54 protein-coding genes, 3 pseudogenes and 1 other annotated feature (1 of these 58 cut by a window edge) are annotated in these 51,013 nt (G+C 64.9%); of the genes and pseudogenes, 44 read left to right on the top strand and 13 right to left on the bottom strand.

Annotated features, from left to right (window positions below; all coding sequences use genetic code 11):
- The 6 genes from ACVOLZ_RS02540 to ACVOLZ_RS02565 form a co-directional block, all read left to right on the top strand.
- Positions 1 to 190, top strand: partial view of a replication initiator protein A gene (locus tag ACVOLZ_RS02540; RefSeq protein WP_053506341.1) — the 3' portion only. It extends 668 nt beyond the left edge of the window; the window shows 190 of its 858 coding nt (coding positions 669-858); its start codon lies beyond the left edge, outside the window; it ends in the stop codon at positions 188 to 190.
- A gap of 289 nt (positions 191 to 479) precedes the next feature.
- Positions 480 to 1,118 carry a ParA family partition ATPase gene (parA, locus tag ACVOLZ_RS02545; protein ID WP_013517157.1) on the top strand — a complete coding sequence of 213 codons (639 nt, stop codon included), beginning with the start codon at positions 480 to 482 and terminating at the stop codon, positions 1,116 to 1,118.
- Positions 1,115 to 1,399, top strand: a complete 285-nt coding sequence (locus tag ACVOLZ_RS02550; protein WP_023127560.1) for a hypothetical protein — start codon at positions 1,115 to 1,117, stop codon at positions 1,397 to 1,399. Before parA ends, ACVOLZ_RS02550 begins: the two co-directional genes overlap by 4 nt.
- A complete protein-coding gene (locus ACVOLZ_RS02555; protein WP_023127559.1) occupies positions 1,396 to 1,941 on the top strand; it encodes a DUF2840 domain-containing protein in 546 nt (181 codons plus the stop codon). Before ACVOLZ_RS02550 ends, ACVOLZ_RS02555 begins: the two co-directional genes overlap by 4 nt.
- Positions 1,938 to 2,537, top strand: a complete 600-nt coding sequence (locus tag ACVOLZ_RS02560) for a S26 family signal peptidase (RefSeq protein WP_023127558.1) — start codon at positions 1,938 to 1,940, stop codon at positions 2,535 to 2,537. The genes ACVOLZ_RS02555 and ACVOLZ_RS02560 overlap by 4 nt, the downstream gene beginning before the upstream one ends.
- Positions 2,538 to 2,997: 460 nt before the next feature.
- Positions 2,998 to 4,983 carry a relaxase/mobilization nuclease domain-containing protein gene (locus ACVOLZ_RS02565; RefSeq protein WP_053506342.1) on the top strand — a complete coding sequence of 662 codons (1,986 nt, stop codon included), beginning with the start codon at positions 2,998 to 3,000 and terminating at the stop codon, positions 4,981 to 4,983.
- A gap of 40 nt (positions 4,984 to 5,023) precedes the next feature.
- Here the strand turns inward: ACVOLZ_RS02565 and ACVOLZ_RS02570 are convergent, their stop codons facing one another.
- A complete protein-coding gene (locus ACVOLZ_RS02570; protein ID WP_481514917.1) occupies positions 5,024 to 7,204 on the bottom strand; it encodes a helicase-related protein in 2,181 nt (726 codons plus the stop codon).
- 52 nt (positions 7,205 to 7,256) lie between these two features.
- Between ACVOLZ_RS02570 and ACVOLZ_RS02575 the strand changes: the two genes are divergently transcribed.
- Positions 7,257 to 8,473 (top strand): IS3 family transposase gene (locus ACVOLZ_RS02575; RefSeq protein ID WP_425505389.1). Its coding sequence is split into 2 segments (ribosomal slippage): positions 7,257 to 7,542 and positions 7,542 to 8,473, totalling 1,218 coding nucleotides; the frame shifts between segments, so codons are not numbered across the junction.
- Positions 7,535 to 7,651, top strand: a sequence feature (AL1L pseudoknot). Its footprint overlaps the gene before it by 117 nt.
- On the opposite strand, the gene ACVOLZ_RS02580 is transcribed toward ACVOLZ_RS02575, so the two are convergent.
- The 6 genes from ACVOLZ_RS02580 to ACVOLZ_RS02605 are packed head-to-tail and all read right to left on the bottom strand — an operon-like array spanning position 8,455 to position 15,795.
- Positions 8,455 to 8,892 (bottom strand): DUF1156 domain-containing protein, encoded by a 438-nt coding sequence (locus ACVOLZ_RS02580; RefSeq protein ID WP_084738887.1) that lies wholly within the window; start codon positions 8,890 to 8,892, stop codon positions 8,455 to 8,457. The genes ACVOLZ_RS02575 and ACVOLZ_RS02580 overlap by 19 nt on opposite strands.
- 10 nt (positions 8,893 to 8,902) lie before the next feature.
- A complete protein-coding gene (locus tag ACVOLZ_RS02585; protein WP_053506349.1) occupies positions 8,903 to 10,663 on the bottom strand; it encodes an ATP-binding protein in 1,761 nt (586 codons plus the stop codon).
- A 7-nt stretch (positions 10,664 to 10,670) separates the two neighbouring features.
- Positions 10,671 to 11,747: an SIR2 family protein gene (locus ACVOLZ_RS02590; RefSeq protein ID WP_070207186.1), complete on the bottom strand. Its 1,077-nt coding sequence runs from the start codon at positions 11,745 to 11,747 to the stop codon at positions 10,671 to 10,673.
- A 6-nt stretch (positions 11,748 to 11,753) separates the two neighbouring features.
- On the bottom strand, positions 11,754 to 12,773 hold the full coding sequence (locus ACVOLZ_RS02595; protein ID WP_053506169.1) for a hypothetical protein: 1,020 nt from the start codon (positions 12,771 to 12,773) through the stop codon (positions 11,754 to 11,756).
- Entirely contained in the window at positions 12,773 to 15,541 is a 2,769-nt protein-coding gene (locus tag ACVOLZ_RS02600) for a DUF499 domain-containing protein (RefSeq protein ID WP_053506168.1), read from the bottom strand. Before ACVOLZ_RS02600 ends, ACVOLZ_RS02595 begins: the two co-directional genes overlap by 1 nt.
- A complete protein-coding gene (locus ACVOLZ_RS02605; RefSeq protein WP_023127549.1) occupies positions 15,541 to 15,795 on the bottom strand; it encodes a helix-turn-helix domain-containing protein in 255 nt (84 codons plus the stop codon). Before ACVOLZ_RS02605 ends, ACVOLZ_RS02600 begins: the two co-directional genes overlap by 1 nt.
- A 153-nt stretch (positions 15,796 to 15,948) precedes the next feature.
- On the opposite strand from ACVOLZ_RS02605, the gene ACVOLZ_RS02610 reads away from it, so the two are divergent.
- The 17 genes from ACVOLZ_RS02610 (at position 15,949) to ACVOLZ_RS02690 (ending at position 31,480) form a co-directional block, all read left to right on the top strand.
- Positions 15,949 to 16,893 (top strand): LysR family transcriptional regulator, encoded by a 945-nt coding sequence (locus tag ACVOLZ_RS02610; protein ID WP_023127548.1) that lies wholly within the window; start codon positions 15,949 to 15,951, stop codon positions 16,891 to 16,893.
- Positions 16,890 to 17,168, top strand: coding sequence for an EexN family lipoprotein (locus tag ACVOLZ_RS02615; protein ID WP_023127547.1), 279 nt, complete (start codon positions 16,890 to 16,892; stop codon positions 17,166 to 17,168). Before ACVOLZ_RS02610 ends, ACVOLZ_RS02615 begins: the two co-directional genes overlap by 4 nt.
- Before the next feature lie 236 nt (positions 17,169 to 17,404).
- The gene (locus tag ACVOLZ_RS02620) at positions 17,405 to 19,423 is read left to right on the top strand and encodes a conjugal transfer protein TraG (RefSeq protein ID WP_053506167.1); all 2,019 of its coding nucleotides are present in this window, start codon (positions 17,405 to 17,407) and stop codon (positions 19,421 to 19,423) included.
- Positions 19,420 to 19,884, top strand: a complete 465-nt coding sequence (locus tag ACVOLZ_RS02625; RefSeq protein WP_053506166.1) for a ribbon-helix-helix protein, CopG family — start codon at positions 19,420 to 19,422, stop codon at positions 19,882 to 19,884. The genes ACVOLZ_RS02620 and ACVOLZ_RS02625 overlap by 4 nt, the downstream gene beginning before the upstream one ends.
- Positions 19,881 to 20,933, top strand: coding sequence for a P-type conjugative transfer ATPase TrbB (trbB, locus tag ACVOLZ_RS02630; protein ID WP_053506165.1), 1,053 nt, complete (start codon positions 19,881 to 19,883; stop codon positions 20,931 to 20,933). Before ACVOLZ_RS02625 ends, trbB begins: the two co-directional genes overlap by 4 nt.
- Complete coding sequence (locus ACVOLZ_RS02635) at positions 20,930 to 21,313, top strand: TrbC/VirB2 family type IV secretion system protein (RefSeq protein ID WP_053506164.1); 384 nt, start codon at positions 20,930 to 20,932, stop codon at positions 21,311 to 21,313. Before trbB ends, ACVOLZ_RS02635 begins: the two co-directional genes overlap by 4 nt.
- A complete protein-coding gene (locus ACVOLZ_RS02640) occupies positions 21,310 to 21,582 on the top strand; it encodes a VirB3 family type IV secretion system protein (protein WP_033979866.1) in 273 nt (90 codons plus the stop codon). Before ACVOLZ_RS02635 ends, ACVOLZ_RS02640 begins: the two co-directional genes overlap by 4 nt.
- A gap of 12 nt (positions 21,583 to 21,594) precedes the next feature.
- The gene (gene trbE / locus ACVOLZ_RS02645; RefSeq protein ID WP_053506163.1) at positions 21,595 to 24,048 is read left to right on the top strand and encodes a conjugal transfer protein TrbE; all 2,454 of its coding nucleotides are present in this window, start codon (positions 21,595 to 21,597) and stop codon (positions 24,046 to 24,048) included.
- A complete protein-coding gene (gene trbJ / locus ACVOLZ_RS02650; RefSeq protein ID WP_033979862.1) occupies positions 24,045 to 24,770 on the top strand; it encodes a P-type conjugative transfer protein TrbJ in 726 nt (241 codons plus the stop codon). The genes trbE and trbJ overlap by 4 nt, the downstream gene beginning before the upstream one ends.
- A 12-nt stretch (positions 24,771 to 24,782) precedes the next feature.
- The gene (locus ACVOLZ_RS02655) at positions 24,783 to 25,115 is read left to right on the top strand and encodes a hypothetical protein (RefSeq protein ID WP_033979861.1); all 333 of its coding nucleotides are present in this window, start codon (positions 24,783 to 24,785) and stop codon (positions 25,113 to 25,115) included.
- A complete protein-coding gene (trbL, locus tag ACVOLZ_RS02660) occupies positions 25,112 to 26,497 on the top strand; it encodes a P-type conjugative transfer protein TrbL (protein WP_033979860.1) in 1,386 nt (461 codons plus the stop codon). The genes ACVOLZ_RS02655 and trbL overlap by 4 nt, the downstream gene beginning before the upstream one ends.
- A gap of 12 nt (positions 26,498 to 26,509) precedes the next feature.
- Positions 26,510 to 27,214 (top strand): conjugal transfer protein TrbF, encoded by a 705-nt coding sequence (gene trbF / locus ACVOLZ_RS02665; protein ID WP_012076301.1) that lies wholly within the window; start codon positions 26,510 to 26,512, stop codon positions 27,212 to 27,214.
- Positions 27,211 to 28,203, top strand: coding sequence for a P-type conjugative transfer protein TrbG (gene trbG, locus ACVOLZ_RS02670; protein WP_033979859.1), 993 nt, complete (start codon positions 27,211 to 27,213; stop codon positions 28,201 to 28,203). Before trbF ends, trbG begins: the two co-directional genes overlap by 4 nt.
- Positions 28,204 to 28,205: 2 nt before the next feature.
- Positions 28,206 to 29,483 carry a TraB/TrbI/VirB10 family type IV secretion system protein gene (locus ACVOLZ_RS02675; protein ID WP_047290279.1) on the top strand — a complete coding sequence of 426 codons (1,278 nt, stop codon included), beginning with the start codon at positions 28,206 to 28,208 and terminating at the stop codon, positions 29,481 to 29,483.
- Entirely contained in the window at positions 29,480 to 29,740 is a 261-nt protein-coding gene (locus ACVOLZ_RS02680; RefSeq protein WP_047290280.1) for a DUF2274 domain-containing protein, read from the top strand. The genes ACVOLZ_RS02675 and ACVOLZ_RS02680 overlap by 4 nt, the downstream gene beginning before the upstream one ends.
- Before the next feature lie 94 nt (positions 29,741 to 29,834).
- Positions 29,835 to 30,572, top strand: coding sequence for a type IV toxin-antitoxin system AbiEi family antitoxin (locus tag ACVOLZ_RS02685; RefSeq protein WP_047290281.1), 738 nt, complete (start codon positions 29,835 to 29,837; stop codon positions 30,570 to 30,572).
- Positions 30,569 to 31,480: a nucleotidyl transferase AbiEii/AbiGii toxin family protein gene (locus tag ACVOLZ_RS02690; protein ID WP_053506162.1), complete on the top strand. Its 912-nt coding sequence runs from the start codon at positions 30,569 to 30,571 to the stop codon at positions 31,478 to 31,480. The genes ACVOLZ_RS02685 and ACVOLZ_RS02690 overlap by 4 nt, the downstream gene beginning before the upstream one ends.
- Positions 31,481 to 31,821: 341 nt before the next feature.
- Here ACVOLZ_RS02690 and ACVOLZ_RS02695 read toward each other — a convergent pair.
- Positions 31,822 to 32,585, bottom strand: a protein-coding gene (locus tag ACVOLZ_RS02695; protein ID WP_121335901.1) for an IS5 family transposase whose coding sequence is annotated in 2 segments (ribosomal slippage) — positions 31,822 to 32,270 and positions 32,270 to 32,585 — 765 coding nt in all. Because the reading frame shifts where the segments join, the coding sequence is not laid out codon by codon here.
- 72 nt (positions 32,586 to 32,657) lie between these two features.
- Here ACVOLZ_RS02695 and ACVOLZ_RS02700 point away from each other — a divergent pair.
- From ACVOLZ_RS02700 to ACVOLZ_RS02750, 11 genes are all read left to right on the top strand, one after another.
- Positions 32,658 to 32,813, top strand: a complete 156-nt coding sequence (locus ACVOLZ_RS02700) for a hypothetical protein (protein WP_154583166.1) — start codon at positions 32,658 to 32,660, stop codon at positions 32,811 to 32,813.
- 48 nt (positions 32,814 to 32,861) lie between these two features.
- Entirely contained in the window at positions 32,862 to 33,341 is a 480-nt protein-coding gene (locus tag ACVOLZ_RS02705; RefSeq protein ID WP_047290285.1) for a tellurite resistance TerB family protein, read from the top strand.
- 152 nt (positions 33,342 to 33,493) lie between these two features.
- Positions 33,494 to 33,727, top strand: coding sequence for a lipopolysaccharide assembly protein LapA domain-containing protein (locus ACVOLZ_RS02710; RefSeq protein WP_053506161.1), 234 nt, complete (start codon positions 33,494 to 33,496; stop codon positions 33,725 to 33,727).
- Positions 33,728 to 33,747: 20 nt separating this feature from the next.
- Positions 33,748 to 34,833, top strand: coding sequence for a calcium/sodium antiporter (locus ACVOLZ_RS02715; RefSeq protein WP_053506160.1), 1,086 nt, complete (start codon positions 33,748 to 33,750; stop codon positions 34,831 to 34,833).
- Between the two features lie 2 nt (positions 34,834 to 34,835).
- Positions 34,836 to 37,127, top strand: a complete 2,292-nt coding sequence (gene mbhE, locus ACVOLZ_RS02720) for a hydrogen gas-evolving membrane-bound hydrogenase subunit E (protein WP_070208641.1) — start codon at positions 34,836 to 34,838, stop codon at positions 37,125 to 37,127.
- A complete protein-coding gene (locus ACVOLZ_RS02725; RefSeq protein ID WP_047290288.1) occupies positions 37,124 to 37,567 on the top strand; it encodes an MnhB domain-containing protein in 444 nt (147 codons plus the stop codon). The genes mbhE and ACVOLZ_RS02725 overlap by 4 nt, the downstream gene beginning before the upstream one ends.
- Positions 37,564 to 37,992: an NADH-quinone oxidoreductase subunit K gene (locus ACVOLZ_RS02730; RefSeq protein WP_047290289.1), complete on the top strand. Its 429-nt coding sequence runs from the start codon at positions 37,564 to 37,566 to the stop codon at positions 37,990 to 37,992. Before ACVOLZ_RS02725 ends, ACVOLZ_RS02730 begins: the two co-directional genes overlap by 4 nt.
- The gene (locus ACVOLZ_RS02735) at positions 37,989 to 39,452 is read left to right on the top strand and encodes a complex I subunit 5 family protein (RefSeq protein WP_053506158.1); all 1,464 of its coding nucleotides are present in this window, start codon (positions 37,989 to 37,991) and stop codon (positions 39,450 to 39,452) included. Before ACVOLZ_RS02730 ends, ACVOLZ_RS02735 begins: the two co-directional genes overlap by 4 nt.
- A gap of 34 nt (positions 39,453 to 39,486) precedes the next feature.
- Positions 39,487 to 39,834, top strand: coding sequence for a Na+/H+ antiporter subunit E (locus ACVOLZ_RS02740; RefSeq protein WP_053506157.1), 348 nt, complete (start codon positions 39,487 to 39,489; stop codon positions 39,832 to 39,834).
- The gene (locus ACVOLZ_RS02745; protein WP_047290292.1) at positions 39,831 to 40,142 is read left to right on the top strand and encodes an MrpF/PhaF family protein; all 312 of its coding nucleotides are present in this window, start codon (positions 39,831 to 39,833) and stop codon (positions 40,140 to 40,142) included. Before ACVOLZ_RS02740 ends, ACVOLZ_RS02745 begins: the two co-directional genes overlap by 4 nt.
- Positions 40,139 to 40,480, top strand: a complete 342-nt coding sequence (locus ACVOLZ_RS02750; protein WP_047290293.1) for a cation:proton antiporter — start codon at positions 40,139 to 40,141, stop codon at positions 40,478 to 40,480. Before ACVOLZ_RS02745 ends, ACVOLZ_RS02750 begins: the two co-directional genes overlap by 4 nt.
- Before the next feature lie 58 nt (positions 40,481 to 40,538).
- On the opposite strand, the gene ACVOLZ_RS02755 is transcribed toward ACVOLZ_RS02750, so the two are convergent.
- Complete coding sequence (locus ACVOLZ_RS02755; RefSeq protein ID WP_141739189.1) at positions 40,539 to 40,898, bottom strand: hypothetical protein; 360 nt, start codon at positions 40,896 to 40,898, stop codon at positions 40,539 to 40,541.
- A gap of 254 nt (positions 40,899 to 41,152) precedes the next feature.
- Between ACVOLZ_RS02755 and ACVOLZ_RS02760 the strand changes: the two genes are divergently transcribed.
- The gene (locus tag ACVOLZ_RS02760; protein ID WP_047290294.1) at positions 41,153 to 41,545 is read left to right on the top strand and encodes a hypothetical protein; all 393 of its coding nucleotides are present in this window, start codon (positions 41,153 to 41,155) and stop codon (positions 41,543 to 41,545) included.
- Between the two features lie 575 nt (positions 41,546 to 42,120).
- Here the strand turns inward: ACVOLZ_RS02760 and ACVOLZ_RS02765 are convergent.
- Complete coding sequence (locus ACVOLZ_RS02765) at positions 42,121 to 42,594, bottom strand: hypothetical protein (RefSeq protein ID WP_127005324.1); 474 nt, start codon at positions 42,592 to 42,594, stop codon at positions 42,121 to 42,123.
- A 69-nt stretch (positions 42,595 to 42,663) separates the two neighbouring features.
- Here ACVOLZ_RS02765 and ACVOLZ_RS02770 point away from each other — a divergent pair.
- Both ACVOLZ_RS02770 and ACVOLZ_RS02775 read left to right on the top strand, forming a co-directional pair.
- Positions 42,664 to 42,918 (top strand): annotated as a pseudogene (locus ACVOLZ_RS02770) (IS91 family transposase); the annotation flags it as partial.
- Between the two features lie 384 nt (positions 42,919 to 43,302).
- Complete coding sequence (locus tag ACVOLZ_RS02775; protein WP_047290313.1) at positions 43,303 to 43,746, top strand: hypothetical protein; 444 nt, start codon at positions 43,303 to 43,305, stop codon at positions 43,744 to 43,746.
- 30 nt (positions 43,747 to 43,776) lie between these two features.
- On the opposite strand, the gene ACVOLZ_RS02780 is transcribed toward ACVOLZ_RS02775, so the two are convergent.
- Both ACVOLZ_RS02780 and ACVOLZ_RS02785 read right to left on the bottom strand, forming a co-directional pair.
- Positions 43,777 to 45,567, bottom strand: coding sequence for an alpha/beta hydrolase (locus tag ACVOLZ_RS02780; RefSeq protein ID WP_481514918.1), 1,791 nt, complete (start codon positions 45,565 to 45,567; stop codon positions 43,777 to 43,779).
- A gap of 196 nt (positions 45,568 to 45,763) precedes the next feature.
- Positions 45,764 to 46,384 (bottom strand): annotated as a pseudogene (locus ACVOLZ_RS02785) (transposase); the annotation flags it as partial.
- 140 nt (positions 46,385 to 46,524) lie between these two features.
- On the opposite strand from ACVOLZ_RS02785, the gene msrB reads away from it, so the two are divergent.
- The 5 genes from msrB to ACVOLZ_RS02810 all read left to right on the top strand — a co-directional run bounded on the left by msrB (position 46,525) and on the right by ACVOLZ_RS02810 (position 49,558).
- Entirely contained in the window at positions 46,525 to 46,968 is a 444-nt protein-coding gene (gene msrB, locus ACVOLZ_RS02790) for a peptide-methionine (R)-S-oxide reductase MsrB (protein WP_004099035.1), read from the top strand.
- 1 nt (position 46,969) lies between these two features.
- On the top strand, positions 46,970 to 47,509 hold the full coding sequence (msrA, locus tag ACVOLZ_RS02795) for a peptide-methionine (S)-S-oxide reductase MsrA (RefSeq protein WP_004099036.1): 540 nt from the start codon (positions 46,970 to 46,972) through the stop codon (positions 47,507 to 47,509).
- Between the two features lie 132 nt (positions 47,510 to 47,641).
- Positions 47,642 to 48,346, top strand: coding sequence for a glutathione S-transferase N-terminal domain-containing protein (locus ACVOLZ_RS02800; RefSeq protein ID WP_053507020.1), 705 nt, complete (start codon positions 47,642 to 47,644; stop codon positions 48,344 to 48,346).
- Positions 48,343 to 49,311, top strand: a complete 969-nt coding sequence (locus ACVOLZ_RS02805) for a magnesium and cobalt transport protein CorA (protein WP_047290297.1) — start codon at positions 48,343 to 48,345, stop codon at positions 49,309 to 49,311. The genes ACVOLZ_RS02800 and ACVOLZ_RS02805 overlap by 4 nt, the downstream gene beginning before the upstream one ends.
- Positions 49,312 to 49,369: 58 nt before the next feature.
- On the top strand, positions 49,370 to 49,558 hold the full coding sequence (locus ACVOLZ_RS02810) for a hypothetical protein (RefSeq protein ID WP_481514919.1): 189 nt from the start codon (positions 49,370 to 49,372) through the stop codon (positions 49,556 to 49,558).
- 173 nt (positions 49,559 to 49,731) lie between these two features.
- Here ACVOLZ_RS02810 and ACVOLZ_RS02815 read toward each other — a convergent pair.
- A pseudogene (locus ACVOLZ_RS02815) lies at positions 49,732 to 50,295 on the bottom strand (transposase); the annotation flags it as partial.
- A 70-nt stretch (positions 50,296 to 50,365) separates the two neighbouring features.
- On the opposite strand from ACVOLZ_RS02815, the gene ACVOLZ_RS02820 reads away from it, so the two are divergent.
- Positions 50,366 to 51,013, top strand: a 648-nt coding sequence (locus ACVOLZ_RS02820; protein ID WP_481514920.1) for a transposase zinc-binding domain-containing protein, incomplete at its 3' end; no start/stop codon positions are given.

The following is a 51,013-nucleotide window of genomic DNA, read 5'->3' on the forward strand; positions in this document are numbered from 1 at the left end:
GCAGTTCGACTTTCGCTACCTGCACCAGAAATCGGGCAGCACCGCGAAGCCTTACGACTTCGCCTGCGACCTGCGCGCGCTGGTCGCGCGGCAGTCGCTGCCCGGCTACGTGTTGGGAATCGAGCGGATGCCGGACGACGGAACGGAATTGCTGACCTTCCGGCCCGTGCCGCAAACGGCACGGGGATAACTCCGGGAGAGCCTGTGAATGGTGTCGTGCTATCAGGCGTGCGGGGTATCGTGCTATCGGGCGTGGGACTATCGTGCTATCAGGCGTGCCGATCGGCCGCAAACCCGCGCCAGCATTGGGTTTGCGCGCCCTCTAACTTCCCTAACTTAATCTCTCTAACTTTTAGTAGGGAAGCGCCGCTGCGGTGGACAACCGCCACGCGGCCAGAAACGGCAGGCAATCACGACCACCAGATAACAGGTTTTGCAAGCGAATGGAAGCAAGGCTTTCCAGCACGGAGGGCCGCGCCATGATCGTCGCTCTGCTCAACCAGAAAGGCGGCGTGGGCAAGACCACGCTCGCCACGCACATCGCTGGCGAGCTGGCGATGCGCGGCCAGCACGTCGTGCTGCTGGACGCCGATCCGCAGGGTTCATCGCTGGATTGGACGCAGCGCAGAAGCCAGCAAGGCTTGCCACGGCTGTTCAGCGCCGTGGGCCTCGCACGCGAAACGCTGCACCAGGAAGCGCCAGAACTGGCCCGTCGCGCCGATCACGTCGTCATCGACGGCCCGCCGCGCATCGCGGCGCTGGCGCGCTCCGCGCTGCTGGCGGCCGAGCGCGTGCTGATCCCCGTGCAGCCCAGCCCCTACGACCTGTGGGCCAGCGCCGAGATGGTGGCGCTGATCCGCGAGGCGCAGGTGTTTCGGCCTGCATTGCGCGCGGCCTTCGTCATCAACCGGCGCGTCAGTACCACCGTGATCGGGCGTGAAGCACGCCAGGCGCTCGCTGACCAGCCGCTTCCTGCGCTGCGCGCGGAAGTGCATCAACGCATCGTGTTCGCCGACAGCGTGGCCGCTGGTCGGCTTGCACGCGAGACAGCGCCGGACAGCGCCGCCGCGCGCGAAATCACTGCGCTGGTGGACGAACTGCTGCGGTGGACGCCATGAACGCGAAGCCGCCACCGAACGGCAAACGCACGGCCAAGCGCGTCGGCATCGGCGCGCGTCCGCCCGCGAATCCACACGCCGAGGCTTGGATTCGCCAAGGCGATGCCGATGCGCTGAGCAGGGGCGACCTCTACACGGCTCGCCTGACCCTCGACATCACGCCCGCGATGCGGGCGCGCATCAAGGTATCTGCCTTTACGCAAGGCGTGACTGTGGCCGACCTGCTGCGCGGTCTGCTGGAGCGCGAGTTTCCAGAACACCGCAGGGAGAACACCCCATGATTGCATTCGCTTCGTCTGCCGCTGTCGCGGTCACGGCTGCGCCGCTACCATCACCGGCCGCGCTTGCTGGCCAGCCTGCCAGCGCACCGCTGACGCGCGTGGCGCTGGCCTACATCGAGCCACGCTTCAAGCTCTATCTGCGCTTCGGCGAGCCGGCGCGCATCATCCGGCTCGACCGCTGGCGGCGCTGCGCCGTATTCCTGCCGAACGCGGTTCTGTGCCGTGTCCGCTGGCAGGCCAACGACTACGGCACCGTGCGCTGGCAGCTCATGATGATGCAGGCTTGCACGCCGCTCGATGCGGCGCAGCGCATTCCTGGCGTGCAGCCGGGTGCGCGCCTGCTGCTGCACGCCGAGGGCGAGAACCAGGTCCGTGCCGTGCTGGAACGCATCGACGCCATCGAGGCGCTGGGCATCGCGCTCGTCGCTGTCTCGCCCGCGTACTGGCGCACGCTCGCCAACCGGCTCGCTGCGCGCCTGCCACTGCCCGAATACACCGCAGAGCGGCACGCCGCCTGGCTCATAGGGAGGGCACTGCCATGACGCTTCCATCCGCCATTGCCGGTGCAGCGGGCATTCCGCCACGTCCTCGTTCGCGCCTGCGCGCTCGCCTCGTGCTGGCGGGCATATCCACCTGCGGCCTCGCTGCGCTGGCCTGGGCGTCCTTCGTGCATCCGCTGCCGCGCCTGATCTACAACCCGTCCGATAGCGTGGCGGTCGGCTGGTATAGCGTCGATCCGCTGGGCCACGGCACCGGCTCGCAGCCACGTTCCTTGTCCGTGGGCAGCATCGTCCTGACCGCGCTGCCGCCAGACGCCGCCGCGCTGGCCGCGCAGCGCGGCTACCTGCCGGCGAGCGTGCCGCTGCTCAAGCGCGTGGGCGCCGTTGCGCCGCAGGAGGTGTGCATCACTGGCCGCATCGTCCGCATCGACGGCGTGCCTTCGGCCGCCGTGCTGCCCGCCGACCGCTGGGGCCGGCCGCTGCTATCCTGGCAGCAATGCCGTCACCTCGAACCCGGCGAACTGTTCCTGCTCAGTGTGACCAATCCGGCGTCGTTCGATAGCAGGTATTTCGGGCCGGTCAGCGCATCCGTCGTGATCGGCGTCGCGCATCCGGTCTGGCTGGAGTCCCGCCCATGATGGCCGCCGACTCGCTGCACGTTGCCGTGCAGTTCATCGTGCCATAGGGCGTGTCGTTCTGCTGGCCGTCGCCGTGTCGTCGCGCGTGCAGTGCGGGTGCCAATACTTCGCATTGGGCACCGCACTTCGCGCTGCCTCCGGCGCAGCCGTCCAACGTGCAGGCGTCTTGCCACGAACACGGCTGGCCTACGGCCATCGCCGTGTTCGCCGGCGCGCTGGTTGCTCGCGCAACAGCGCTGCCTGGCCGCCGCTGCCCGGAGCGCCAGCGAGGGGCAAAGGCGGAAGGCAAGACAAAAGGACGCGGCACCTGGCCGCGTCGAAAGCCCGTCTGCAGGTGGGGGTGGCGGGGCACGCATCGGCTTCGCCGCCGTGCCGCGTGGGGCGCGGGGCCCGCGCCGATGCAGGCATGTCCGCGTGCTTCGCACGCCCGGACACGCCATAGCTTGCAGGGAGAGCGGCCATGACCGACCGCCGCGACGACGATTTCCGGGTGCGTCCGAGCGCCCCAAAGAACCGAGGCAAGGGCCAGGGCCAGGGCTTCGTCTCCAAGGTGCTCAAGCAGGCGGGCAAGGCCAGCGGCGGCAAGTCTTCAGTGCGCCGTCCTGGCGGCAGTGGCAAGGGCTCCGGCCAGCGGCCCGGCTCGCGCCTGGGGCGCGGCCATACGGCGGCGCGCTTCGCCGGCGCGAAGCTGACGCCCATGTCGCGGCGCGTGACCATCAAGACGCTGCTGGTCAATCAGCGCAACGCCAGCCCCCAATCGCTGGCGAAACACCTGCGCTACATCGGGCGCGACGGCGCGGGCCGCGATGGTGAACCGGGCCGGGCCTACGGGCCGCAGACCGACGAAGCCGACCTTGACGCCTTCAAGGAGCGGGCCGCCGACGACCGGCACCATTTCCGCTTCATCGTCTCCCCGGAAGACGGCGCCGAGCTGGACGACCTGCGCACCTACACCCGGCATCTGGTGAACCGCATGGAAGCCGACCTGGGCACGCGGCTGGATTGGGTGGCAGTCGATCACTGGAATACCGACAACCCGCACACCCACCTGATCGTGCGTGGGCGCGACGATACCGGCAAAGACCTCATCATCGCGGGCGACTACATCGCCCACGGCTTCCGCCATCGGGCCGCCGAACTGGCGACCGAATGGTTGGGGCCGCGCACCGAGCTGGAGATCCAGCAGACCTTGACACGCGAGGTGAATCAGGAGCGATGGACGAGCCTGGATCGCACGCTGCAACGCGAGGTCGGCGAGGGTGGCCGAGTGCAGATCGAACACTTCAACGAACCCCGGCTGCAACGCCAGCGCCTGCTGCTGATCGGCCGCCTGCAACACTTGCAGTGCCTGGGCCTGGCCGACGAGACGCAGCCGGGCACTTGGGCTGTCCATGCCGATGCGGAGAAAACCTTGCGCGCCCTCGGCGAGCGTGGTGACATCATTCGCACCATGCAACGGGCCATGCGCGGCGAGCTGCGCGAGCTGGCGGTGTTCGAGCCGGGAGACGATGGCCGAACCATTCTCGGGCGCGTAGCCGCGAAAGGGCTGGCCGACGAGCTGCGCGACCGGGGCTATCTGGTCATCGACGGTGTGGACGGCAAGGCCCATTACGTCGCGCTCAACGCCCGCGACGAGCCGGCGAACTATCCGGCCGGCGCCGTGGTGGAAGTGAAGGGGGCGGCCGACGTGCGTGCGGCCGATCGCAACATCGCCGCGCTGGCAAGCGGTGGCCTATACCGCACCGACCATCACCTGGCCGTCGCGCAGGGTCAGGCCGTACCGGGCCGTGATCCGCAGGAGGTCGTGGCAGCCCACGTTCGCCGGCTGGAAGCCCTGCGCCGCGCCGGCATCGTGGAGCGTGTGGCCGAGGGGCTATGGAAGGTGCCTGGCGACCTGCCAGAACAGGGTCGCCGCTACGATGCGCAGCGCCTGGGCGGCGTGGCCGTGGAGCTGAAATCGCATCTGCCCATCGAGCGGCAGGCCCGTGTCATCGGCGCCACCTGGCTCGACCAGCAGTTGATCGGCGGCGGCTCGGGCTTGGGCGACCTGGGCTTTGGTGGCGAGGCCAAGCAGGCGATGCAGCAGCGTGCCGACTTCCTGTCCGAGCAGGGGTTGGCCGAGCGGCGAGGGCAGCGCGTGATCCTGGCGCGCAATCTGCTGGGCACGCTGCGCAATCGGGAACTGGCGCAGGCGGCCAAGGACATTGCTACCGAAACCGGCCTGGCGCATCGCCCGGTGGCTGATGGCCAGCGCGTAGCCGGCATCTATCGGCGCTCTGTCATGCTCGCCAGCGGGCGCTATGCGATGCTCAATGACGGCATGGGCTTCAGCCTCGTGCCGTGGAAACCCGTGATCGAGCAGCGGCTGGGCCAGCAGCTCGCCGCGACGGTACGTGGCGGCGGCGTGTCATGGGAGATTGGAAAACAGCGCAACCTCACTATTTGAAAAATTCTCTCGCCCTCGGATTCAGCGTGGCCCTTCTGCTTCAATCGGGCGTTTTCAGTACCTCAACGTATCCAATCAGCTCGGCCGAATAGCTGCCATCTCCATTGGCCGCGCCCTTGTGTTTCAACTCACGTTGCAACGTTGGCTCCACGGTGTGGGCAAACAACGCCAGCCGCTGCTCCGGTGTAAAACTCGGCGAGATCGCCGATGCTTGCAGATACCGTTCGCATTGCCGCTCAATAGTCGGCACCCGTGTCCCGTCCTGCTTGACTGCGATGGGCTGCACCACCACACGGCGCTCACCGTTGCCGGCAGATGCCTCCACCATCCACAAGGACAGCAGCACCGGCTCGTCAACATCCCCAGCCACCGCAAAGCCGATGTCTTCGGGCGTCACGCTGCGCCAGCGGCCCAGCTCTTCCTGTACCAAGGGGTGATCCAATCCAATCAGTTCCAGATCGTCCCTGCTGGTGGCGGTATCGCGGTTCAGTGTGAACCGTGCACGGCGCGTGCCATCCACTGTCACAAGGTCGTAGGTTTCTTCGTCCACCTTCAGCAGCTTCTGCTGGCGGTCTGCCACGGCCGCCGACAGAAAACGCACCAGCCGATCCAGGCTGGAGGACACATCCGAGAAGGGCTGGTAGTCATCGAGGCTGAAACCGTCAAGGTCTTGAAACAGGTCGAACACCACCTGCCGTGCCTCGCGGGAATTGGACAGTGCCGCTTCCAGCTCCACCTGTGTGCGTTTCAGTTCAGGGTCAGACAGCGCCTCCTGGTACAGGCGGTCGTAGTTCAACCGTTCGGAAAGCTGTCCCAGAATCTGCGCCCGAAGGTCTTCGGCCACATTGCCCTGGTCATCGACTTTGCCGACCGTGCGTGCAATTTCAGTCAACTTCTCGTCCAGCAGCAGGAAGATGCGCCCCTCGATGGTGTCCGACAGCACGAGGTTGTAGACCTGCGCCGTGTGGTTCTGTCCATAGCGGTGAATGCGCCCGATGCGCTGTTCCATGTCCATCGGGTTCCACGGCAGGTCGAAATTGAACAGAATGCGCGCAAATTGCAGATTCAAGCCCTCGCGGCCAGCCGCTGTACACACCAGCACACGTGGCCCGTCTTTCAGGCGGAACTTCCGCTCTGCTGCCAGCTTGGCACCGTGATCGCCGCCACGCAGCACCACCACGCCCTGGCCGGGATAAGCCTGTTCAATTTCGCGGGCAATCAGATCGACCGTGCCGAGGTAGGTGGCGAAGATCACGATCTTTTCATTGGCGTTCTGCCGCCACAGATGCCCCAAACCATCGAGCAGCTTTTGTGCCTTGGTCTCGCGCTGCTGCGGGAAGATGCGCAGCAATTCACCAATGCGCAGGCGCTCCTCGGGCAGATGCAAATCCACCACAGCAGACGCTGCCTCCTCGGCGTGCGTAGCCGAATACTCGCTGCCATAGGGGTCGGAGGCCATTTCCAGCGCCTCTTCATCCAGCTTCTTCACCAGCCGGTACTTTAGGTCCGCCAACACGCGATCCACCTCGCTGCGCCCAACGCTGTCGCGCGGCAAGCCAAATTCCTCGTGAATCAGCTCGCGTGCTTCCTCGGTCAGGCGTTCGCGGCCTTCGATGTCCAGCTCCTTGTCGCGCAGAAATGCCTCGTGCAGCGTCAGCATCAACAAGCGGCGCTTGAGCGTGCGGCGCACGGCAGCAAAGCTCGATGCCGCGATCTTCTGGAAGATCGCCATCAAGAAGCCCAGTGCGCGCCCCTGGTTGCCCTGGCGGCGGGCCAGATCGAACCCGTCTTCCAGGTATTCGCGCAGCTTCTCGTAAAACAGCCGCTCCTCCTGATTCATCAGGAAGGACTCGGTATGCACCCAGCGCCGGGCAAACAGCGGTGAGCCATCGGGCTGGCAGGCATCGGCCTTGGTACGGCGGAACATCACCGTGTTCAGGCGATGGCGATTTTCCAGCATGTCCTCGGGACTGCCAAACAGCGTGGGGTTCAAAAGCTGCGCCAGCATCCAGAACTGGAAGTGATTGCCTTGGTGCGGCGTAGCAGACAGAAGCAAGAGATCCCGCGCGTGATCCTTCAGCGCTTCGGCCAGCTTGTAGTTTTCCGTCTTGCGCACCTTGCCGCCCGTGCGGTGGGCAGTCAGGTGATGCGCTTCGTCAAACACCACCAGATCCCAGCGTGGCGCATCCAGCAGGCGCTTGATACGGGCAGGGCGCTTCAAGGTGAACCGCCCCGGGATTCCTGGAGGCTCCAACTCTTGAGAGGATGGAGTCATGAACAAGCCAGTGAAATATTCCCCGGAAGTTCGGGATCGGGCGGTGCGGATGGTGCTGGAGCACCAGGACGGTCACGGTTCGCAGTGGGCTGCGATCGAGTCGATTGCCGGGAAGATCGGGTGCACAGCCGAGACGCTGCGGTTGTGGGTGCGGCGTGCCGAGCGTGATCAGGGGAAGCTGCCGGGCCTGACGACCGATGAGCGGGCGCGGATGAAGGCGCTGGAGCGGGAGAACCGCGAGCTGCGGCAGGCCAACGAGATCCTGCGCAAGGCGTCAGCATATTTTGCCCAGGCGGAGCTCGACCGCCACTTCAAGCCATGACGAGGTTCGTGACCGAACACCGTCACGCCTACGGAGTCGAGCCGATCTGCCGTGTACTTCAGATCGCTCCGTCGACGTACTACAACCATGCGGTCCGTGAGGCCGATCCGGAGCGCAATCCGAACCGCTGGTGGCGGGACCAGGGACTGGAGGTGGCGGTCCGCCGGGTCTGGGACGAGAACCGTCAGGTCTACGGGGTGCGCAAGGTGTGGCGGCAGTTGCTGCGGGAAGGCTGGCAGGTGGCCCGGTGCACGGTGGAACGGCTGATGCGTCGGCTGGGCCTGCGTGGCGTGATCCGCGGCAAGGTGGTGAAGACCACGGTCAGCGACAAGGCGCAACCGTGCCCGCTGGACCGGGTGAACCGGCAGTTCCATGCCGATCGACCCAACGCGCTATGGGTGAGCGACTTCACCTATGTCTCGACCTGGCAGGGCATGGTGTACGTGGCGTTCGTGATCGACGCGTACGCACGTCGGATCGTGGGCTGGAAGGTGTCCAGTTCGATGACGACCGACTTCGTTCTGGACGCACTGGAGCAAGCCCTGCACGCCCGGCAACGGGAGGGCGAGTTGATCCATCACTCCGACCGCGGGTCGCAATACATGTCGATCCGCTACAGCGAGCGACTGGCCGAAGCCGGGGTCGAACCGTCGGTGGGCAGCGTGGGCGACAGCTATGACAACGCGCTGGCCGAGACGATCAACGGGCTGTACAAGGCCGAGGTGATCCATCGGCGGTCGTGGCGCAACCGCCAGCAGGTGGAACTGGCCACGCTGGACTGGGTGCACTGGTACAACCATCAACGACTGCTGGGGCCGATCGGATACATCCCGCCAGCAGAAGCCGAAGCAGCTTACTATCGGCAACAAGCCGGTCAGGCCAAAGCGGCCTGACTCAAACCAAATGGCCTCCAAGAAAGTCGGGGCGGTTCACCCATAAAAATGTCGGCCACCTTTAGGTGCTTGAATGCGCCTTTCTTCTGGTGGTTGGCGTAGTAGTTGTCCCAGACTAATTTTGCCGATTCCGATGGATCGTCCGGGGCTTTCGTCGCTGCTGCGATCAGCAAGCTCCGAAACACGCTTGATGGACGTCGCGCCCACCACTTCGTCATCGTGTATATCGGTTTTCTGCCTGCTCCTGATGCAGTCTCGACCTTCGCAATCTCATTGATTGGGAGGACAGGGAAATCCACCTCAAGGCAGGTCTTGGGGCGGTTGGGGTCGTTGAAATCGACGGTTTCCAGCGCGACTGCCTTTCCTGCACCGACGGCTTTGGCGACTTGCTGTGCAAGTAGTTCTTTTTTGGTGGCCATTCAAGCGTCCTTAATCTTCTTGTGCGCGCGACTGCCTGCGCATGTTTTCTACCGCAGCAACCAAATCAACTTCTGCTTTGGGCGTGGCCCAGCGCGACCAAAAGGGAATCGTTGCACTGCGTGGTTCGTGTTTGGGCTTGGACATCTTGATGCGGGTCGGAAGCAAGGTGGCGTCGCCCACCACTACAGCCTCGCCCACGTCCAGCGTCGGCAGCACCTCCATCAGCCCCTCCAGACTTTCAGGCAGGAGCTGCCTGACCACTGCCTGATCGGTTTTGTTGGCCAGGCGCAAGCTGATGATGTTGCTGCACTGGCTGAGGATAGTTGTACTGACGTCCGAGGGGCGTTGGCTGACTACCATCAACCCAACACCGTACTTGCGTCCCTCTTTGGCGATGCGCTCGAAGTTTTCCAGGGCGCGCTTTTCCATTGGGCCAATGGAGGCAGCACCGCTTGGCAAGTAGAGATGTGCCTCATCACAGACGAGCACGATAGGATGGCGGGCATCACCATCCGTCCCTGGTGAGCTCCAGAACTGGATTTGGTAGACGATTCGCGCAACCAGACCAACGACGACCGGTAGGATGTCCGAGGGCACCTCCGAAAAATCGACAATCTTGATGCCGGGGTTGATGCCATCTTGCTGGATGCCGGTGCCGAGCAGCTTTTCGGCTAGCTGGTGCAGCGCCTCGTAAGTCTCGTATTCTGCTGGAGCTTGATACATGAAGGCATAGCGACGGTCTTTCGTTTTGACACTGATCCTGTTCAGAAATCGCGTCAGTTTTCCGAAAAGCGGCCCCTGCTTTTCTCCCTTGCTTCCTTGCACCATCTCCTTGTCTTTTTCTGCGATAGCCTCAATAAGATCGGCCAACCGATAGGGCACCGGAGTATCCACTGTGAATCCATCGAGCAGATCATGCTTCCCCAGCCCTTCGATGGATTTCTTCTTCAGCTCCACGACCTGCTTCATCAGTTCACTGGCCTGATTGGGGGCGCTCTCTTCAGACCGATCCACGAACAGTGATTGCATTTCGTCGTAATTCAGCAGCCAGAAGGGCAGGAAGATGGCGCCGTCCTTCTTCGCTTTCAGATCGCCGATGCCTGCGATGCGGTAGTGGCTGGCGAATTTCATGCTCGAATATTCGCCGTGAAGATCGAACACGACGATATTCGCGTGCGGCAGTTGTGCAGACTGCTCAAGAATGGAGGCGACGGTGAAGGATTTGCCCGAGCCCGTACTGCCCAGCAACGCGGCATGGCGCTGGAAAAGCTTGTCGCCATCAATGTAGGCGCTGGCCTTGCCATCCAGGGTATAGGTGCCGACCTTGAGCGGTGCAGCCGCGTCCGCCTTGGATGACGCGCTCAAGATGCCCATGAAGTCTTCGAGAGATTTCTCCTCGATAGGGAACACAGGCCGGTTGATTTCCGGCAGGATGAAAACGGCGCGCGTGAAAGTGTCCTTGCGCTGCCCATCCCGGGCGCGATAGGTGCCGACCAGGCTGATCGACACGCCGTTTTCCTCTTGAGGCACGGCAGCCAGATCCGCTGACGGGTCAGCTTCGGGCAGCGTCGGCAGCTCCACTGGATGCCGCCACACCCGCTCGATGATGCCGATCAGCCATTCATCGCCCATCAACTGGATGGCGACCAATCGACCGACGCGCGCCTTTTGCAGGCGTTGACCGTCCGTCACCCGCACGGTGATCCGTGAGGTTTCAACACTGCGGACTTCGCCCAATGACTGCTCGTCGGTGAAATTGAAAATGCTCATCCTCGCCTCACTCCACAAATTTTTTCAGAAAGTCATCCAACTGCCAGAGCGGCTCTGGTGACCGCAGTGCATTCCCGTTCCAGCGACAGACTGCCCCATCCCCATCTTTGAACACGGCAATCACATGGGGGTGTTCGCCGAGGAGTTTTTCAATGTTCGGGGTCGGATCGCGCGTGACAATGATGGCCGGCATGCCTGCGGCCAGACGATGCTTGATGACGCCTTGCAAATGGTCGTCGTTGAAGCCAAATCCGATACACAACAGTGCCTGGGCATCGGTGAGTACCGCATTCATCGCGGTACGCATTTCGTCGAACAACCTATTGACCAGTGCGTCTTGGTACTTTGACGGGCCGGGGACGACAATGGCTCGTTCCGCGATGGAAACATCGTTGAGGGCTTCCACTGGCCCATCGTCCGTTGTCAACCAACTGATTGAGCCATGAGGCTTATATAGACGAACTGTTTTGCAGATGCGGTGATCGACCTGCTGCTGGCGCTTTTCGGCCACCAGAACACGGCTGTACTGCGTTTGGAAGAGCGGCCTGGCACGCGGCTTACGCCGACGGAACCCCGTAAATCCTGTGTCTAGGGGAATTTCTGCCAGATCACAAAACAACTCCAACAACGTGTCGTAGTTGGTTGTAATGACATGGATGCTGTCCGTGTTCTGCGGAGAGCCACTAAACAAGCGGTTCAAGAGGCGTGACGGCGCATGGCCACCGGCGACCTTTTCGCCAAGAATTTCCGTCTCTGCGGCGATGGCTCTATCAAGAATCAGCTTCGCGGTTTCTCCGCGTATGGCTGATACGATCTCTGTCCACTCCGCCATGCCAAGCGGAATGCCGTTCAGGCCAGCTTCCAGATTTGTCTTGATTGCTTCGACTGATTGCGCCCAGGCGTTCCTTGCCCCATCGGTGGACAGGGCATCGTGCACAGCGGTTGCCAAGTGCTCCGCCAAAGCGCCCATACCGGGCAGGCCATAGCCACAGGAGAAGCCAGAGCCGACGAGCAGCACCGGGGTTTTGCGAAAAATCCCTTGGATGTCTGCGAAGAAATCTTCTGGCAATTCGGCCGCTGTCATATCGGCCTACTTCGATAGTTCAACGAAGGGCGACAGCACTTCCAGCAGCGAGAGACCGCCATGCGTCAAGGTTGGGTAGCCGCCTTGGCTGCGCCACTTTCTGCGCCCCAGCGCCAGCAGGTGTGCGCCATGCGGGCTGTCGATTTGCAAGGCGACGGGAGGAACGAAGGGGCCTGCGTCGCCATTGCCTGCCTTGCTGCGACCGCTTGAAAAAGTCTGCTTGAGGTGCGAGGCAACCTCACCATCGGCATCGGGGAAGTAGCCCGTGGCGGCGTAGCCGTGATCGGATGTGATGACCAAGCGCCGCCCAGTGGCGAGGCGCTCAATAAAGCTCCAAAAGTCGTCACTGGAAAGTTGCTGCGCGGCATCTCTGGTCAGCAGTTCCAGACCTTGGCCCGCGCCGTAGTCGTGCAGCTTGGCGTCTGGCCAGTGGTGCCAGAACACCCAATTCTTCGCACCCGAGGCGTTGTCCACCAAGCCCTCGCAGTCCTTCCACGGCAGGTCGATGGTTTCGGTCTGCGCCGGTTGCAGCTTGTGGGCAAAACCGCCGCCATTGGCTTGTAGCTGGCTGCGGCTGGTCAGCCCCAATGCGCGGGCGAACGGGTTGGTTTCACTGGGCAGTTCGGATGCTGTGGCGCCTACTGTGTGCAGGGTGAATCCACGCTCTTTGGCCCCTTGCAGCAGCCAGGGCAGTTCGCGCAGCGAGAGGGCATCCAGAATCAGCACGGCGCGCGCGACGCTGTGGCCATAGCCGGGTTCGCTCCACCAACGCGCAAGCCGGTCTGAGGTACGTTCCACACCACAGATTTCGGGTTGGCCAAAGACCCGCCACAGATCCCAGCCGCTGGAGGCCAGGAACAAATCGAGCTCGGCAATTTCGCGGTCTCGCTTGACCACCTCGCTGGGGGCATTGCTTTCGGCCAGCGGTTTCGAGGCAATCTCCAACACCCGATCGGTAATGATGCGCCACGCTTCTTTGGGACTGTCCTGGGTCAGGCGCTGCAAGATTTGAGCATCCAACGCCATCAGTTGTCCTCCTTCTCAAGACTCAGCTCAAAAGTCATGCCATCAGGCAGCTTCTTGAGCAGTTCCTTGAGTTGCGCGCCCGTAATCTGCGTGTTTTGGCCAGCAGACACCTTGATCGAGACTTCTGCCACAGGCGTGGCCGGGCCAATGCCCCAGCCTTCGAGCTTGCCGATTAGGTTGAGCGGTGAGGTTGGCGGGTTAGAGAGCGGGGTGCGTGATTTGGCGGTGGTACTTGTGCCACCACCAAAGATGTCGCCGCCATTCGGCGATGTGCCACCGCCGGGAGTGTTGTCGCCACCGGAAGGGGTGACGGGCGGAGTGGTAGTGCCGCCACCAAAAGTATCGCCGCCCGATCCACCGTTGCCGCCTGCAGGCGGCTGCGGCGCGGGTGGCGGGGTGCCTCCGGTCGCGAGCACCGCCGAGGGTTCCATCAGGAACACTTCATCAAGCTGACGCCCCGTGTAGGAGAGTTTGGGGCGCAAGCGCCGCCATGCAGTTTCCTCGTCCTCGCCCGCGTGGGTTTGAAGGTGCTCCAGATTGCGCAGGTTGATGGCGATCTTGCCGCGCGCGCACAAGCGCAGGATGCGTTCCTTCATCGCGGTTTCCCCCAGCCAGGGGATGCAATCCTGACCCGCAGGGCGAGGCTCTTGCAGTTCACGCAGCAGCTTGCCGAGGGGGGCGTTCTCCGAGGCGGCTTCTAGAACAAGGTCTTCGAAATCCTCGGGAACAAAGAGGTCGTTGGTCAGGGTTTCTTCGATGCCCTCGGGGATTTGAGCACCTTGCTTTTTCAGGTGCTCGACACTGAACAGGGATTGCTGCGGGTTCTGGTGGTCATAGCGGTGCAGGATGGCAAACCGATCGAAGCGCTTCTTCAGGTTCTCGCGCAGCGTGCCTTCAAATTCCTTATGAAGTTTCTTGTATTCGGGGTTCTGCCCACTCCATTCCTGCGCCTTCATTTCGGCGCGGGCAAGGATGAGGAGGTCGCGGTCCTGAAAGGCGTTGGTGGAGCCGGCACGGGGCAACAAGAAGCGAATGGTGTTGCGGCGCTTTTGCAGGTGGTCCTTGAGCCAGCGGCCCAGTGTCTGATCCATTTTTTCCGGCTCTTCTGGCAGCACCAAAATGGGCAGCCGGTCATCCCAGCGCTCCGGCTGCTCGGCTTCGTCGAGCGATGTCCACGGATCGTTCTGCCACGATTTTGGCAGGGCAATCACTCGGAAGGTTTTAGCGACCTCATCGCTGCCTCCGATGACGTAGCGCACCTGCTTGGCAAGCTGCACCTGATCGGAACCATCGGTGAACAGTTTGTCATTGCGCGCGCAGGCCATCAACTTGGCGCGGGGGTTTTCTTCCTCGCGGAAGACCAACCTCGGGCCATCCTGGTGAATGTTGAAGCTGTTCTCGACAATGGTCGCCAGTTCGACCTGAAAGGCATTGACATCTACCGGCTTGCTGCGGGTGATGTCCACCTGCAACGTGGCCGGATCGGCCCCGGCAAGATTGCCGACGGCGATGGAGCGCAGCCACAGTGCGCTCAGGATTTCTTGCAGGTGTGGGGCAAGGTTGCCGTGGTCGTACACCGCCTCCGTCACCGAAATGATGTTGTGCTGCGCTTTTTCGCGCAGGGTGCGGTGGTGTTCGTTGGACACTGAATCCAGCAGTGCTCCAATGCCCGAGGCATCGTCATCCAGCCGGAAATCAGCCGCAGTGAGCACAGGCACCGCTTCGCCCCGGCTCTTGTAGAGGTTGGCCAGGATGCGAATCATGTCGCGCGTTTCTTGCGCATCCGTGGCGATCAGCACCTGTTCCTCAAGCAGGCGCAGCAAGTGCGGTGCGTAAGGCCAGGACTCGGTGAATTCACGGCGCTTGCGATCCTGCTCGGCGGGCGGCACATCCAGCAGGCGGAAGTATTCGGAGACGTGTTGTGCAACCAGCGATTCGATGGTGCCGTCTGCAATCTGCAGACGGTTGTCGAACAGGCGATGCAACAGCATCCGCCGCCGATCCTGCTGGATACGCTCGGCATTGCCTCCCGCCTTGAAGTCGATAGCCACTGGGTTGACGCGGTGCACCTGCTGGTAAGCATCGCTGCCGCCATTGCGCACGGAGATCACCAACACCAGTAGGTCGGGGCGCTCTTTGGCGATCTCCGACAGGATCTGGATGAAGTTGAACGCCCATTGCTTCCAGGGGTACTGCTTGGTATTGGTCAGGCCGTCGTACCAAGTCTGGAATTCGTCGAGGAGGAGCATCGCAGGCCGATGCTCAAGCAGCTCGATGATGAGCTTGTCCGAGGGGATGTCGGTCTTGGCCGCTCCCATGCCTTCCCACTTGCCTTTGATGAATTCGCCGCGCGGATGGCGCTCGAACAGCAGGTCCCACAGGAATTTATAGCGTTGCCTGTGCAGGCTCTCGCCAATGACCAACATGCCATCGCGCAGTGCGATCTTGCCGATGCTGGGGTCACCCAACGTGCTTGACCAGGAGTTGAGCCATGCGCCCGTCGATGCGGCATCGTTGACTGCGTGGTAGAGCGCTGCCATCAAGTGCGACTTACCCAGGCCGCGCTCGCCGATCACGACCACTGGCCGCCCTTGGTTGGGGCCAACGGCTTCGATGCCCTCCAGTAGATCGTGGGTGGGATAGGTGATCTCCAAGAATGCCTGTGCGGCGATCTGGGTAGCACCCGTGTTCGAGTCGTTGGAAAGCTCAATGGCCGTCCCTTTGAGGCGCTTGCCCCGAAACTCATCCCGAAGAGTCAATCCAAGCATTACTTACGCACTCCATCGTTGGTTTGGCCATTGGCCGCGTGGACACCCTCGCGCGCAGCGTCGAGTCCTTCCAAGGACTGCTGCTTGATCCAGTTGTCAATGTCCGCGCGCGAAAACCGCCACGTCCCTCCAACCTTGAAGGCTGGGATTTTTTTGGCCCCGGCCAACCTGTAGATCGTCCGTTCCGTGACCTTCAGGTAGTCGGCTACCTGCCTGATGGTGAGGATTTCGCCTTCGTTGTTGTCGGTGGGCATCGTGGGTGCCTTGGAGGTCAAACAATGGCAGGATTGTACAAAATTTTCATGTTTGGGTGATAATTACGCATCTCATGCGAATTTTTCAAGATTGCTGCCGGTCATAAGGCATACGTGAAGATCGGGCAGGAGGCGTTGGCAAGAGGTAAAGCAATGGAGCTCAGACATCTACGCTGTTTCCTCGCTGTTGCAGAAGAACTGCACTTTGCCCGTGCAGCCGAGCGGCTGCATATGGAGCAGTCGCCACTGTCGCGCGCCATCAAGGAGTTGGAAGAAGAACTGGGCGTGTTGCTGTTTGCCCGTACCACGCGCAGCACGCGGCTGACCCGTGCCGGAACATTGTTTTTGGAGCATGTGCGCCGTGTCTTCGCTGCCTTGGAACAAGCGCGTGAAAGCGTGAAAGCAGCAGCAAACGGTTTTCATGGGCAGTTGCGCGTGGCCTTGTCGGATGGCATCACGCCGTCGCGCTTGCCGACCTTGCTGGCGTTGTGTCGCCTAGAAGAACCCGAGGTCGAAATCCGCTTCTTCGAGGTGCCGCTGTCGCAGCAGATCAAAGGGTTGCATGACGATCTGTACGACGTAGGGTTTGCCCAATCCGACGAAGTGGGCGACGGCATCGTTGCCATGCCTGCGTGGAGGGACACGCTCATAGTGGCGGTGCCAGCCCGGCACCCGCTGCTTGCATACAAGCGCATTCCTTTGGAGGAACTTCTGCGCTATCCGCTGGTTCTATGCGATCCACAAGTGTGCGAAGGCCATGCCAAATTCGTTGATCGAGTGCTGCGTCGGGCTGACATGGAGCCACTGGTTGCGGAGCGGGTCGCATCGTGTGATCTGATGATGGCTCTGGTATCGGCTGGCCTCGCACTTGGGTTTACGGGCGCCGCGCGCATCGCCGCCCATCCTGACTCGGGCGTGGTGGCCCGACCGCTGGCTTTGCGTGTGCCGCCGCTGACGACCTACCTGTTGCACGCCGAAGGTCAGCCGTTCGATGTGCTTGCACGGTTCATTGAGCGTGCGCAGGCCATCGAGTCACCGGAAGCCCCAAGGCCCAAGCCGGGCCATTATTCCGATTCCCTGGAGGAACCTGCGCCATGAAAAGGATCATCCCGCTCTTGCTTGCGGCCGCGCTGGCTGCCTGCGGCCAGTCCGAAACGCCTCACAAGGCCAACACATCGGAAGCGAATATCCCGACGGTGGAAGAACTGGCGGCCAACCCCGACCGGCTCAAGGAACTGCGCCAGCAATGCAAGACAGATCGCCCCAAGCTGGGCGACGTGCTGTGCAATCGGGTAGCCGAGGCCACGCGCAAGCGGTTCTATGGCGACGGCGAAACCCCATACACGCCACCGAAGGAATCCCCCAAGTTCTGATTGTTGGCGGTTCGTCGCATCGTTTTTTTCTTTCTGCTCGACACGCCGCGATGCGCCTGCACTTGCGGCGCTTTTCCTTGGTGCGCCGTCGCGCGCATTCTGTCTTTTTACTCGACTTTTCTGCCCAAAACGGTCTTTGACCGGCACTGACCCGGCACCGATCCTGACGCCTGCGGCACGCCCTTGTGCCGCTTTTCCCATGAGGAATCGGCGCAGGAGAAATCGGAGGCCAGGTCATGCAAGGGACGAACGTGCTGTTCGGTCAGATCGCCGTGGTGTTCGGCATCGTCATCGCCGGAGTGTGGGGCGCCACACAATGGACAGCAGCAGCCCTTGGCTATCAGCTACGCCTTGGCTCGCCCTGGTTCGACTTTCTTGGCACGTCTATCTACCACCCGTGGAAGCTGTTTGAGTGGTGGTTCTTCTTCGGCGCGTATGCACCGGAGGTGTTCGACACTGGCGGCGCGATTGCCGGCGCCAGTGGCATGGTCGCCGTGTGCGTTGCCATTGCCATGTCGGTCTGGCGCTCGCGCCAAGCGCGCCTCGTCACCACCTACGGCTCTGCGCGCTGGGCTAACGCGCAGGACATTCGCAAGGCGGGCCTCACGCAACCGGCCGGCGTGTTCCTCGGCCAGCACGACCGCCAGTACCTACGGCATGAAGGCCCGGAACACGTCCTGAGCTTCGCGCCCACCCGCTCGGGCAAGGGCGTGGGCCTGGTGGTGCCCACCTTGTTGAGCTGGCCTGCATCGGCCGTCATCCACGACATCAAGGGCGAGAACTGGCAGATCACCGCCGGCTGGCGATCACGCTTCTCACATTGCCTGCTGTTCAACCCGACCGATGCGAAGTCGGCGGCCTACAACCCGCTGCTGGAGGTACGGCGCGGCGCGCATGAAGTGCGCGACGTGCAGAACATCGCGGACATTCTGGTTGATCCCGAAGGTGCGTTGGAGAAGCGCAACCATTGGGAGAAGACCAGCCACGCGCTGCTGGTCGGCGCCATCCTGCATGTGCTCTACGCCGGCAAGGACAAGACGCTGCGCGGCGTCGCCAACTTCCTCTCCGATCCGGCCAGCCCGTTCGAGCTGACCTTGCACCGGATGATGACCACGCCGCACCTCGTGAATGCGGAAGGTGGTGGCCCGCATCCTGTCGTCGCATCGGCGGCGCGCGAAGTGCTCAACAAGTCGGACAACGAGCGTTCCGGCGTGTTGAGCACCGCTATGTCGTTCCTCGGCCTGTACCGCGATCCCACGGTGGCCGAAGTCACCTCGCGTTGCGATTGGCGCATCGCTGACCTGATCGCTGCCGAGCATCCGGTATCGCTGTACCTCGTGGTGCCGCCTTCGGACATTTCGCGGACGAAGCCGCTCATTCGCCTGATCCTCAATCAGATCGGGCGGCGGCTGACCGAATCGCTCGATGGCTCCGACGGCATCGAGCGCCGCCACAAGCTGCTGCTGATGCTCGACGAGTTTCCGGCGCTGGGGCGCCTGGACTTCTTCGAGACGGCGCTGGCCTTCATGGCCGGCTACGGCATCCGCAGCTTCCTCATCGCGCAGTCGCTCAATCAGATCGACAAAGCCTACGGCCAGAACCATTCGATCCTCGACAACTGCCATGTGCGCGTGACGTTCGCCACCAACGACGAGCGCACCGCCAAGCGGATTTCCGAGACGCTGGGCACGGCCACCGAGCTGCGCGCCCAGCGCAACTACGCGGGCCACCGGCTCGCGCCGTGGCTGGGCCACCTGATGGTGTCGCGCCAAGAAACCGCGCGCCCGCTGCTGACGCCGGGCGAAGTCATGCAGCTTCCGCCTGACGAGGCCGTGGTGATGGTGTCCAGCGTGGCGCCGATCAAGGCGAAGAAGCTGCGCTACTACGCGGACGCCAATTTCAAGCGTCGCGTGCTGCCACCGCCCGTGCTGGCGGACGGGCAGTACGCCGACGCGCCGCCATTGCGGCCCGACGACTGGAGCGGTTTGGCGATTCCCGCCGTGCCCACCGCACCGGCCGCGGCATCCGCTGATGGCCTGGAGACCTTGGGTTCGGTCGACGACGGCGGCCCGCGCCGCCAGCCCGAGCTTTCCGAAACCGTTGCCTACGACCCCGAACTGGCCGCGCCTGCGGCCGACCTTGGGCTGCTCGATGACGACGACCTGCCGCTTCTCCTTCCTCGCCAGCTCGATCCAGCCATGCAGCGCACGGCCCGGCTGGCTTCCCTCGACCCCAACGACGGAATCGAGCTATGAGCCACTACCGCCTCAACCTGTTCATCCAGCCGGAGCACGCCAAGCGCCTGGACGAACTGGCCGCCAAGAAAGGCGTGTCCAAGTCGTCCATCGTCGCGGCGGCGCTCGCATCGTGGCTGTCGCCCGATGCCGCCGACCAGCGCGAGGCGGCCATCGCCAAGCGACTTGATCGCCTGTCGCGGCAGGCCGAGCGCATGGAGCGCGACCAGAACATTCAGATCGAAACGCTGGCGCTGTTCATCCGCTACTACCTGACCGTCAGCACGCCAGTTCCCGAAGCGCACCAAGAGGCCGCGCGCGCCCAAGGCAAGGCGCGCTTCGAGCAATTCGTGGAGCAGTTGGGCCGCCACCTGCTGCGTGGGCGCAGCCTGGTGCGCGACGTGGTGGAGGAACTGCATCCCGATCCGATGCGGATGGAGGACGCGGCGGCAGCCGCGCAAGCGCAGGAGCGTGCGTCATGAGCGCCGTTCCGCAGTCCATGAGCGCCACGTCGCTCGACCGCCGCATCCAGATGCTGCGCACAGCGATGGGGCCGCTGATCGCCGCCGCGCTTGAAGACCCGGATGTGGTGGAAATCATGCTCAACCCGGATCGCACCCTGTGGATCGACCGGCTTTCTTCGGGCCGCGCGCCGATGGGCGTGGAGATGCCCGAAGCCGATGGGGAACGGATCATCCGCCTCGTGGCCGCCCACGTCGGCGCGGAGGTGCATCGCGGCCAGCCGCTGCTGTCCGCCGAGCTGCCCGAAACCGGCGAACGCTTCGAGGGCATCTTGCCCCCGGCGGCACCGGGGCCGGCCTTCGCGCTGCGCAAGCGCGCTATCGGCGTGATCCCGCTGGACCGGTACGTCGTGGACGGAATGATGTCCGCCGCCCAAGCGGGCTTTCTGGTGCGCGCAGTGCGCGAGCGGCAGAACGTCCTGATCGCGGGGGCCACTAGCAGCGGCAAGACCACGCTCGCCAATGCTTTGCTCGCCGAAATCGCTGCCACGGGCGACCGCGTGCTGGTGCTCGAAGACACGGTGGAACTGCAATGCGCGGCCCGCGACCACGTTCCGTTGCGCACGCGCGCGGGAGTGGTGTCCATGACCGAGCTGGTGCGCTCGTCCATGCGCCTGCGGCCTGATCGCGTCGTCGTTGGCGAGGTGCGCGGTGCCGAGGCGCTGGATCTCATCAAGGTGTGGGGCACCGGCCATCCGGGCGGCATCGCCACCATCCACGCCGGCTCTGCGCTCGGCGCGCTGCTGCGCCTGGAGCAACTGATTCTCGAAGTGGCGGTGAATCCGCCCCGTGCGCTGATCGCCGAGGCGGTCAACGTGGTGATTCACATCGCCGGGCGTGGACGTAAGCGCCGCATCGAGAGCATCGCCCGCGTCGTTGGCTTCGACGGCGTGGGCTACCAACTAGCGGATGCGCTGGAAACGCCGTTTCCCGAGCTGCCGCCACTTTCCGATGCCGCACCCGCTGCGGCGACTTCCCCATCCCCTCACTCACTTGGAGAACTGCCATGACGCAGATAACCATTCCTGCTTTCCGTTTTTCTGCAAATCCGGCATTGCGTCTTGGGCGGCTGCGCTGCCTGGCCCGTCCTGCGGGGCAAGGGCTGTTGCTGGCCGCGCCGCTGCTGTTCCTGGCCGGAACCGCGCAGGCCGCCGGTTCCTCAATGCCATGGGAAGGCCCGCTGCAATCCATCCTCGAATCCATCCAGGGGCCGGTGGCGCGCATCGTCGCGGTCATCATCATCATCGCCACTGGCCTCGCGCTCGCGTTTGGCGACACGTCGGGCGGCTTTCGCAAGCTGATTCAGATCGTGTTCGGCTTGTCCATCGCCTTCGCCGCGTCCTCGTTCTTCCTGTCGTTCTTTTCGTTCTCGGGCGGGGCTGTCGTATGAGCGGCCCGGACATTTTCGCGGATGGCTTCGAGGTGCCACTGCATCGCTCGCTGACCGAGCCAATTCTGCTGGGCGGTGCGCCGCGCACCGTGGCGATCGCCAACGGCACGCTGGCAGCCGCCGTCGGTCTGGGCCTGCAACTGTGGATTCCCGGTGTGGTGCTCTGGATCGTCGGCCATTCGCTGGCGGTGTGGGGTGCGCGCGTCGATCCGCAGTTCATGGCCGTGTTCGCCCGGCACATCAAGCACCGCCCGCTGCTGGATGTGTGAGGGGATGCCACGATGCTGAACCTCGCCGAATACCGCCAGCGCCCGGCCTTGCTGGCCGACTGGCTGCCCTGGGCCGGGCTGGTGGCGTCGGGCGTCGTCTTGAACAAGGACGGCAGCTTCCAGCGCACGGCCCGGTTTCGCGGGCCTGACCTCGACAGCGCCACGCAAGGCGAGCTGATCGCCACCTCGGCACGATTGAACAACGCACTGCGCCGCATGGGATCGGGCTGGGCGCTGTTCATTGAAGCCGAGCGCCGCGCCGCCGCCGACTATCCGCGCTCGGAGTTCCCCGAACCGCTTTCGTGGCTGGTGGAAGAAGAACGCCGCGCCGCCTTTGAGGAATCAGGCCATCACTTCGAGAGCGGCTATCACCTGACGCTGGTGTACCTGCCGCCCCAGGAATCGCGCGCCCGCGCAGCCAAGATGCTCTACGAGAACACGCCAACGAATGGCGTGGATTGGCGCGAGCGGCTGCAAGCCTTCGTCGCGGAAACGGATCGGGTCTTTGACCTGCTCGATGGCGTGATGCCGGAGATCGCTTGGCTGGACGACGCACAGACGTTGACCTACCTGCACGCAACCATCTCGACGCGGCGCTACCGCGTGGGCGTGCCCGAGGTGCCGTTCTACATCGACGCGCTGCTGACCGACTCGCCGCTGGTCGGCGGCCTGGCGCCCATGCTGGGCGACCAGCACCTGCGCGTGGTGTCGGTGCGGGGCTTCCCGACCTCGACCTGGCCGGGGATTCTGGACGACCTCAACCGCCTCGGTTTTGCCTACCGCTGGAGTACGCGCTTTCTCTGCCTGGACAAAGCCGAGGCGGAAAGGGAACTCGCCCGCCTACGCCGGCAGTGGTTCGCCAAACGCAAGAACGTCATCGCGCTGCTGCGCGAAACCATCTTCCAGCAGGAATCGCCGCTGGTCGATACCGACGCGAGCAACAAGGCGGCCGACGCCGATGCCGCCTTGCAGGAGCTGGGCAGCGATCAAGTCGCCTTCGGCTACCTCACTGCCACGGTGACGGTACTCGATGCCGACCCGGCCGTGGCCGACGAAAAGCTGCGCATGGTGGAGCGTGTCATCCAGGGTCGCGGCTTCGTCACCATCCCCGAAACGCTCAACGCCGTGGATGCGTGGCTGTCGTCCATTCCGGGCAACGCCTACGCCAACGTGCGCCAGCCCATCGTCTCGACACTGAACCTGGCTCACATGATGCCGGTGTCGGCGGTATGGGCTGGGCCGGAGAAGAACGATCACCTCGACGGCCCGCCGCTGATCGTCACGCGCACCGATGGCGCCACGCCGTTCCGGCTGGTGACGCACATCGGCGACGTGGGCCACACGCTGGTCGCGGGGCCGACTGGCATGGGCAAGTCGGTCTTGCTCGCCACGCTGGCGATGCAATTCCGCCGCTATCGCGGCTCGCGCATCTTCGCCTTCGACATGGGCCGCTCCATGCGAGCCACGATCCTTGGGCTGGGCGGCGAACACTACGACTTGGGCACGGACGGAGAAATCGCCTTCCAGCCCTTGGCACGCATCGACCGCGAGGGCTACCGCACCTGGGCCGCCGAGTGGATCGAAGGCCGCTTGCTGCACGAAGGCGTGGCGGGCGGCCCCGACGAGAAAGCGGCTATCTGGTCGGCGCTGGGAAGCCTCGCCGGTGCGCCGGTGGAGCAGCGCACGATGACGGGGCTTTCCGTGCTGCTGCAATCGAACACGCTGCGGCAGGCGCTGTCGCCTTATGTGCTCGGCGGTACCCACGGCAAGCTGCTGGACGCCGACCGCGACCGGCTGGGCATGGCCGACGTGCAGTGCTTCGAGATGGAGGAACTGATGCACAGCAAGGCCGCCGTCATGGCCGTGCTGCATTACCTCTTTGCGCGTTTCGATGAACGCTTCGACGGAGCGCCCACGCTGCTGATCCTCGATGAAGCGTGGCTGTTCCTCGATGACCCGGTGTTTGCCGCGCGTATCCGCCAGTGGCTCAAGACGCTACGCAAGAAGAACGTCAGCGTCATCTTCGCTACGCAGAGCCTGGCCGACATCAAGGATTCGAGCATCGCGCCCGCGATCATCGAGAGCTGCGCGAGTCGGATTTTCTTGCCCAACCCGCAGGCGACCGAGCCGCAGATTCGCACGATCTACGAGGGCTTCGGCCTCAACAGGCGGCAGATCGAAATCGTCGCCACCGCGCAGCCCAAGCGCGACTACTACTACCAATCCCGTCTCGGCAACCGCCTGTTCGACCTCGACCTGGGGCTGGCAGCGCTGGCGTTTGCGGGCGCGTCCACGCCGCAAGACCAGCGCGACATAGACCGCGTGCTGCTGGACGCCGGCGTGCCCGGCTTCGCGGGCGCCTGGCTGCGCCATCGCGGCCTCGATTGGGCGGCCGACCTGCTGCCCTCGTTCCCCGGCCTTGCGCCGGGTTCCCTCGCTGACCAACCCCTGGAGAACCTGCCATGAAGAAGCGTCTTATCGCCGCCGCCATCGCGGCCATGCTTTGCACCGCCACCGCCCATGCGCAATGGGTCGTGGTCGATCCCACCAACCTCGTGCAGAACACGCTGACCGCGATCCGCACGCTGGAGCAGATCAACAACCAGATCCAGCAGCTCCAGAACGAAGCGCAGATGCTGATGAACCAGGCGCGCAACCTCGCCAGCCTGCCGTCCAGCGTGGTGAATCAGTTGCGCGCCAATCTGGCGACGACCGAGCGGCTGATCGCCCAGGCTCGCGGCTTGGCCTACGACGTGACGAATCTGGATCGGGAGTTCCAGCGCCTGTACCCGGAGCAGTACGCCGCCACCGTGAGCGGCGACCAGATGTACCGCGACGCGCAGGAGCGTTGGAGGAACACGCTCAATGGCCTGCAAACCACCATGCGGATGCAGGCCCAGGTGTCGCAGAACCTGGGTGAAGACGAAAGCGTGCTGGCCGACCTCGTGGGAAAGAGCCAGTCGGCCGAAGGTGCGTTGCAGGCGATGCAGGCCATGAATCAGTTGCTGGCCTTGCAGGCCAAGCAGTCGATCCAGTCGCAGCGGCTCCAGATCACGCAAGACCGGGCGGCGTCGCTGGAGCTGGCGCGGCAGGCGGCGGCCACGGAGCGCGCCCGCGAAGTACGGCGGCGTTTCCTGGGCGAAGGCACGCCGTACACGCCGCAGTCCGTGAACTTCTACGGCAACTGACGGGAGGCCGCCATGCGATGCGTCCTCGCCCTGTCGGTTTCGCTGCTTGTGGCGCTGCTGGCCGCTTGCAGCGAGCAGCCGGCCGCCCCCCTTGCCGAAGCCCTGGTCGCCGATCCCGTGCGGCTCAACGCATTGCGCGCGCAATGCGCAACCGACCGGCAGGCCACGGGCGAGGACGCCTGCCGCGCCGCCGCCGAAGCCTTCCGGCGGCGCTTCTTTTCCGGCGAGGCCGGGCCGGATGAATACCAGACGCTGGCCGACCTGCCGCCGATCCCACCCAGCTTCGAGGAACCGGCCGATGGCATGGCGCCGGCCGTTCCCGCCGAACCGGAGGACACGCCATGAATGATGTGACCATCATCGACCAATTCCTCAACACCTTTGCCGCTTATATCGACTCGGGTTTCGGGCTGCTGCGGGGCGAAGTGGCGTTCCTCACGGCCACGCTGATCGTCATCGACATGACGATCGCCGGCCTGTATTGGGCCATGAGCCATGCCACCGGCCAGGGCGAGGACGTGATCGCCAAGCTGCTGCGCAAGGTGCTCTACGTCGGTGCCTTCGCCTACATCATCAATAACTTCAACTGGCTGGCCAGCATCGTGTTCCGCTCGTTTGCGGGATTGGGCATCACCGCCACCGGCTCGGCCATCACGATGGAGAACTTCTTGCAGCCGGGCCGGCTGGCGAAAACCGGTATCGACGCTGGGGCGCCGATTCTGGAGCAGATCGGCGAGATGGCGGGCTTTCCCGAAGTGTTCGTGAACCTCGACCCCATCGTGGTGATGTTCCTCGCGTGGCTGGTCGTGGTCTTGTGCTTCTTCGTGCTGGCGATCCAACTGTTCATCACGTTGATCGAGTTCAAGCTGACCACGCTCGCCGGATTCGTGCTGGTGCCATTCGCGCTCTGGAACAAGACCGCGTTCCTCGCCGAAAAGGTCTTGGGCAACGTAGTGGCCTCCGGCGTCAAGGTTCTGGTGCTGGCCGTGATCGTCGGTATCGGCTCGGGCTTGTTCGCTCAGTTCCAAGTCCATCCCGCCGAGCCGTCTATCGACCACGCGCTGGTCATCATGCTGGCCTCGCTCACCTTGCTGGCGCTCGGGATCTTCGGCCCCGGCATCGCCACGGGCCTCGTGTCCGGTGCGCCGCAGCTCGGCGCTGGCGCAATGGCCGGTGCTGCTGTCGGCGCTGCCGGCACGGCTGTCGCCATCGGCGCCGCCGCGACGGGCGTGGGTAGCGCCGTGGCTGCTGGTGCGCGCATGGCCCCGGCTGCCGCCAAGCTGGCCGGTAGCGGTGCGCGCGCCGCCACGTCGGCGGCCAGCAGTGCGAAGTCGGCGTTCCAGGCCGGTTCCGCCGCCGCTGGCGGCGGCGCAAAGGGCGCGATGGCGGGCCTGGGCAACGTCGCTAAGACCGGCGCGCAGGCAGCCGGGCGAGGCGCTGCATCCCGCGCTTCCGCTGCCGGGCAACGCATGGCCGCTCCCTTCCGCGCTGGCTGGAATGGCGCTGCTGCCGATGGCGGCGCGGGTGCGGCATCCGGTCAGGGTGCCGCAGGCGAGGCCGCATCCGGCGCCGCTACGGCGCAGACACAGGAACAGCCCGCTTGGGCCAAGCGCCTGCATCGCCGCCAGCAACTCACCCACGCCGCGACCACCACCGCCCACGCGCTGCGCGGTGGCGATGGCGGCGGCTCCGGCCAGGGGCCGAGCCTGCGCGATTCCGATTCATAAGGAGAACTGACCATGCGATTCAAGAAACCGCAGGTGCGCTACGCCGACACGCCGCAACCTGCCACGCCGTACCAAGCTGCCGGCCAAGTGTGGGACGAGCGCATCGGCTCGCCGCGCGTGCAGGCGAAGAACTGGCGCCTGATGGCCTTCGGCTGCCTGACGCTTGCGCTGCTGATGGCCGGCGGCCTGGTGTGGCGCTCGGCGCAATCCATCGTGACGCCCTACGTCGTGGAGGTGGACAACGCGGGCCAGGTACGCGCCGTGGGTGAAGCCGCCACGCCATACCGGCCCAACGATGCGCAGACCGCGCACCACATCGCGCGCTTCGTGACGCTGGTGCGCTCGCTGTCCATCGACCCCATCGTCGTCCGCCAGAACTGGCTGGACGCCTACGACTACACGACCGACAAGGGCGCGGCCGTGCTCAACGACTACGCACGGGTCAACGACCCGTTCGCGCGCATCGGCAAGGAGTCGGTGACGGTGCAGATCACCAGCGTCGTGCGCGCCAGCGACACGTCTTTCAACGTGCGCTGGACGGAACGCCGCTACGTCAACGGCGCCGCGGCGGGCTTGGAGCGGTGGACGGCCGTGGTGTCCATCGTGCTCCAGCCGCCGCGCACCGAAGAACGCCTGCGCCAGAACCCCCTGGGCATCTACGTCAACGGCCTGTCATGGAGCCGCGAACTGGATTCTTCCGAAGGAGCCAAGCCATGAATGATCTTTTCCGTAAATCCGCCTTGCCGGTGATCTTGCTTGCCCTGGCGGGCTGCGCTACGCAGGGCAAGCCACCGCCGACCATCTCGCTCGATGAGCCGGTGCAGGCCCAGCCGCTACCCGAGCCACCCACGCCGGTGGAGGTGGTGGCGGTGCCCGAGGTGCTGCCGATGCCGGCGCAGTTGAAGCCATTGCCCGAAGCCGAGGACGCCAAGCCCACGCCGGAGCCAGCCGACGAGAAGGTGCGCGTCTCACGGGCCAATGCCGAGGCGCGCGTCGCACCCACGCGCGAGGGCTACGTCAACGCGATTCAGGTGTGGCCCTTCACCGATGGCGCGCTCTACCAAGTCTATGCGGCCGTGGGCCGCGTGACCGTGGTTTCACTCCAGCCGGGCGAGGAACTGGTGACGGTGGCGGCGGGCGATACCGTGCGCTGGATCGTGGGCGATACGTCGAGCGGCAGCGGTGCTGACCTGCGCGTCAATGTGCTGGTCAAGCCGATCCGCTCGGGCCTCAAGACCAATCTCGTCATCACCACCAGCCGCAGGACGTACCTGCTGGAGTTGGCTTCGACGGAAAAGACGTGGATGGCCTCGGCTTCTTGGGAGTATCCGCGTGACCGGATGCTGGCCTTGCAGCGCCAGGCGCAGGCGGCCAGCGCCGCCGCGCCGGTGGACTCCGGCTTGTCGCTGGAAAACCTGCGCTTCCGCTACGCGGTCAGCGGTAGCAACCCGCCGTGGAAGCCGCTGCGCGCCTTCGACGACGGGCAGAAGGTCTATATCCAGTTCCCCGCCGGCATCGCGCAAGGCGAGCTGCCGCCGCTGTTCGTAATCGGGCCGGAAGGCGACGGGCAACTGGTCAACTACCGCTTCCGCTCGCCGTACTACATCGTGGATCGGCTGTTCGGTGCCGCCGAACTGCGCCTGGGCGGGGACAAGGGCGACGTGGTGCGAATTGAGCGCACGGACGGCGTTGCGCGGAGGAACTGACCATGAGCCAGGACGACACCCCCGACCTCGCCACGCCGCAGGCAGGCAAGGTCGCGCCGGAAGCGGTGGCGCTGCGCGCCCAGCCGCGCCCGGTCACTCGCTTGAACCGGCGCACGCTGGCCATCCTCGTCGGCGGCCTGTCGGTCGCCGTCCTTGGGGCCACGATCTGGTCGCTGCAACCGCAGCGGCGCGGTACGGGCGAGCAAACCGAGCTTTACAACGTCGATCGCGTCTCGAAGTCCGAAGGGCTGGATGCGCTACCGACGGACTACTCGAAGCTGCCGCCAGCCTTGCCGCCCGATGTGCCCGAGCTGGGGCCGCCGTTGCCCGGCGACCTTGGCCCGGCCATCGTCGCTTCGCAGCAGCCGGTGACGCCAGGCTATTCGCCGCCAGGCCATGATCCCGAAGATGCCTTGCGCAAGGAGGCGGACGCGGCGGCGGCCTCGTCGGTGTTCTTCCGCTCGGGCGGCCAAGCGCAGACCGACGCCACGGTCGCGCAGGCGGCGCCGGGGGCTGCAAGCACGCTTGCGGCCTTTGATCCGCTCGCTGCTGGACCTGCCTCGACGGTGGCCCAGCCCGCCGACCCGACCGCCGTGCAGAACCGGCAAGACCAGAAAGAGGCGTTCCTGAAAGCCGGTTCTACGGAAACCCGCAATTCCGGCAATCTGGCGCTGCCCGCGTCGCCGTATCAGGTGATGGCCGGAACGGTGATCGCCGGTGCGCTGGTGACAGGCATCAAGTCGGACTTGCCGGGCGACGTGATCGCCACGGTGACAGAGCCAGTCTTTGACACAGCCACGGGCAAGTTCCTGCTGATTCCGCAGGGGGCGCGCATCCTTGGGCGCTACAACAGCCAGGTCAGCTACGGGCAGAGCCGCGTGCAAGTAGTGTGGAACCGGATCATCTTGCCCGACACGTCTTCGCTGACGCTCGACAACCTAGTGGGCACCGATCCGGCCGGCTACGCTGGCCTGGAGGATGACGTGAACTGGCACTGGAATCGCATCGTTGCGGGCGCGGTGTTGACGACGCTGCTGGGCGTGGGCGCCGAACTGGCCGCGCCGGAGAACCGGCAGGACGGCAACCGCATTGTGATTGCCGGGCGCGACAGCGCGCAGGACAGCATCAATCAGGTCGGCCAAGAGATCACCCGGCGCAACATGAATATCCAGCCGACGCTGACCACGCGGCCGGGCCTGCCGGTGCGCATCATCGTCAACCGCGATTTGGTGTTGCGGCCTTACCAGCCGATGTTCTTCCAACGGGGGGCGATGCAATGAGCACAACCAAGAAGCTGCGGCTCGGGCCGCTGCCCAAGACCGAGAGCATCAAGCTGACCTTTGCGTGCCCGGTCAGCTTGAAAGCCGACCTTGACCGCTACGCCGCGCTGCACGCGCAGGCGTATGGCGAGACGGTCGATGCCATGACGCTGATCCCGCATATGCTGGAGGCGTTTATCGCTGGGGATCGAGGATTCCGGCGGGGCAGGGGAGATGACACCCGACCTTCTTCCCGCACGGCTATGCCGAAAGGGTGATTGTTTGGATTAGATTCCATTGTCGTATCCAGCCTACGATTGGTGGTTCCATATCAAATTGACGTTTTCTTGGAAAAGATATATATATCGTAGTATGGCTACGACTAATTCAAGCAGACTAAATGTGCTCTACACCCGGTTGGCACCGGGAACGCCGCTGACCTCGCTGGACTTGGCGGCGTTGGGCATCTCTGCTGACCTGGCTGTTCACTACGTCCGGGCAGGGTGGCTCAAGCGCCTGGCGCGGGGGGTGTTCTGCCGCCCCAACGATCCCCCGGCGCTTCATCCCAGCCTGCTGCTGTTGCAGCGCCAGTTCGAGGGGCTGCACGTCGGCGGCAAGTCGGCGCTGGACTGGTACGGTGTGCGGCAGTACGTAGCGCAGCAGCCGGTGCTGCATCTGTATGGCTGGAAGGCCGCACGCTTGCCGGAATGGTTCACGGAACGATTCCCAGCTGAATACCACCGCAAACGGCTGTTCGACGAGCAGCCGGCCGCCTTGTTGCACGTTGGCGCGTTCGAGAAGCGCAGCGGGGCGCCGCAGGTGTCCGCGCCGGAGCGCGCCTTGCTGGAACTGTTGAGTGAGGTTGGCGTGCGCCAGCCCTTACAGGAAGCCCGCGAACTGGTGGAGAGCGCCTATAGCCTGCGCCCCGACGTGTTACGCGAGCTGTTGCAACACTGCACAAACGTCAAGACCGTGCGGCTGTGCCTGCAACTCGGCCGCGAGGCGTCATTGCCCTGGGCGGCCAAGCTCGATCCGGCCGCGCTGCCGACGGGTAGCGACCGTCCCTGGGTGTCTCGATCGGCCGATGGCCTGCTGGTACTCAAGCCATGAACCAGACCTATCTCGATACCGCGCGCCTGCTGACGCAGGTCGCGCCGCTGGTGTTTGTTGACGATACCTTTGCCCTGAAGGGCGGTACGGCGATCAACCTGTTCGTGCGCGACATGCCGCGCTTGTCGGTCGATCTCGATCTGGTTTTTCCCGATCACACCTTGCCGCGCGACGAGGCACTGGCGCGCATCAACGAGGCCATCCGGCAAGCTGCGGAGCGGTTGAAGAAGCGAGGATTCCACACACACGCGCCAGCGGCAGCAGCAGGGGAAACCAAGTTGCTGGTGCGTCGCGGCTCGATTCAGGTCAAGGTCGAAGTCAACTTCGTCATGCGCGGCACGGTGCAGCCGGTGCGCCGCGCCTCGCTGACGCCGATGGCCCGTGACGTGTTGATGGCCGATCTGGAGATTCCGGTGGTGTCGCTGGAAGAAGTGTACGGCGGCAAGCTGGTGGCGGCGCTGGATCGGCAGCATCCGCGTGATCTGTTCGACGTGATGCAGCTCTTTGCGCACGAGGGCATCACGCCCGGCATCCGGCGCGCCTTCGTGGTCTATCTGGCCAGCAGCAACCGGCCGATCCATGAAGTGTTGTTCACGCCGCTGCGAGACATCCGGCACGACTACGAGCACAACTTCCAAGGCATGACGACCGAGCCGGTGCCGCTTGATGCGCTGCTCGACGCGCGAGAACGCATGGTGCGCGAAATCCAGCAGGGTTTGGACGACGACGAGCGGCGCTTCCTGCTGTCGCTGGCCGCTGGCACGCCGGAGTGGTCATTGCTGGACATCGCACACCTCGAACAACTGCCGGGCATCCGCTGGAAGCTGCACAACCTGGCGCAGTTGCAGAAGGCCGATGCGAAGAAGTTTGCCGAGCAAGCAGATGCGCTGGCCGCAAGGTTGGGGTAGGGGGATTCCTCAACACAAGCCGGCCTGACCCGCTAAAAAATGGACACGAAACCCAGTGACTTCTCCCCGCATTGCCGACCGATTTGCGTTCCATCGTTCTACGCCACAGATCACGGTCGATGAGTATGAGCGACGCCGCGTGATCGAACTCGGTGAGTGGGTGGCTGCGCGGGGCCGCATCTACCTCGACAAGTGCTTCTGGATTCACCTGCGCGCCGCACGCACGCTCGCGTCGAGTCCACCGGGAGCGGCGGATCTTTTGGATGCCCTCGTAGCTGGTGTCTCCAACGGGCAGTTGGTGTGTCCCATCAGCGATGTACTGTTTCTTGAACTAGGGCCTGTTAACACATTCTCAGTCCATCTGCGACAAGCACGAAGCTGATGAAGCCGAGGAACATGAGATCGAGTTTCTCGAAGCGCGAGAAGATGCGCCGGTAACCCTTGAGGCGACGAAACAGTCGCTCGACCTCATTGCGGCGCTTGTACATGGCCCGGTCGTATTCCCAAGGATCAAGGCGTTTGCTGGTCGGGGGCACGACCGGAATGAATCCCAGGTCCAGAGCAAGTTGGCGGGTTTCATTGCCTTCGTATGCCCGGTCCATGAGCAAATGAACGGGTCGGCTTGTCGCCCCGAGGCTGCTGAGCAAACGCCTGCCTTCAGGTGCGTCGTGCGCTTGTCCTGGCGAGAGGCAGAACGTCACGGCCGTTCGAGCATCCGCGGCAACCATATGAATCTTGGTGTTCCATCCGCCTCGGGACTTGCCGATGGACTGAGGGCCGTTTTTTTTAACGCTCCGGTGCCGTCTGGGTGGACCTTGATGCTGGTGGAGTCCAGCGAGACCGCCTCGATCTTGATGCGCACGACCTGGGCCCGCTGCAATTCCTCGAACATGCGATCGAGTACACCGGCCTTGGTCCAGCGGTTCATGCGCGTGTAGATCGTGTGCCAGTTGCCGAACCGTTTGGGCAGTCCACGCCACTTGCAGCCATGCTCGGCCACATAGAGGATGGCGTTGACTACCTGCAGGTTGCTCAGGCTGACATTGCCGCGCTGCTTGGGCAGACAGTGCTCGATGGTGGCGAATTGCTCGGGTGTGATCTCCATGCCAGAGATTGTCCCGCGCAGTCGCAGAAATCGCCATTAGTGTTAACACGCCCTAACTCCAGGAGCTTCACGATGCACCATCTTCATTCCCACCGCGCCCGGCAGCAACGTGCCACCACCATCGCCATCACGCCATCGGTCACCCGCTGGCACCCCGCGGCGCGAGCCGCTGGTTGGACACTGCTGGCCATGACGCTGACCGTCTTCGTGGTGTTCAGGCTCGGCTGACCACCGCCATCCACCGCTCTCCATAGCCCCTTAAGGCGGACCAAGCCAATGAACCACCCAGTTTTCCGGCACTACCCCCGCAACAGCCCTCAGGCCGCCGGGCGCATCCTGGCCACCGCCTTGCTGGCCAACGGCGACATCAAGGATGTCGAATGGCAGCGACTGGCCGACACGCAGGCCTTCGAACGGCTCGATCTGCATGGCCTGCAATGGCATGTCGTTCTGGACGAGTTGTGCCAGGACCTGATGACCGGTGTTCGCCCAGGGCGGGATATCCTGATCGACGGTCCGACGCTCGCCGCCTGGCTGGACGAGATCGATAACGTCGCGTTGCAGGCGCTGGTGATCAAGCTTTGCGCTCAAGTCATCGAGGCCGACGGCGAGGTGCACCCGGGCGAGTCGATGTTGTTGCGCGCGGCACTTGAGCGGTGGGTGCTGCCGATGGAAGACCAGGAGTGTGTCGAACCACTGGTCTACGGCCTCGACTTTCAGGTGGTGCCGCGCCCTGGCATCTCGATGCCGGGCTAACGTTCGATCAAGCATCAGGCGATTCCCCTTCCCCCATTCTCCATTCCCGAGGCCGGCCGCGCTGCAGCGCTGTCGGCCTTGTTGTTTGTCGAGCTGACCAACAAAGGTATAATTCCCGCAACAGCTTGTCTGCTGTGCGAAGAGAGAACAACATGAAATATGTCTACTTGGCCCTGCTGCTCGCCATGACGGCTGTCGTTTTTCTATTCAAGTTCCAGAACCTCGACACTGTGACCGTGCAGTTCCTGTCTGCGAGCTTGACGCTACCGCTGTCGTTGCTGCTGCTGGCGGTGTACGTGCTGGGCATGCTGACGGGAGGCACGCTCCTGTCCATGGTTCGCAGCTGGGTGCGCGGCGCCACCTCGAAACCTCCCTTGAGCAACTGAGCCATGGCGACTTTGCGGCAATGACTTTTCTTCTGTTCGCGGGGGGGCTCCTGGCCTTGGTTGCCGGCGCCTTCATCCTCGTGCGCGGTGCGTCGCTCCTGGCATTGCGCCTGGGTCTGTCGCCGCTGGCGGTGGGTCTCACGGTGGTGGCTTTTGGCACCAGTGCACCGGAGTTGGCCGTGACAACCGGCGCAGTGCTGGCCGGGCAGGGCGGGCTGGCGTTGGGCAACGCCGTGGGTAGTAACATCTTCAACGTCCTGTTCATCTTGGGCGTGGCCGCGCTCATCACGCCACTGGCGGTGCACAGGCAAGTCATTCGGCAGGAAGCGCCGATCATGATCGGCGGCGCGGTGTTGCTCATCGTCCTGGGCCTGGACGGTTCGCTGGGGCTGTTCGACGGATCGCTGTTGCTCGGCCTGCTGATGGCCTACACCGCGTTCCTGGTCCGGCAGTCGCGCGCGGAGCCGGCCGCGACCGGTCCCGACGAGTACGCCGACACACTGCAGCCGGCCAAGGCGGGGCGGTGGGACGCCCGGCTGCCGGCACAGCTCGGTCTGATCGTCGCCGGGCTGGTGCTGCTCGTGCTGGGATCGGATTGGCTGGTGCAGGCGGCAGTCATCTTCGCGCGTGCACTCGGTCTGTCGGAGGTGATCATCGGCCTGACCATCGTCGCCTCGGGCACTTCGCTGCCGGAGGTGGCGGCATCGGTAGTGGCCAGCCTCAAGGGCGAACGCGACATCGCCGTGGGCAACGTGGTGGGCAGTTGCGTGTTCAACCTCTTTGGCGTCGTTGGCCTGGGGGCCGTCGTGGCGGCTGTGGGCACCGGTGCCGCGCTGCCGCTGCCGCCGGACGTGGCCCGGTTCGATCTGTGGGTCATGCTCGCCGCACTGGTGGCTTGCCTGCCGGTCTTCCTGACCGGTCGCGAGATCGCCCGTTGGGAGGGCGGCCTGTTCCTGGGCTACTACGTCGCGTATGTGGCCTACCTGGTGCTGGCGGCGCAGCGCCATGACGGCGTCCAGGCCTTCGGCGACGCGATGCTGGGGTTCGTGGTGCCGCTGACCATCGTCACGCTGGGCGTGACGATGTTGCGGCGGGCGGGGCGCTGAGCGTGGGCACGCCGCTTCTGAGCTCGGCGGCCGATGGCGGCATGGGGCTGGCCTCTCGTGCCGCCTTCACGGTGCTGCCTCTGGCTGCGCTGGGTGTCGTGGTGGGCATGTTGTTGTGGCTGCCGCTGCCTCTGGGGGGTGCGCTCGATTGGATACCGGCGCTGGGCATCTCGCTGGCCTGGCGCATTGACGGCCTGGCGGTGCTGATGCTGCTGATGATCACGGGTGTGGGCAGCGCGGTGTTCGTCTACGCAGGCGGCTACTTCGCAAGCCACCCGGGGCAACGGCGGCTGTTCGTGCAGCTCACGCTGTTCATGGTGGCGATGATCGGCTGCGTCACTGCTGACAATCTGTTCACGCTCTTCCTGTTCTGGGAAGCCACCAGCGTGCTGTCCTTCCTGCTCGTCGGCTTCCACCATGAACGCGCGGTCAGCCGCAAGGCGGCGCAGCAGGCGCTGCTGGTGACAGGCACCGGCGGCCTGGCGCTGCTGGCGGGCTTGATCCTGATCGGGCAGGTGATGGGCACCAGCACCATCAGCGTGATCGTCGAACGCCTGCCGGCCACCGCGCCCACCCCGCTGCTGACGGCGGGTGTCCTGTTGGTGATCGTGGGCGCCTTCACCAAGAGCGCGCAGTTCCCGTTCCACTTCTGGCTTCCCAACGCGATGGCCGCGCCAACACCGGTGTCGGCCTACCTGCATTCGGCCACGATGGTGAAGCTGGGTGTGTACCTGCTGGCGCGGCTGGACGCCGGCCTCGACGACTGGCTGCTGTGGCAGGTGCTGCTGCAGGGCGCGGGTTCGATCACCGCCGCCTGGGGCATGGTGCTGGCGCTGCGCGAGCGCGACCTCAAGCGCATCCTGGCCTGGTCGACGGTGGCCACGCTGGGCACCTTGGTGGCGCTGGTGGGCATGCCAGGCGAAGGTGCTGCGGTGGCTGTGGGCGCGCTGCTGCTGGCGCATGCGCTGTACAAGGCGCCGCTGTTCTTCGTCGCTGGCAATGTCGATCATGGCACCGGCACCCGCATCATCGACCGACTGGGCAACCTGCGCCACGCCATGCCGTGGACCGCGGCGGCGGCGGCGCTGGCCGGCATGTCGATGGCCGGCATCCCCTTGTCGTTCGGCTTCGTGGTGAAGGACCTGATCGGCGACGCCAAGGCGGCCGACAACGTGCTGGCTTTCGCGCCGCTGGCCAACACGGTGTTCTCGGCCATCGCGGTGGCCGTGGCCGGTGTCGCCGCCGTGCGCGTGTTCTGGCACCGCGCGCCCGAGCCCGCGCTCACCGGCGTGCATGAGGCCGGTCCCGCGCTGGTGCTGCCGCCCATGGTGCTGGCCGGCTTCGGCGTCGCGCTGGGGCTGTTCCCGGCCTGGGCCCAGCCGATGGTAGAAGCTGCGGGGGTGGCCATGACCGCCGGCGACGGCCCTGTGCTGGCGCCGCTGGCGCGGGCACTGCTGGCAGAGTCGCTGACCTTTGCCACCACGCTGGCGCTGGGTGCGATCGTCTATCTGCTGTGGGACGTGCTGCACCGCATGGTGGATGCGGTTGCCCCGCGGCTAGCCACCTTCGGCCTTGCCAGGCTCTACGAACGTTCCCTGGACTGGATTCCGCGTCTCGCTGCGTTCAGTACGCGGGCGTTGCAGCACGGACGCTCGCCAGGTTACATGGCCGTGGCGGCGGCCGCGGCGGTGCTGGCCATCGGGCTCCCGCTGGTGGCAGCCGCGCCCACGCTGGCCTGGCCGGCCTGGTCTGCGCCGCCATTGGGCGTGGCCGGTGCCGTGCTACTGATCGCTGTCGGCGCCATGGCGGCCGCCACGCTGAAGGACCGCCTGGTGCTGCTGCTGGGTGCCGGTCTCGTGGGCTACGGCAGCGCAGTGCTGTTTCTCTTTGCGGGGGCGCCGGACGTCGCCTTCACACAGGTGGTCGTTGAGACGGTGTTCGTCATCGTCGTTGCGGCGGTGCTGTTGGCGTTGAAACGCCAAGGCAAGGCCATGAGCGTGCCCGAGCCGGTCTGGCGTCCGATGGCGCTCGTGCTGTCGCTGGCCTTCGCCACCGTGCTGACCGCGCTGCTGCTGGCCGCCGTGGCGCTGCCCTTCGACGACACGCTGTCGCGCTGGTTCGGCGAGCACAGTGTGCCGGCCGCGCAGGGCCGCAACGTGGTAAACGTGATTCTGGTCGACTTCCGAGCGCTGGACACGCTGGGCGAGATCACGGTCGTGATGCTGTCGCTGCTGGCGGCGGTGCCGCTGCTGCGTGCTGTGCGCACCCGGCGCGACACGGAGGCCGGACGATGAACCGCCGGCTGGTCATCCTGGAGGTAGTGGCTAAGCCCCTGTACGTGGTGATCCTGGCCGCGTCGCTGGTGGTCCTGCTGCGCGGCCACAACGAGCCCGGCGGCGGCTTCATCGGCGGCCTGCTGGCGGTGACCGCCAGCGTGCTGTGGGCCGTCGCGCACGGACCCGATGCCGCCACGCAGCGCCTGCCGCTGCGCTCGCCGGTGCGGCTTGCGGCGCTGGGCGTGCTGGTCGGCGCGCTGTCGGGCCTGCCGGCCTGGCTGATGGGCAAGGCCTACCTTACGCACCTGTGGGCCGGTGTGCCGCTGGGCTTCACGACGCTGCCGGTGTCCACGGTGCTGGTGTTTGATCTCGGCGTCTACCTGTGCGTGTGGGGTGCGCTGGGGGGTTATGCCATCGCACTGCTCGACAGCGACGAGGCGGAGGAGGGCGCGCAATGATCTGGGCCGTCGCCTTCGCGCTCTGGATCACGTTGACCGCAGGGCTGTACCTGGCGCTGTCGCGCGACGTGCTGCGCTGCGTGGTGGGCCTGGCGCTGCTGGGCAGCGCGGTGAACCTGCTGCTGCTGGCCGCGGGCCGCCTGGGGTCGGCGCAGCCGGCGGTGATCGAGGCGGGCGGCCGGGTGCTGCAGGAGGCGGCCAACCCGCTGCCGCAGGCGCTGGTGCTGACCGCCATCGTGATCGGGTTCGCGCTGATGTGCTTTGCGCTCGTGCTGGTCATGCAGTTGGTGCGGCGCGTCGGCACCGACGATGCGCTGGCGCTGCGGCTGGTGGAGCCCGAGCCGGCGGACCCCGTGAAGCCGCCGCTGGCCTTCGATGCCGTCCATGCCGACGACGATGCGCGGCCGCAGAGGGCCGACACGTGAGCATCGTCGCCACCGCACCCGTGCTCGTGCCGCTGGCCACCGCGGGCCTGACGGCGCTGTTCTCGGGCCGGTCCCGCACGCAGCAGGCCATCAGCTTCGTCGGCGTCCTGGGCTTCCTGGGGGCGGCGGTGACGCTGCTGGCGCAGGTCAGCGCCAGCGGCCCGGTCGGCGTCAGCTTCGGCGATTGGCCCGCGCCCTACGGCATTCAGTTCCGCTTCGACGGCCTGTCCACCGCCTTGCTGCTGTTGACGGCGCTGATGGGCCTGGTCACGCTGATCTTCCTGGGCAGCGACGCCGACCCCGGTCCGCGCCACCGGCTGCTGCTGCCGCTGCTGCACGGCACGCTGGCCGGCGTGGCCGGTGCCTTCAGCACCGCCGACCTGTTCAACCTCTATGTCTGGTTCGAGGTGATGCTGATCTGCGCCCTGGGCCTGATCGCGCTGGGCGGCCGGCGCGACCAGCTCGATGCCGCCTTCAAGTACCTGGGCCTGAACCTGTTCGGCACGCTCCTGCTGCTGGCCGCCATCGGGCTGCTCTATGCCGCCACAGGGCAGCTCAACTACGGCGGGCTGGCACTGGCGGCGCGCCAGCTCGACCCGGCCCTGCTGCACACGTTGCTGGCGGCGCTGACGGTGGGGCTGCTGCTGAAGGCCGGGGCTTTTCCGCTGTATGCCTGGCTGCCGGCGTCCTACCCCACGCTGCCCGCGCCGGTGCTGGCCCTGTTCGCCGCGCTGCTGGGCAAGGTGGCGGCCTACGCCGTGCTGCGCATGCTGGGCGACGTGTTCATGCCCGAAGGTGCGGCGCTGTACGAGGTGCTGGGCTGGGTGGCGGTGGCCACCATGGTGGCTGGTGTGCTGGGCGCGGCGCACCACTGGGACATACGGCGCATCCTGGCCTTCCACAGCGTCAGCCAGATCGGTTACGTGCTGCTGGCGGTGGCACTGGGCGGCCCGGCCGGCCATGCCGCGGCGCTGTTCTACACGCTGCACCACAGCCTGGTGAAGGCCAGTCTGTACCTGACCGCCGGCATGGTGGCCAGCGTGGCCGGCAGCTACGACCTGCGGCGCATCGGTGGCCTGGCCGCCGCACGGCCGATGCTGGCGCTGCTGTTCGCGGTGATGGCCTTGTCGCTGGTAGGCATTCCGCCGCTGTCGGGCTTCTGGGCCAAGCTGCTGGTGCTGCAGGAGGCCTTTGCACAGGGGCGCTACACGTGGGCCGCGCTGGCCCTGCTGGTGAGCGTGCTGACGCTCTACTCGATGATGAAGATCTGGACCGAGGCCTTCTGGAAGCCCCATCCCTTGGCCGATGCGGAAGGTGTATGGCCAGCGCGGCGCGTGGCGCTCGCACCGGCCTGGGCGGCGACGGTCAGCCTGGCGGCCGTGACGCTTGCGATCGGATTTGCACCCCAGACACTGATCGAGTTCGCGCAGGCCGCGGCCGCGACGCTGGGCCGGAAATGAACCGCAGGAGCCGCCACATGAATTGCCGTGCCGCATGAACAAGCTCACCGCCGCCGTCCTTTTGCCACTGCGCTTTGGCTGGGCGATGCTCGCCTCGGGCGTGCAAACGGTTGCCGCGATCATTCGGCGCGGCCTGGTGATCGGCACGCCGCCTGTGGCGACCTTCGTGCGCATCGGCTTCGCGCCGATGAGTCCACAGGGCGCTGCGCTGCTGGGCTGCATGATCTCGCTGACGCCGGGGACGACGGTGATCGACATCGACCTGGTGCGCCGGGAGATGGTGCTGCACGTGCTCGACGCGAACAACGCGGCGGCTGAGGTCGACGCCATCCGGCGCGACTTCGAGCCGCCGCTGCTGGCCTGGTTTGGAGAGTCGGCATGAACGGGCTGCTGAACGCGGCCTCGGTGGGCTGGGCCACAGCGGTGCTCACCTTGCTGGCGCTGTGCGCGACCCTGATCGCCACCGTGCGCATCGTGCGCGGGCCTCGGCATGCGGATCGCGTGGTGGCCCTCGACATCTTCCTGGCGGCCGCCGTGGCGCTGTGCGTTGCGGCCTCGCTGGCCACCCGCCGCACCGTGTTCCTCGACGTGGCCATCGGCCTTGCGCTGGTCGGCTTCGTGGGGACGGTGGGGTGGGCACGCTTGATCGAGCGGTCGGCGCCGTCCGATACGCAGGAGGAGCGGCGATGATGACGACCCTGGGCGGGCTGCTGCTTGCTGCTGGCGCGGTGTTGCTGGTGATCGCAGCCTGGGGCGTGATCGTGTTGCCCGATGCACTGGCCCGCCAGCACGCGGCGACGAAGGCGGGCACGTTGGCGCTGACACTCGTGTGCGTGGGCGCCTTGCTCGTGGCCCAGGACACGGCCTGGACCTGGCGGCTGCTGCTGATCCTGGGTTTTCTGCTGGCGACCTTGCCGGTGGCTTCTCACCTACTGGCACGGGCTGCAGTGCGCGAAGGGGGTCTGGCTCAAGCGGTCGACGCGGCGGAGTTCGTCTCCAACACGGACTGGGACGGAACGCCTGACTGAAACAGGTGTTCCGTCAGCGCCTGATTAAACTCAGCCAAGAGCGTTGAATTGCTGCCGTTCAAATCAAGCTGCCAGTTATTCTGAACAACGAGCATGCATACACCGAAGTCGCGGGGGTTTCGGTGACGAGACTGACGAACTGGTTGTCGGTATAGAAGTCCCCGGCAATATGGGGTCTGGTGTAGGCGGCTACGAGGGAAACCTTGGTCGAGCGCATGGCTGGCGCCACCTGTACGTACTGTGCTTTGGCCCGCTGGGTCGAGGTGTATTCATTGCTTTCGTTTGTAGCTTGTTCTTTGACATCGGTGGTTCTCGCAGAACTTGATGTTGTTTGGTGCGAGAGATTGGCGTTCGCGTCTCGGCGTACCTCCGTCGGGCTCTGCGGGCTGCGCCCCGCGCCCCTGCGGGTCGCAGCCATTCGGCTCCGATCTCTGACGCGCTCCGGCCGTCGGTGGGCCCCCGGCCTGCGCGCTGCGCTTGCCTGTTTCGTGCCTGCTTGTGTGGTGGGGCTGGCTTGCTGATCCCTTCATCCTTGCACACCGTTCTCGCTGTCAAGGTCTGCGCGTCCTGTGGTCGCTGGCGGCCGTTCGGCCGTCTTCGAACCTGTGACCGCTGCGCTGCGGCGTGCCGTTTCCGGTCTCGGGCAATCCCGCCCGATCACCGGAGTTGGTCATGGACGACAAATCACACGTTTCGCTGGAGCAGCAGCTTTGTCTGGTGTGCGGCACTGCTTTTGATACCGGCAACATCTTGCTCGACCGGCGCCTGCGCGCGAGCATGAAGCACCACACGACGACGGGCTGGGGGCTGTGTCCCAAGCACCAGCGCCTGTTTTCGGAGGGCTTCGTGGCCTTGGTCGAATGCGATCCGCAGCGCAGCGGAACGCCGTCGGGTTCGGGCCTGATGAAGCCTGATCAGGCGTACCGCACCGGGCGGCTGGCGCATTTGAAGCGGGATGCCTTCGCCCGGGTGTTCAACGTTCCGGTCGCGGCCGAGCAGCCGTGTGTCTTTGTCGAGCTTGGCGTGATCGAACAACTGCAGGCGATGGTGCCTGCGACAGATTGACGCTGCGTTGAGGCCTTGTGGCGCCGCCCCGTACATCGCGGGAGCGGCGCTTTTCTGATGCTGTGCTGCGCTGTTGGGGTTGACCCTCAACCCAATGGGCCGACCCCTTTCTCTCCGGCAGTGCTGCGCGATTCGCACCCCCTGCGCGCCGGTTTCACCGGCTTGCCTGGCCTTTGCGGGCGCTCCCCCCGTCAAGGGCCGCTGCGGCGCCCGTGTCCTCGGCTGCGCCTGCGGGCCGCGCCAGCGCCTTCGCTTCCTCCCTTGACGGCGCACCCGCGCCGGCCCCAGCTGCTGCCCATGGCCGCGAAGGGCTTCGCGGCCCCTGCGGAGCCCAACACCCAAGGAGAGCGCCCATGCACAGCAACGACTGACTTCCCAACCTTTTCACTATGTCTTCCATTGTTTGAACAAGGTCCCCTTGTGGGACAGGAGATTTCACATGAACACCGTTACCGAGGGTTGGCCGTTAATTCGGGAAAAGTCCGACAATCTTCGGTAACCGATTGTCGCTGCAGCAATTTCGCCACCGCAGATCAGTGAGACGTTGTGTTCCTTCGCCGCGCCGCTGGCGCCCATTACTTCAGAGGAAGGTCTTGGGTCGCCTCTTCGGCTGCAGGCGGACGCACGCGACGCTTGCCGGTGCGCTCGACGGGCTCCGTCGCCGGCGTCAATGTCGCATCACGCTGAGCCCACGCGGCCTGCATGCCTTCAAACCGAGCCTGGGTTCGCTCGCGTTCGAGTTCGGAATCGCGTAGCTCTCGGCGCGTTTGCTCAAGTTGCGATCTCGCCTGGTCCAGGTGGGACTGCAGCACCTCTGCGTCTGTGATCGCCTTTGCCGTTCGCTGTTCGAGGGATGTCACTTGTGCCGGAAGCGGTCGCAAGGATTCCAGTTCTTCACGAGCTTTGCGGACCTCGCGTTCGGCCTCCGTCAACGCCTTCTGCTGGTGCGTGGTCTGTTCAAGCAGGCGGCCGTTATCACGATTGAGTCTCAGCAGCTCCGCGTTCTTGGCGGTGACCTGGTCCGCGGCCTGGCGGAGTTCGACCTGCAACGCCTGAAGGGCCTGTTCGTGCTGACGTTGCTCGCGTGCCCTTTGCTCCTGCGCCTGGGCCCGGAAGTGGTCAACGTCAGCGCCCACGACGAGCCGCGCAGCCCCGAGCAGAAGCGCCGTGCGATGAGCTGGGCGCAACGGCTCAAGCGGGTCTTTTCCATCGACATCACCACCTGCGCCCACTGCGGCGGCGCGGTACGGATCGTCGCCAGCATCGAGGAACCCACCGCCATCCGCGCCATCCTCGCCCACTTCGAGAAGCACGGCGCGCTGGAGCAAGCGCACTACCGGCCCGCAGCGCGCGCGCCGCCGCCGGCCGCGTGACGAGGTGCCGGCCACACAGCCGGCAGCCAAGCCAGAGTCCGATCCGATGCGGCCACGACCCCGCAGGGCTGCGCTCGGCCCTGTGCCGGGATTCGGTGAGAAATGGCTACGCACTGAGCCGCTGCGTGGCCCCGCGATGTCGAAAACCCACGCATGAACCCCCGATCTGTGCCCGATCTGTGCCCAAAGCGGCGCTTGCGCGGCCGCTTCCTACCCGCCAGACTCGCAAAAAAGGGCGGTTGAACTTCCTATACCCGCTTCCGCATCGCCGGCCGGCTGAACTACGCCGACACCGACGACCATCGCGACCGCCTGGCGAACGCGCGCTTCATCGAAGGCAACGCCGGCTTCGCCTGGCGGCCGTGGGATAGCGCGCGCTGGGAAATGTTCGGCCGCTACACCTACCTGTACGACCTCTCCAGCCTGGGCCAGCGCGAGCAGGACTACGACCAGAAAACCCAGGTGCTGTCGGTGGAAGGCGTCTACCGCCACGACCAGCATTGGGAAGTGGCCGGCAAGCTCGCCCGGCGCGAGGGCGAGGTGCGCTACGGACGCGGCAGCGGGCCGTGGTTCGACTCGGCCACCGACTTCGCCGCGCTACAGCTGCGCTACGAGGTGGTCTACGCCTGGCACGCGCTGGCCGAATACCGCTGGCTGGACGTGCAGGCCGGCGGCACGCGGCAGGGCTGGCTGGTCGGACTGGACCGCGACATCGGCAAGAACTTCCGCATCGGCGCCGGCTACAACTTCACCGAGTTCAGCGACGACCTGACCGACTTCGACTACGACCACGAGGGCTGGTTCCTCAACATGGTCGGGATGTACTGAGGGTGCCGGTCCACGCAAGACCGTCGACGTTCAGCCGTCCACGGTCTCCTCGCCGCCATCCTTGGACAGCTCTTCGGCCCGGCGCTCATCCAGGTGGCGCTGCAGGCGGGCCACGTCTTCGGGCGACCAGTCGTCGATGCCGGTGACTTCCAGCCAGGCGTTGATGTAGTGCGATGGCGCGTAGACGTGGCCGAAACCCATTGGTGCGCTCATCGACAGCGAAGTATCCATTGCCATCTGCATCATCGTCACGACCGGATACCAGCGCATCGCCGGGGATACGTCCGGCGGGCGCGGGGCATCGAGCAATTCCGGTTCGCGGAAGAAGCTGTGACGGTCGAAGAACGTCACCGCGTCGCTGCCGTACTGCAGGTAGACCACGCGCATCGGGCCCCACGGCGTGCCGGGCGGGGTGGAGCTGCCGTCCTGGTTCATGAAGCGGACGAACGAGCCGTCCTGGAACTGCGGCAGCCACACCGGCGAACCGGGATTGCGCGAGCGGGTCAGCCCGGCCCACTTGCTGGCGGCGAACGGAGGTCCGCTCCAGACCGCGCCATCGAATGGTTCGCCGAGCAGCTCGAACATCTCGAACGAGCGTTCCGAATTGAGCGCGCCCAGGCTCAGGCCGTGCAGGTACAGCTTCGGCCGCCGCTCGGGCGGCAGCGTGCGCCAGTAGCCGTAGACCTCGCGGAACAGTGCGCGCGCGGTGACCCCGCCTGTATCCGGATCCAGGAACAGCGTCAGCGGACTGGACAGGTACGAGTACTGCACCGCGACGCTGGCCACATCGCCGCGGTAGAGATATTCGATGCCGTCGATGCCGGACGGGTCGACCCAACCGGTGCCGGTCGGAGTGATGATGATCAGCGCCTTGCGCTCGAAGCCGCCGACGCGCTTGAGTTCTTCCAGCGCCAGCTGGGCGCGCTCTTCGGGCGTGTCGCCGGTGGGCAGGCCCGCGTACACGCGCAGCGGCGCCTTGGCGCCGGGACCGGCGTAGGCGGCGAGTTCGTCGGCGGTGGGGCGGGCATCGACGTAGCGCCGGCCCATGCGCCCGAGCTGGTTCCAGGCCACTAGCGACTGCGCGCTGCCGGGGCTGTCCCATTCGGTCGGCGGCGGCATGTCGGGCGGGATCAGTGCATCGGCCTGGCGATAGGAGGCGTCCAGGGTGTCCAGCAACGAGGACAGGATCACGCCGTTGACCAGGCCCACCAGCAGCAGCACGCCGGCGATCGCACCGACCACGTGCGCGATCCGTCGCGGCACCTTGCGGGTGACCAGGCGCATCACCGCCTTGATGATCATCAGCGCGATGCGGCCCAGCACGACCAGCAGCAGCGCCACGACCGCCGCACCCGCGAGTACGCCCAGGATGCGCGATGGACCGGCGGGAGCCAGGTGCATCAGTTCGCGGACGATGTTTTCCCAATGCTGGCTGCGCCAAAGCGCGAGCGCGGCGATGACCGCGCAGGCGACGACCGCGATACGGCGGCGACGCGGCTGTCCCGCCGGCCCGGGGAGCGGCAGCTCCAGGTATCCCCACAGCCAGCGCAGCAGCACGCCCAGGCCGTAGCCGGCGGCCAGGCACATGCCCGACAGCACCGCCTGCGCGACCGTGATCCGTGGCGTGAGGCTGGGCGTGAGCGAGGCGGCGAAGAACAACGTCCCCAGCACGAGCCCGGTATTGCCAAGGCGCGCCAGCAGCGAACGCCGGAGCCGGGTGAACCAGCCATCGGATGTAGTACCGGAAGCGAGTGCAGCGTCGTCGTCCTGTTGCATCAAGTATCCCCTGCGAGTGGTCCCCTTGGGCCAATATACGGACACGGATAGGCGTTTTAACCGCATGAGGCCAAGTATCGCACCGCGGAAGCGCCATCAAGCCGGCTGAGACACTCGATTTTCCCGCCCAGGTGTCAGGTTCACCACCAGGGTTTGGCGTTCAGGAGAGTGATTTGCGGCGCTCGGCGTGTACCGGGCGCAGAGCCAGTTCGCGGCAAGTCAAAATCGCCGCTTTGTTCATTCACCAACTGATGCGCTGATCGACCTCAAAGTCCGGTGCCGGTTGCGCCGCTAGGTCCCAGTCTGGTGGCTCGGTTTGCGCCTCGTCATCCATCTGCGCATCACTACAGTCATCCCACAGCGGTGGCCCGCGCGCCGGGGAGATGCGGGGTGGCTCTGAATCTGCCCCGATGTGGTCCAGGATGTGCCGGATGTCAGCGCTGTGCGTAATGAACGCGATGATGCGCATATGCCCGCCACACAGCGGACACAAGAGGGGGAACACCTCGTAGATGCGGGCGATCAGCACCGCCCACAGGTAGTGCGCTGCACGCTTGGGCAGCACCGGCTCGCTCTGGGATGGCAGCGCGCTGCTCATCGGTACCACACCAGGCGCGCACTCCCCCGTGCTGATCGACGCGCCCAGCACGGGAGCGGCTTGCGCCGGTGTCGCCAGCGCCGTCACCGCAGCCCTGAGCGGCGAGTTGGGTGCCAGCACACCAAAGTAGCGGTGCCGGTGGGTGCGTGGTGGGGGTACCAGGGCGGCAATGCGGTCGATCAGCTCCAGCGGTGTGAGGTGCAGCTCATCAACCTTGGCACCGCGCTTGTCGCTGGTGGGTTCGCTGCGCTGCTTGCCGCAGCGACGTGAAGAGCTTCGGCGCTATGGAAACTATACGCGCAGCGTATTGGATAAATCTGGGGCGCACTGCTATAGTCGGCGCAATGACTGCAAAGATAAATGACAGTGTGTCGAGCTCTCTAGATTAATTATTGGAGACTATCATGAAGTTTGAGAAGTCACAGGCAGCAGTTGACCGCCTGACCCCCGAGCAACGCCGGATTACCCAGGATTCGGGGACCGAAAGGCCCTTCACGGGTGAGCACAACGACAACAAGGAGCCTGGCATCTACGTCGACATAGTGTCGGGAGAGCCGCTGTTCGCTTCAACGGACAAGTTCGATTCGGGTACTGGCTGGCCCAGCTTCACCAAGCCGATCGTTCCGGCAAACGTGAACGAGGTGCGGGACAGTGCACACGGCATGGTCCGGACGGAGGTCAGGTCGGTACACGCCGACAGCCATCTGGGCCACGTTTTCCCGGACGGTCCTTCCGACCGCGGCGGTCTGCGCTACTGCATCAACTCTGCGTCCCTTCGCTTCATCCCGCGCGACGAGATGGAGTCCGAGGGATACGGTGAATATCTCGATCAAGTAGAGGAGGCTTAACATGCATCAGCGCGCTGTTCTCGCAGGAGGATGTTTCTGGGGCATGCAGGATCTGATCCGCAAGCGGCCCGGCATCATCTCGACCCGTGTGGGTTACACGGGCGGCGATATTCCGAACGCCACGTATCGTAATCACGGCACGCATGCCGAGGGGATCGAGATTGTCTTCGACCCGACAGTGACGAGCTACCGGCACATCCTGGAATTCTTCTTCCAGATCCACGATCCGACGACGCTGAACCGCCAGGGCAATGATCGTGGGCTCTCCTACCGGTCGGGCATCTATTATGTCGACGAGGAGCAGAAGCGCGTCGCCGAGGATACGATCGCCGATGTGGATGCCTCGGGGCTGTGGGATGGCAAAGTGGTGACCGAGGTCCAGCCGGTCGGCGAGTTCTGGGAGGCCGAGCCCGATCACCAGGATTATCTGGAGAAGCGGCCGGGCGGCTACACCTGCCACTTCGTCCGTCCCGACTGGGTTCTTCCAAAGCGGCATGAGGCCGGCGATGTGAGCCCTGCGGCCGGGGCTGCAGCGGAATAGGCTTCGCTGCCGTTAGTGCCGCGCCGATCCGGTTCGCAACCTCCGACGTCCGCGTCAATCGACGCGGTCGTCGAACCCGGCCTTGAAGCAGATCATTCCATTCAGCCGCCGTCGCAGTGCCAGGATCCAGATATGACAGACCTCTCCTCCTTTACCATCACGCAGCGCTGGCCAGCATCTTATCCGGATCGCTTGCAACTATACGCGGCCCCCACGCCCAACGGCGTCAAGGTCTCGATGATGCTGGAGGAGACTGGCCTGCCGTATGAGCCCCACTTCGTCGACATCTCGAACAACGAGTCGAAGGATCCAGCGTTCGTGTCGTTGAATCCCAACGGCCGCATACCCGCGATCATCGATCCGGCTGGCCCTGACGGCCAGCCCATTGGCATATGGGAAACCGGTGCGATCCTCATCTATCTGGCCGACAAGACGGGGCAGCTCATCTCAACAACACCCGCCCAGCGGTACGAGACTCTGGCCTGGGTGTTCTTTCAGGTGTCGGGCGTTGGGCCGACCTTCGGACAGCTAGGCTTTTTCCTGCGATTTGCCGGCAAGGACTATGAGGACAAGCGACCTCGGCAGCGCTTTGTTGATGAATCCAGGCGTCTTCTCGGGGTCCTGGATCACCGGCTGGAGGGCCGCGAATGGATTGTCGATGATTACTCGATCGCGGACATTGCGACGTTTGGCTGGGTGAATGCGCTGGTCGAATTCTACGCAGCGGGCGACATCCTCGGCCTAAGCAGCTATTCGAACGTGCAGGCATGGCTCGAACGCGGGCTGGCGCGACCGGCTGTACAGCGTGGCCTGCGAATTCCTGCGAGGCCTGCATGACCATTATCGCCGCATATTATTACAACGAAGGTAAGCGAGTCCGTGAAATCAGGCTCGATGAGCACGTCGAACTAAACGAGAATCGCTCGGGCTTCTGCTGGATCGCGCTTAGCGAGCCCACCGCAGACGAACTCAGCGCGATCCAGACGACGTATAACCTCCATCCTTTGGCGATCGACAACGCCATGCACCCGCTGTGCCCGCCCAAGCTCGAGGTCTACAACGATGAGTTGTACGTCGTCGCCCAGACCGCCGAGCTGGTCGGCGACCGGATCAGCTACGGCAAGATGGCGATCTTCACCGGTCACAATCACCTTATCACCGTGCGGCACGGCAATGCCGGAGCGCTGGGCAAACTTCGGGAGCAACTCGAGGCATCGCCGACGCAGTTCGGCAAGGGTGTCGACTATGTGCTGCACGCGATCTTGCACCGAGTGGTCGACCAGTATCTGCCCATCTTCGAAATGATCGAGGACGACGTCCTGGCGATGGAGCGACGGTCGCTGCACGCTTTCCTCGGGCCAGAAGAGGTGGCGCGAATCTTCGAACTAAGGTCCGAACTCACGCGGTTCCAGCGCACGCTCGGGGCTATGGCCGAGCTGGTGCGAAAGCTCGTTCGCGGCCACTTTCCCTGCATCAGCGCCGAAATGACACCATATTTCCACGACGTCGCGGACCATGTCCACCGCGTGCAGTCCATGGTCGACGGCCTCCTGCTTGTCCTGTCCACGGTCTTCGAGGCCAGCAGCCTTCTGGAAGCGCAAAGGATCGGTGTGGTCACTCGCCAGCTCGCGGCCTGGGCGGCGATCTTGGCGGTCCCGACGGCGATCGCCGGAATATATGGCATGAACTTCAAGCACATGCCGGAACTGGACACGCCATATGGCTACTTCGTCGTGCTCGGAGTGATAGCGGTGTTCTGCCTTCTCCTATTCATGCGCTTCAAGAAGGCCAAGTGGCTATGAGTAACGCACTTCGCGAGCTTCTCCGTCCGCCGAGTCACAGCGCGCTTTGTGCGCGAGCGTGTCCAATCCAGTTCAAGATGAAGGTGCTTCCATGACCTCCCAGGTGACCGACGTTCTAGAAGCAGTCCAGTCATTCATCGCCAAAGGCTATGACCGCGAATACCGCGTCAAGGACGGCAATCTCGTCGATCTCGAACTAGGGTCAACCCTCGATGCATGCAGACGGATAGGCGTTTTAACCGCATGAGGCCAAGTATCGCACCGCGGAAGCGCCATCAAGCCGGCTGAGACACTCGATTTTCCCGCCCAGGTGTCAGGTTCACCACCAGGGTTTGGCGTTCAGGAGAGTGATTTGCGGCGCTCGGCGTGTACCGGGCGCAGAGCCAGTTCGCGGCAAGTCAAAATCGCCGCTTTGTTCATTCACCAACTGATGCGCTGATCGACCTCAAAGTCCGGTGCCGGTTGCGCCGCTAGGTCCCAGTCTGGTGGCTCGGTTTGCGCCTCGTCATCCATCTGCGCATCACTACAGTCATCCCACAGCGGTGGCCCGCGCGCCGGGGAGATGCGGGGTGGCTCTGAATCTGCCCCGATGTGGTCCAGGATGTGCCGGATGTCAGCGCTGTGCGTAATGAACGCGATGATGCGCATATGCCCGCCACACAGCGGACACAAGAGGGGGAACACCTCGTAGATGCGGGCGATCAGCACCGCCCACAGGTAGTGCGCTGCACGCTTGGGCAGCACCGGCTCGCTCTGGGATGGCAGCGCGCTGCTCATCGGTACCACACCAGGCGCGCACTCCCCCGTGCTGATCGACGCGCCCAGCACGGGAGCGGCTTGCGCCGGTGTCGCCAGCGCCGTCACCGCAGCCCTGAGCGGCGAGTTGGGTGCCAACACGCCAAAATAGCGGTGCCGGTGGGTGCGTGGCGGGGGAACCAGCGCGGCAATGCGGTCGATCAGCTCCAGCGGTGTGAGGTGCAGCTCATAAAGGCCGATATGAACCGGCCGGGGCGGGCGCAAGCCTGAGCAGCCATTCCCTGCACCGGAGTGTTTCGTGCCGCGCTTCGCCGCGACCGTGTCGCAGCTGCAGGATGCCGTGGCGCACGCAACGTCGCCGGCAGCGCATCTGCCCACGGCTCGCTATGCGCCTCACCGTCCCGAGCGCACGCTGCTGTATTCGCTGGTGCAGGCGCACTACCCGGACTTCATCGCGCGTCTTGAGGCCGAAGACCGCTCGCTGCCCGAGTATGTGCGCGAGGAGTTCGAGACCTACCTGCGCTGCGGCGTGCTCGAGCACGGTTTCCTGCGCGTGGTGTGCGAGCACTGCCGTGCAGAGAGGCTGGTGGCGTATTCCTGCAAGAAGCGCGGGCTGTGCCCGAGCTGCGGCGCACGGCGCATGGCCGAGTCGGCGCGGCATCTGGTGGAGGAGGTGTTCGGCCCGCGGCCGGTGCGGCAATGGGTGCTGAGTTTCCCGTACCCGTTGCGCTTCCTGTTCGCCAGCAAGCCAGAAGCCATTGGCCCGGTGCTGGGCATCGTGCAGCGCGTGATCGCCGGCTGGTTGGCCGATCAAGTCGGCGTCGACCACGCCAGCGCGCAATGCGGCGTGGTGACCCTGATCCAGCGCTTCGGCAGCGCGCTGAATCTCAACATCCACTTCCACATGCTGTGGCTCGACGGCGTGTACGAGGACACCACCGAGCGT

It is taken from the genome of Stenotrophomonas sp. STEN020 (assembly GCF_056760195.1).

Excerpts from the sequence above, each read along its gene's own strand:
- msrB (WP_004099035.1), top strand. The coding sequence starts at position 46,525 with ATGAAGTTTGAGAAGTCACAGGCAGCAGTTGACCGCCTGACCCCCGAG.
- ACVOLZ_RS02805 (WP_047290297.1), top strand. The coding sequence starts at position 48,343 with ATGACCATTATCGCCGCATATTATTACAACGAAGGTAAGCGAGTCCGT.
- trbG (WP_033979859.1), top strand. The coding sequence starts at position 27,211 with ATGAATGATCTTTTCCGTAAATCCGCCTTGCCGGTGATCTTGCTTGCC.
- ACVOLZ_RS02605 (WP_023127549.1), bottom strand. The coding sequence starts at position 15,795 with ATGCCCACCGACAACAACGAAGGCGAAATCCTCACCATCAGGCAGGTA.
- ACVOLZ_RS02715 (WP_053506160.1), top strand. The coding sequence starts at position 33,748 with ATGACTTTTCTTCTGTTCGCGGGGGGGCTCCTGGCCTTGGTTGCCGGC.
- ACVOLZ_RS02725 (WP_047290288.1), top strand. The coding sequence starts at position 37,124 with ATGAACCGCCGGCTGGTCATCCTGGAGGTAGTGGCTAAGCCCCTGTAC.
- ACVOLZ_RS02555 (WP_023127559.1), top strand. The coding sequence starts at position 1,396 with ATGATTGCATTCGCTTCGTCTGCCGCTGTCGCGGTCACGGCTGCGCCG.
- trbF (WP_012076301.1), top strand. The coding sequence starts at position 26,510 with ATGCGATTCAAGAAACCGCAGGTGCGCTACGCCGACACGCCGCAACCT.
- ACVOLZ_RS02580 (WP_084738887.1), bottom strand. The coding sequence starts at position 8,892 with ATGGCCACCAAAAAAGAACTACTTGCACAGCAAGTCGCCAAAGCCGTC.
- ACVOLZ_RS02585 (WP_053506349.1), bottom strand. The coding sequence starts at position 10,663 with ATGAGCATTTTCAATTTCACCGACGAGCAGTCATTGGGCGAAGTCCGC.
- ACVOLZ_RS02705 (WP_047290285.1), top strand. The coding sequence starts at position 32,862 with ATGAACCACCCAGTTTTCCGGCACTACCCCCGCAACAGCCCTCAGGCC.
- msrA (WP_004099036.1), top strand. The coding sequence starts at position 46,970 with ATGCATCAGCGCGCTGTTCTCGCAGGAGGATGTTTCTGGGGCATGCAG.
- ACVOLZ_RS02655 (WP_033979861.1), top strand. The coding sequence starts at position 24,783 with ATGCGATGCGTCCTCGCCCTGTCGGTTTCGCTGCTTGTGGCGCTGCTG.
- ACVOLZ_RS02640 (WP_033979866.1), top strand. The coding sequence starts at position 21,310 with ATGAGCGGCCCGGACATTTTCGCGGATGGCTTCGAGGTGCCACTGCAT.
- ACVOLZ_RS02685 (WP_047290281.1), top strand. The coding sequence starts at position 29,835 with ATGGCTACGACTAATTCAAGCAGACTAAATGTGCTCTACACCCGGTTG.
- ACVOLZ_RS02595 (WP_053506169.1), bottom strand. The coding sequence starts at position 12,773 with ATGGCGTTGGATGCTCAAATCTTGCAGCGCCTGACCCAGGACAGTCCC.
- trbJ (WP_033979862.1), top strand. The coding sequence starts at position 24,045 with ATGAAGAAGCGTCTTATCGCCGCCGCCATCGCGGCCATGCTTTGCACC.
- ACVOLZ_RS02690 (WP_053506162.1), top strand. The coding sequence starts at position 30,569 with ATGAACCAGACCTATCTCGATACCGCGCGCCTGCTGACGCAGGTCGCG.
- ACVOLZ_RS02680 (WP_047290280.1), top strand. The coding sequence starts at position 29,480 with ATGAGCACAACCAAGAAGCTGCGGCTCGGGCCGCTGCCCAAGACCGAG.
- ACVOLZ_RS02600 (WP_053506168.1), bottom strand. The coding sequence starts at position 15,541 with ATGCTTGGATTGACTCTTCGGGATGAGTTTCGGGGCAAGCGCCTCAAA.
- ACVOLZ_RS02565 (WP_053506342.1), top strand. The coding sequence starts at position 2,998 with ATGACCGACCGCCGCGACGACGATTTCCGGGTGCGTCCGAGCGCCCCA.
- ACVOLZ_RS02560 (WP_023127558.1), top strand. The coding sequence starts at position 1,938 with ATGACGCTTCCATCCGCCATTGCCGGTGCAGCGGGCATTCCGCCACGT.
- ACVOLZ_RS02740 (WP_053506157.1), top strand. The coding sequence starts at position 39,487 with ATGAACAAGCTCACCGCCGCCGTCCTTTTGCCACTGCGCTTTGGCTGG.
- trbL (WP_033979860.1), top strand. The coding sequence starts at position 25,112 with ATGAATGATGTGACCATCATCGACCAATTCCTCAACACCTTTGCCGCT.
- ACVOLZ_RS02700 (WP_154583166.1), top strand. The coding sequence starts at position 32,658 with ATGCACCATCTTCATTCCCACCGCGCCCGGCAGCAACGTGCCACCACC.
- ACVOLZ_RS02745 (WP_047290292.1), top strand. The coding sequence starts at position 39,831 with ATGAACGGGCTGCTGAACGCGGCCTCGGTGGGCTGGGCCACAGCGGTG.
- parA (WP_013517157.1), top strand. The coding sequence starts at position 480 with ATGATCGTCGCTCTGCTCAACCAGAAAGGCGGCGTGGGCAAGACCACG.
- ACVOLZ_RS02625 (WP_053506166.1), top strand. The coding sequence starts at position 19,420 with ATGAGCCACTACCGCCTCAACCTGTTCATCCAGCCGGAGCACGCCAAG.
- trbB (WP_053506165.1), top strand. The coding sequence starts at position 19,881 with ATGAGCGCCGTTCCGCAGTCCATGAGCGCCACGTCGCTCGACCGCCGC.
- ACVOLZ_RS02800 (WP_053507020.1), top strand. The coding sequence starts at position 47,642 with ATGACAGACCTCTCCTCCTTTACCATCACGCAGCGCTGGCCAGCATCT.
- ACVOLZ_RS02755 (WP_141739189.1), bottom strand. The coding sequence starts at position 40,898 with ATGGCTGCGACCCGCAGGGGCGCGGGGCGCAGCCCGCAGAGCCCGACG.
- ACVOLZ_RS02635 (WP_053506164.1), top strand. The coding sequence starts at position 20,930 with ATGACGCAGATAACCATTCCTGCTTTCCGTTTTTCTGCAAATCCGGCA.
- ACVOLZ_RS02675 (WP_047290279.1), top strand. The coding sequence starts at position 28,206 with ATGAGCCAGGACGACACCCCCGACCTCGCCACGCCGCAGGCAGGCAAG.
- ACVOLZ_RS02550 (WP_023127560.1), top strand. The coding sequence starts at position 1,115 with ATGAACGCGAAGCCGCCACCGAACGGCAAACGCACGGCCAAGCGCGTC.
- ACVOLZ_RS02590 (WP_070207186.1), bottom strand. The coding sequence starts at position 11,747 with ATGACAGCGGCCGAATTGCCAGAAGATTTCTTCGCAGACATCCAAGGG.
- ACVOLZ_RS02775 (WP_047290313.1), top strand. The coding sequence starts at position 43,303 with ATGTTCGGCCGCTACACCTACCTGTACGACCTCTCCAGCCTGGGCCAG.
- ACVOLZ_RS02610 (WP_023127548.1), top strand. The coding sequence starts at position 15,949 with ATGGAGCTCAGACATCTACGCTGTTTCCTCGCTGTTGCAGAAGAACTG.
- ACVOLZ_RS02710 (WP_053506161.1), top strand. The coding sequence starts at position 33,494 with ATGAAATATGTCTACTTGGCCCTGCTGCTCGCCATGACGGCTGTCGTT.
- ACVOLZ_RS02750 (WP_047290293.1), top strand. The coding sequence starts at position 40,139 with ATGATGACGACCCTGGGCGGGCTGCTGCTTGCTGCTGGCGCGGTGTTG.
- ACVOLZ_RS02730 (WP_047290289.1), top strand. The coding sequence starts at position 37,564 with ATGATCTGGGCCGTCGCCTTCGCGCTCTGGATCACGTTGACCGCAGGG.
- ACVOLZ_RS02620 (WP_053506167.1), top strand. The coding sequence starts at position 17,405 with ATGCAAGGGACGAACGTGCTGTTCGGTCAGATCGCCGTGGTGTTCGGC.
- trbE (WP_053506163.1), top strand. The coding sequence starts at position 21,595 with ATGCTGAACCTCGCCGAATACCGCCAGCGCCCGGCCTTGCTGGCCGAC.
- ACVOLZ_RS02615 (WP_023127547.1), top strand. The coding sequence starts at position 16,890 with ATGAAAAGGATCATCCCGCTCTTGCTTGCGGCCGCGCTGGCTGCCTGC.
- ACVOLZ_RS02760 (WP_047290294.1), top strand. The coding sequence starts at position 41,153 with ATGGACGACAAATCACACGTTTCGCTGGAGCAGCAGCTTTGTCTGGTG.